At 71.7% G+C, this 45,526-nt stretch carries 44 protein-coding genes, 1 tRNA gene and 2 pseudogenes; 29 read left to right on the top strand and 18 right to left on the bottom strand.

From position 1 onward, the window contains the following. Positions 1-183: 183 nt before the first annotated feature. The gene (locus ACFWP3_RS29435; RefSeq protein ID WP_384226926.1) at positions 184-1,128 is read right to left on the bottom strand and encodes a GntR family transcriptional regulator; all 945 of its coding nucleotides are present in this window, start codon (positions 1,126-1,128) and stop codon (positions 184-186) included. Positions 1,129-1,588: 460 nt separating this feature from the next. Here ACFWP3_RS29435 and ACFWP3_RS29440 point away from each other — a divergent pair, with 460 nt between their 5' ends. The 6 genes from ACFWP3_RS29440 (at position 1,589) to ACFWP3_RS29465 (ending at position 10,993) form a co-directional block, all read left to right on the top strand. Then, positions 1,589-3,013: a cellulose binding domain-containing protein gene (locus tag ACFWP3_RS29440; protein WP_384227030.1), complete on the top strand. Its 1,425-nt coding sequence runs from the start codon at positions 1,589-1,591 to the stop codon at positions 3,011-3,013. A 282-nt stretch (positions 3,014-3,295) separates the two neighbouring features. Next, entirely contained in the window at positions 3,296-4,768 is a 1,473-nt protein-coding gene (gene zwf, locus ACFWP3_RS29445) for a glucose-6-phosphate dehydrogenase (protein ID WP_384226929.1), read from the top strand. Between the two features lie 123 nt (positions 4,769-4,891). Continuing rightward, positions 4,892-6,373, top strand: coding sequence for a hypothetical protein (locus ACFWP3_RS29450; protein WP_384226932.1), 1,482 nt, complete (start codon positions 4,892-4,894; stop codon positions 6,371-6,373). 150 nt (positions 6,374-6,523) lie between these two features. Beyond that, positions 6,524-7,966 carry a hypothetical protein gene (locus ACFWP3_RS29455; protein ID WP_384226935.1) on the top strand — a complete coding sequence of 481 codons (1,443 nt, stop codon included), beginning with the start codon at positions 6,524-6,526 and terminating at the stop codon, positions 7,964-7,966. Positions 7,967-8,384: 418 nt separating this feature from the next. Further along, complete coding sequence (locus ACFWP3_RS29460) at positions 8,385-9,665, top strand: AAA family ATPase (RefSeq protein WP_384226937.1); 1,281 nt, start codon at positions 8,385-8,387, stop codon at positions 9,663-9,665. A gap of 122 nt (positions 9,666-9,787) precedes the next feature. Then, positions 9,788-10,993 carry a VWA-like domain-containing protein gene (locus ACFWP3_RS29465; RefSeq protein WP_384226940.1) on the top strand — a complete coding sequence of 402 codons (1,206 nt, stop codon included), beginning with the start codon at positions 9,788-9,790 and terminating at the stop codon, positions 10,991-10,993. Positions 10,994-11,104: 111 nt separating this feature from the next. On the opposite strand, the gene ACFWP3_RS29470 is transcribed toward ACFWP3_RS29465, so the two are convergent. Further along, the gene (locus ACFWP3_RS29470; protein ID WP_384226943.1) at positions 11,105-11,545 is read right to left on the bottom strand and encodes a VOC family protein; all 441 of its coding nucleotides are present in this window, start codon (positions 11,543-11,545) and stop codon (positions 11,105-11,107) included. A 491-nt stretch (positions 11,546-12,036) separates the two neighbouring features. Here ACFWP3_RS29470 and ACFWP3_RS29475 point away from each other — a divergent pair, with 491 nt between their 5' ends. The 4 genes from ACFWP3_RS29475 (at position 12,037) to ACFWP3_RS29490 (ending at position 15,368) form a co-directional block, all read left to right on the top strand. Then, on the top strand, positions 12,037-12,210 hold the full coding sequence (locus ACFWP3_RS29475; protein ID WP_384226946.1) for a hypothetical protein: 174 nt from the start codon (positions 12,037-12,039) through the stop codon (positions 12,208-12,210). 101 nt (positions 12,211-12,311) lie between these two features. After that, positions 12,312-13,823 carry a hypothetical protein gene (locus tag ACFWP3_RS29480; protein WP_384226949.1) on the top strand — a complete coding sequence of 504 codons (1,512 nt, stop codon included), beginning with the start codon at positions 12,312-12,314 and terminating at the stop codon, positions 13,821-13,823. A gap of 95 nt (positions 13,824-13,918) precedes the next feature. Beyond that, positions 13,919-14,428: a GNAT family N-acetyltransferase gene (locus tag ACFWP3_RS29485; RefSeq protein WP_384226951.1), complete on the top strand. Its 510-nt coding sequence runs from the start codon at positions 13,919-13,921 to the stop codon at positions 14,426-14,428. Positions 14,429-14,792: 364 nt separating this feature from the next. Then, complete coding sequence (locus ACFWP3_RS29490) at positions 14,793-15,368, top strand: DinB family protein (RefSeq protein ID WP_384226954.1); 576 nt, start codon at positions 14,793-14,795, stop codon at positions 15,366-15,368. 100 nt (positions 15,369-15,468) lie between these two features. On the opposite strand, the gene ACFWP3_RS29495 is transcribed toward ACFWP3_RS29490, so the two are convergent. Next, positions 15,469-16,401: an NADP-dependent oxidoreductase gene (locus ACFWP3_RS29495; protein ID WP_384226956.1), complete on the bottom strand. Its 933-nt coding sequence runs from the start codon at positions 16,399-16,401 to the stop codon at positions 15,469-15,471. Between the two features lie 90 nt (positions 16,402-16,491). Here ACFWP3_RS29495 and ACFWP3_RS29500 point away from each other — a divergent pair, with 90 nt between their 5' ends. The 3 genes from ACFWP3_RS29500 (at position 16,492) to ACFWP3_RS29510 (ending at position 20,262) form a co-directional block, all read left to right on the top strand. Further along, positions 16,492-17,448 carry an AraC family transcriptional regulator gene (locus tag ACFWP3_RS29500; RefSeq protein WP_384226959.1) on the top strand — a complete coding sequence of 319 codons (957 nt, stop codon included), beginning with the start codon at positions 16,492-16,494 and terminating at the stop codon, positions 17,446-17,448. A gap of 160 nt (positions 17,449-17,608) precedes the next feature. After that, entirely contained in the window at positions 17,609-18,244 is a 636-nt protein-coding gene (locus ACFWP3_RS29505; protein ID WP_384226961.1) for a hypothetical protein, read from the top strand. A gap of 203 nt (positions 18,245-18,447) precedes the next feature. Beyond that, positions 18,448-20,262, top strand: a complete 1,815-nt coding sequence (locus ACFWP3_RS29510; protein WP_384226964.1) for a glycoside hydrolase family 15 protein — start codon at positions 18,448-18,450, stop codon at positions 20,260-20,262. 7 nt (positions 20,263-20,269) lie between these two features. Here ACFWP3_RS29510 and ACFWP3_RS29515 read toward each other — a convergent pair. After that, positions 20,270-20,428: pseudogene (locus ACFWP3_RS29515) on the bottom strand (5,10-methylene tetrahydromethanopterin reductase); the annotation flags it as partial. A 40-nt stretch (positions 20,429-20,468) separates the two neighbouring features. Next, on the bottom strand, positions 20,469-21,467 hold the full coding sequence (locus ACFWP3_RS29520; RefSeq protein WP_384226967.1) for an alpha/beta fold hydrolase: 999 nt from the start codon (positions 21,465-21,467) through the stop codon (positions 20,469-20,471). A 140-nt stretch (positions 21,468-21,607) separates the two neighbouring features. On the opposite strand from ACFWP3_RS29520, the gene ACFWP3_RS29525 reads away from it, so the two are divergent. Then, complete coding sequence (locus tag ACFWP3_RS29525) at positions 21,608-22,216, top strand: helix-turn-helix domain-containing protein (protein ID WP_384226969.1); 609 nt, start codon at positions 21,608-21,610, stop codon at positions 22,214-22,216. A 195-nt stretch (positions 22,217-22,411) separates the two neighbouring features. Here ACFWP3_RS29525 and ACFWP3_RS29530 read toward each other — a convergent pair whose 3' ends face one another. Further along, positions 22,412-22,831, bottom strand: a complete 420-nt coding sequence (locus ACFWP3_RS29530; RefSeq protein ID WP_384226972.1) for a hypothetical protein — start codon at positions 22,829-22,831, stop codon at positions 22,412-22,414. Positions 22,832-22,857: 26 nt separating this feature from the next. Next, on the bottom strand, positions 22,858-23,226 hold the full coding sequence (locus ACFWP3_RS29535) for a nuclear transport factor 2 family protein (protein ID WP_384226974.1): 369 nt from the start codon (positions 23,224-23,226) through the stop codon (positions 22,858-22,860). A 70-nt stretch (positions 23,227-23,296) separates the two neighbouring features. Between ACFWP3_RS29535 and ACFWP3_RS29540 the strand changes: the two genes are divergently transcribed. Continuing rightward, on the top strand, positions 23,297-24,172 hold the full coding sequence (locus ACFWP3_RS29540) for a LysR family transcriptional regulator (protein ID WP_384226976.1): 876 nt from the start codon (positions 23,297-23,299) through the stop codon (positions 24,170-24,172). Between the two features lie 142 nt (positions 24,173-24,314). Here the strand turns inward: ACFWP3_RS29540 and ACFWP3_RS29545 are convergent, their stop codons facing one another. Next, the gene (locus ACFWP3_RS29545; RefSeq protein WP_384226979.1) at positions 24,315-24,656 is read right to left on the bottom strand and encodes a HopJ type III effector protein; all 342 of its coding nucleotides are present in this window, start codon (positions 24,654-24,656) and stop codon (positions 24,315-24,317) included. 193 nt (positions 24,657-24,849) lie between these two features. Here ACFWP3_RS29545 and ligA point away from each other — a divergent pair, with 193 nt between their 5' ends. Then, on the top strand, positions 24,850-26,943 hold the full coding sequence (gene ligA, locus ACFWP3_RS29550; protein ID WP_384226981.1) for an NAD-dependent DNA ligase LigA: 2,094 nt from the start codon (positions 24,850-24,852) through the stop codon (positions 26,941-26,943). Positions 26,944-26,978: 35 nt separating this feature from the next. On the opposite strand, the gene ACFWP3_RS29555 is transcribed toward ligA, so the two are convergent. Next, on the bottom strand, positions 26,979-27,392 hold the full coding sequence (locus ACFWP3_RS29555) for a VOC family protein (protein WP_384226983.1): 414 nt from the start codon (positions 27,390-27,392) through the stop codon (positions 26,979-26,981). Between the two features lie 253 nt (positions 27,393-27,645). Here ACFWP3_RS29555 and ACFWP3_RS29560 point away from each other — a divergent pair, with 253 nt between their 5' ends. Beyond that, positions 27,646-28,179 carry a DUF3291 domain-containing protein gene (locus tag ACFWP3_RS29560; protein WP_384226985.1) on the top strand — a complete coding sequence of 178 codons (534 nt, stop codon included), beginning with the start codon at positions 27,646-27,648 and terminating at the stop codon, positions 28,177-28,179. Between the two features lie 44 nt (positions 28,180-28,223). On the opposite strand, the gene ACFWP3_RS29565 is transcribed toward ACFWP3_RS29560, so the two are convergent. The 5 genes from ACFWP3_RS29565 to ACFWP3_RS29585 form a co-directional block, all read right to left on the bottom strand. Further along, positions 28,224-28,296, bottom strand: a tRNA-Ala gene (locus ACFWP3_RS29565). Between the two features lie 258 nt (positions 28,297-28,554). Then, positions 28,555-29,094 (bottom strand): hypothetical protein, encoded by a 540-nt coding sequence (locus ACFWP3_RS29570; protein ID WP_384226986.1) that lies wholly within the window; start codon positions 29,092-29,094, stop codon positions 28,555-28,557. Continuing rightward, the gene (locus ACFWP3_RS29575) at positions 29,087-29,998 is read right to left on the bottom strand and encodes a DUF6286 domain-containing protein (RefSeq protein ID WP_384226989.1); all 912 of its coding nucleotides are present in this window, start codon (positions 29,996-29,998) and stop codon (positions 29,087-29,089) included. Before ACFWP3_RS29575 ends, ACFWP3_RS29570 begins: the two co-directional genes overlap by 8 nt. Beyond that, the gene (locus tag ACFWP3_RS29580) at positions 29,995-30,180 is read right to left on the bottom strand and encodes a hypothetical protein (RefSeq protein ID WP_384227033.1); all 186 of its coding nucleotides are present in this window, start codon (positions 30,178-30,180) and stop codon (positions 29,995-29,997) included. Before ACFWP3_RS29580 ends, ACFWP3_RS29575 begins: the two co-directional genes overlap by 4 nt. 59 nt (positions 30,181-30,239) lie before the next feature. After that, positions 30,240-30,722: an Asp23/Gls24 family envelope stress response protein gene (locus tag ACFWP3_RS29585; RefSeq protein ID WP_384226991.1), complete on the bottom strand. Its 483-nt coding sequence runs from the start codon at positions 30,720-30,722 to the stop codon at positions 30,240-30,242. Positions 30,723-30,890: 168 nt separating this feature from the next. On the opposite strand from ACFWP3_RS29585, the gene ACFWP3_RS29590 reads away from it, so the two are divergent. The 4 genes from ACFWP3_RS29590 to ACFWP3_RS29605 all read left to right on the top strand — a co-directional run bounded on the left by ACFWP3_RS29590 (position 30,891) and on the right by ACFWP3_RS29605 (position 34,139). Next, a complete protein-coding gene (locus tag ACFWP3_RS29590; protein WP_384226994.1) occupies positions 30,891-31,472 on the top strand; it encodes an RNA polymerase sigma factor in 582 nt (193 codons plus the stop codon). After that, a complete protein-coding gene (locus ACFWP3_RS29595) occupies positions 31,463-32,080 on the top strand; it encodes an Asp23/Gls24 family envelope stress response protein (protein ID WP_384226996.1) in 618 nt (205 codons plus the stop codon). Before ACFWP3_RS29590 ends, ACFWP3_RS29595 begins: the two co-directional genes overlap by 10 nt. Beyond that, complete coding sequence (locus ACFWP3_RS29600) at positions 32,077-32,409, top strand: Asp23/Gls24 family envelope stress response protein (protein WP_384226999.1); 333 nt, start codon at positions 32,077-32,079, stop codon at positions 32,407-32,409. The genes ACFWP3_RS29595 and ACFWP3_RS29600 overlap by 4 nt, the downstream gene beginning before the upstream one ends. Before the next feature lie 854 nt (positions 32,410-33,263). Beyond that, positions 33,264-34,139, top strand: coding sequence for a DUF4394 domain-containing protein (locus tag ACFWP3_RS29605; protein ID WP_384227002.1), 876 nt, complete (start codon positions 33,264-33,266; stop codon positions 34,137-34,139). Positions 34,140-34,236: 97 nt separating this feature from the next. Here the strand turns inward: ACFWP3_RS29605 and ACFWP3_RS29610 are convergent, their stop codons facing one another. Together ACFWP3_RS29610 and ACFWP3_RS29615 are read right to left on the bottom strand one after the other, a co-directional pair. Beyond that, on the bottom strand, positions 34,237-34,887 hold the full coding sequence (locus ACFWP3_RS29610; protein ID WP_384227004.1) for a fasciclin domain-containing protein: 651 nt from the start codon (positions 34,885-34,887) through the stop codon (positions 34,237-34,239). Positions 34,888-35,360: 473 nt separating this feature from the next. Then, a complete protein-coding gene (locus ACFWP3_RS29615; protein ID WP_384227007.1) occupies positions 35,361-35,600 on the bottom strand; it encodes a chaplin in 240 nt (79 codons plus the stop codon). Positions 35,601-35,938: 338 nt separating this feature from the next. Here ACFWP3_RS29615 and ACFWP3_RS29620 point away from each other — a divergent pair, with 338 nt between their 5' ends. The 7 genes and pseudogenes from ACFWP3_RS29620 to ACFWP3_RS29650 form a co-directional block, all read left to right on the top strand. Then, positions 35,939-36,595, top strand: a complete 657-nt coding sequence (locus ACFWP3_RS29620; RefSeq protein ID WP_384227009.1) for a sigma-70 family RNA polymerase sigma factor — start codon at positions 35,939-35,941, stop codon at positions 36,593-36,595. Between the two features lie 58 nt (positions 36,596-36,653). Beyond that, a complete protein-coding gene (locus ACFWP3_RS29625; protein ID WP_384227012.1) occupies positions 36,654-37,919 on the top strand; it encodes an NAD(P)/FAD-dependent oxidoreductase in 1,266 nt (421 codons plus the stop codon). Further along, positions 37,916-38,716 carry a DUF1365 domain-containing protein gene (locus ACFWP3_RS29630; RefSeq protein ID WP_384227015.1) on the top strand — a complete coding sequence of 267 codons (801 nt, stop codon included), beginning with the start codon at positions 37,916-37,918 and terminating at the stop codon, positions 38,714-38,716. The genes ACFWP3_RS29625 and ACFWP3_RS29630 overlap by 4 nt, the downstream gene beginning before the upstream one ends. Then, complete coding sequence (locus ACFWP3_RS29635) at positions 38,713-40,023, top strand: class I SAM-dependent methyltransferase (protein WP_384227017.1); 1,311 nt, start codon at positions 38,713-38,715, stop codon at positions 40,021-40,023. Before ACFWP3_RS29630 ends, ACFWP3_RS29635 begins: the two co-directional genes overlap by 4 nt. Continuing rightward, positions 40,023-40,739, top strand: coding sequence for a class I SAM-dependent methyltransferase (locus tag ACFWP3_RS29640; protein WP_384227020.1), 717 nt, complete (start codon positions 40,023-40,025; stop codon positions 40,737-40,739). Before ACFWP3_RS29635 ends, ACFWP3_RS29640 begins: the two co-directional genes overlap by 1 nt. Then, on the top strand, positions 40,736-41,578 hold the full coding sequence (locus tag ACFWP3_RS29645; RefSeq protein WP_384227023.1) for a DUF1295 domain-containing protein: 843 nt from the start codon (positions 40,736-40,738) through the stop codon (positions 41,576-41,578). Before ACFWP3_RS29640 ends, ACFWP3_RS29645 begins: the two co-directional genes overlap by 4 nt. A gap of 250 nt (positions 41,579-41,828) precedes the next feature. Next, positions 41,829-42,230, top strand: a pseudogene (locus ACFWP3_RS29650) (alpha/beta fold hydrolase); the annotation flags it as partial. Here the strand turns inward: ACFWP3_RS29650 and ACFWP3_RS29655 are convergent. Next, a complete protein-coding gene (locus tag ACFWP3_RS29655) occupies positions 42,219-43,307 on the bottom strand; it encodes a MerR family transcriptional regulator (protein WP_384227026.1) in 1,089 nt (362 codons plus the stop codon). The pseudogene ACFWP3_RS29650 and the gene ACFWP3_RS29655 overlap by 12 nt on opposite strands. A gap of 141 nt (positions 43,308-43,448) precedes the next feature. On the opposite strand from ACFWP3_RS29655, the gene ACFWP3_RS29660 reads away from it, so the two are divergent. After that, on the top strand, positions 43,449-43,880 hold the full coding sequence (locus tag ACFWP3_RS29660; protein ID WP_384227028.1) for an SRPBCC family protein: 432 nt from the start codon (positions 43,449-43,451) through the stop codon (positions 43,878-43,880). A 2-nt stretch (positions 43,881-43,882) separates the two neighbouring features. Here ACFWP3_RS29660 and ACFWP3_RS29665 read toward each other — a convergent pair whose 3' ends face one another. Beyond that, positions 43,883-44,779, bottom strand: coding sequence for an oxygenase MpaB family protein (locus tag ACFWP3_RS29665; RefSeq protein WP_384227036.1), 897 nt, complete (start codon positions 44,777-44,779; stop codon positions 43,883-43,885). Positions 44,780-45,526: the final 747 nt, after the last annotated feature.

Raw genomic sequence — 45,526 nt, forward strand, 5'->3', positions numbered from 1 at the left:
CAAGTCCCCTTCGACGACGGAGCCCGCGTCACCTACTGGACAACCGCATCCGGCCTCGCCCTGCGCTACATCATGAGCTCCTGACCGACCACCGACCACCGACCACTGATCAGCGACCACCGATCAGCGGGAGCCGGGTCGCGGCGACGTGATCCGGCTGCCGCACCACGTGTACGCCGCCCCTCAGCGTCGGCCCTGCACGTCTCCCAGCGTCGACGCGGCCACCGGGTCGCCATGGACGAAGTCGCCCGGCGGGATGCCCGGATGGTGCCCGTCGGACGGTGTGGCGGGTGCTGCGGGTGCGGTGTCGGCCTGGAGGGTCAGGCGGGACACGATGCGGTAGCGGTCGCCGCGATAGAGCGAGTGGACGTACTCGACGGGCTGCCCCGCGGTGTCGGTGGTCAGCCGTTCGAAGAGGAGGGCGGGCGAGAGCTCCGGTACCTCCAGCAGTTCGGCCTCCGCGCGGGTCACCACGGTGGGCTCGATCGTCTGCGTAGCCTCGTTCACGCGCACGTCGTGGTGCGTGCGCAGATGCTCGTAGAGGTCGCCCTGCTCGAGTTCTCGGGAGGTGAGGCCGGGGACGAGGGCTGCCGGGATGTGCAGGTGCTCGATCGCCATCGGGTAGCCGTCGACCAGCCGCAGCCGGGCCACGTAGACGATCTGCGCGGCGGGGGAGAGGCACAGCCTGCGGCCCACCCGGGCGCCGGCCGGCACGGTCGTGAACTCCAGCAGCCGACTGGCCCAAGCCCCCGAAGCGCGCGGCACGCTGAGCGAGTGGTGCCCGTGGACCAGCTCCTGGGTGATCTTCTCCGGAGCGACGAACACCCCCCGACCGTGCTCGCGGATGAGCACGCCGGCGGCGACCAGCTCGTCGACGGCCGCCCGTAGCGTCGGCCGGGACACCCCGAGTTGCACGCACAGGGCCCGCTCGGAGGGGATCGCGTCCCCCGCCCGACGTTCCTCGACCATCCCCAGCACCGCATCGCGGACCCGCTCGCGCTTGAGTACGCCTCCGGGGCGGATCCCGTCGGAGCCGCCGATCCCAGAACGCGGTACGACGGCAGGCTCTGCCGGCAGCGCCGCGCCCGCCCCGGCCGACCGGGCCGTGCCCGGGCTTCTTTCGCGCATCTGCGTCGTCCCCTCTCCGGCGTCACCACCGCGTACCGCGTACCGCGTCCCGCATCCACCAGTCCTTGGCCGGGTTGGCCACCATCCGGTACTGGTCAGGTGCAGTCTACGAGCTGATTGCGACGTACCGCTGCGAGAGTCGGGCAAAAGGCCGTGGATACAAGGGGGTTGACGGTCGTATTGGTCTATGCCAGTTTCTCTACGCATCAACAGGTCAGTTGTCCAGTGACTCAGTGGTCAGCTCTCTGGTCTGTCGCGGCTCCACGACCTGTGCCGGCTCCACGACCTGTGCCGGCTTCACGTACCCCGCTCCATGCGACGCACAGCGCCCTCCGCATGACATCGCCCCGATCGCACCCCGGAGAGGACCCCCACCGTGACCAGCTCGAACAGCTCACCCGGCCGGACCGGCCCGACCGGCTCACCCGGCCCGACCGGCACCGAGAACCGGACGGCCGGACTGCGCCGCAGCCGCCTGCGGGCCGCCGCCGCGGCAGCCGTCGCCACGGCTCTGGGAGCCGCCGCCCTCGCCGCCCTGCCGGGCACCGCCAGCGCGGCGAGCAGCCTGTCCGTGCAGTATCGCACCAGTGCCACGGGCGCCACCGCCGACCAGAGCGAGCCCTGGTTCAAGGTGAAGAACACCGGCACCACGGCCCTGCCGTTGAGCGAGGTCAAACTCCGCTACTACTTCAAGGCCGACTCGCCCGGCGCCGCCTACCGCTTCGCCTGCTCCTGGGCGGTCAAGGGCTGCGCCAACATCACCGGCACCTTCGGCCGGCTCACCAACCCCACCGACACCGCCGACCGCTACCTGGAGATCGGCTTCACCTCCGGCGCCGGCTCCCTCGCCCCCGGCGCCGACACCGGCGACATGCAGCTGCGCTTCCACCAGTCCAACTGGCAGACGCTGCGGCAGAGCGACGACTACTCCTTCATCGCCGCCCAGACCGCCTACGGCGACTCCACCAAGGTCACCGCCACCCGCGCCGGCACCCTGGTCTGGGGCACCGCCCCCGCGGGCAACACCCCCACGGACCCGCCGACCACACCGCCGCCCACCACGCCCCCGCCCGGCGGCTCCGGATCGCTCTGGGACGACTTCACGTACACGGCCCACACCGATCCGAAGATCTCCGCCAACGGCTGGTCGGTGCGCTCCAACGCGGGCGGCCCGGGCGTTCCCGGCGCCACCTGGGACCCCTCCAACGTGACCTTCTCCACCAGCGGCGGCAACACCGTCATGACCCTGGAGACCTCCACCAACGGCACGGCCTCGGGCACCGAACACACCGAAGTCCTCACCAAGGCAACCAAGTTCAAGAACGGAACGTACGCGGCCCGCGTCAAGTTCAGCGACGCCCCCAGGTCCGGCCCCGACGGCGACCGCATCGTCCAGACCTTCTTCACCATCAACGACCTCAAGGCCCCGATGGCCGACGACTACGCCGAGTACGACTTCGAGTACCTCCCCAACGGTGGCTGGGGCGAGCCGTCCAACATCCTCTACACGACCTCCTGGGAGACCTACAACCCGGACCCGTGGCAGGCGGTCAACGCCCACACCGAGAGCCGCCAGAGCTACGCGGGCTGGCACGACCTCGTCGTCACCATCGACAACAACGCCATCACGTACTACGTCGACGGGCAGCCCTTCGGCACCCACGACGCCTCCTACCTCCCGGAACGCCCCATGTCGATCAACTTCAACCAGTGGCTGATCGACCTCAACGGCCAGACGTCCACCACCCCCCGCGCGTACGAGCAGCAGGTCGACTACGTCCTCCACGTCAAGGACCAGGTGCTGACCCCCGCCCAGGTCAACGCCAAGATCGCGGCGTACCGGTCGGCGGGCACCGCCTTCGAGGACACCGTGCCCACGAGCTGAACCGCACCTGCGGGCGGCACCCCGAAGCCGGGCTGCCGCCCGCAGCCGCGCCGTAGGCCGGACGGGGGAAACGGTTCCCGGTTTCGGCGTCTGCGGCAGCGCCTGGCGCGACCGGGCTCGGCGGACCGGTCCGGGCCCGTCCGGGTGGGCCCGGATGCCGGATCGGGCGGGGGCGGGCACAGTGGGCTGGAGGACGCACGGTCGCCGCCATGACGGCGGACGCGGCGCAGAGCCCGGGCCGTGCCGGTGCAGCGCTCAGGCGCCGACGAGTGAGGATGCCCGATGGTCGAGCCTGCCCAGTCTCCCGAGCAGTCTCCCGAGCCCCCGGCGGACCACGTCATCGTGCTGTTCGGCGCCACGGGCGACCTGGCCCGGCGCAAGCTGCTGCCCGGACTGTTCCACCTGGCACGCGCGGGACTGATGCCGCGGCGCTACCGCATCGTCGGTACCGCTCCCGCGGCGGAGGCGCTCACCGATCAGGAGTTCCGGACGCACGCGCGACAGGCCGTGGAGCAGTTCGGGCGTTCGAAGCCCGAGGGCCCGGCCTGGGAGGCGTTCGAAGCCGCCCTGTCGTTCGGCGCGGCCGACACGGGAGCGGCGGACCCGCTGATCGCAGCGGTGCGGGCGGCCGAGACGGCCCTCGGGGGAGAGCCGCGCCGCCTCTTCCACCTCGCCGTGCCCCCCGTCGCCTTCACCTCGATGATCGACCTGCTCGGCGCCACGGGGCTCGCCGGCAACGGCCGGGTCATCGTCGAGAAGCCCTTCGGCACCGACCTCGCGTCCGCCCGCGCGCTCAACGCCGCCATCCACCGCGTGTTCGACGAGTCACGGGTGTTCCGGATCGACCACTTCCTCGGGAAGGAAGCCGTCGACAACGTCCTGGCCCTCCGTTTCGCCAACGGTCTCTTCGAGCCGCTGTGGAACCGGGAGCACATCAGCCACGTACAGATCGACGTCCCCGAGCACATCGACATCCAGGGCCGCGCCCGCTTCTTCGAGGGCACCGGAACCTTCCGCGACATGGTCGTCACCCACCTGTTCCAGCTGCTCGGCTTCGTCGCCATGGAACCGCCGGTCGTGCTGGAGGCGGACGCGCTCCGCGACGAGCAGGTCAAGGTCTTCCGCAGCATGCGCGCCCTGGACCCCGCGCACGTCGTCCGCGGCCAGTACACCGGATACCGCGACGAGCAGGGCGTGGATCCGGCATCGGACACGGAGACGTTCGTGGCGCTGCGGGTCGGGATCGACAACTGGCGCTGGGCGGGGGTGCCCTTCCACCTGCGCACGGGAAAGGCCCTGGCCGAGGGCCGGCACGTCGTGACGCTCGGCCTGCGAGAGCCGGTCCTGCGGATGTTCCCGCTGGACGCGCGGGCCGCCGCCGACGGCCGGAGCAACGAACTCGTCATCGACTTCGACGATCCGGGCTCCATCACCGCCCGCTTCCTGGTGAAGGAGCCGGGGCCGTCGATGCAGCTGGCCGACGGCGACATGGTCTTCAACTACGGCACCTCGTTCGCCGCGCAGAACTCGCTGGAGGGCTACGAGCACCTCCTCTTGGAGGCCATGCGCGGCAACCAGTCCTTCTTCACCCGCTCCGACGGCGTCGAACGACTCTGGGAGGTGGCCGCCCCGCTGCTCGACGCCCCGCCGGCGGTCGAACCGTACGCACCCGGGAGCTGGGGGCCGGACCGTATCGATGCGCTCGTCGCGCCGTACCGCTGGCATCTGCCCGACCGGCGGGCGCGAGGCCGGTGACACGGACCGGCCCGGGGTGCAGAATCGAACGGGTGACACCGGGCGGGGGCCCGGACCGGGGGCGGGGGAGTACCTATGGGCCGGGCATGGCGTTGGGGACTGGCGATACTCGCGGCGTCATGCGTGCTGTGGTACGCCTCCTACTACACGACGATCGCGGTGTGGGAGCTGCGCAAGCTCTTCGCCTGGTTCGCGCTTCCCCTGCTGCTCGTGGCGTGCTGCGTCGCGGCCGGGGTGGCGGTGCGGTGGATCCGCAGGCGCGCGGGTCGTACCGGGGGCGGCGGGAACACGGCCATCGTCCTGGGGTGGTTCGGTGGTGTGTTCGGTATCGCGCTCGCCGTCGGCTGGCTGGTGTACGGGGCCTACCTGCAAGACCGCGCGTACATGGCCACTGCGCAGATCGTGACCGAGCCGGTGCCCGGGCTGTCGGCCCGCTCCCCGTATGTGGTCGGCAAGGCGCAGGCCGCCCCGCATCTGGGCGATGTCACCGGTGAGATCTCCGACATCACCTACCTGCCCGACTCGGACCGCTTCGGCGCCTTGGTCGAGCGGCGCGGCTGGCTCGCCGGCTACGAGGTGGGCCTCGTACAGGAGGTCCCCCTGGGCGGCAGCGGCCGCAGCCAGGAGCGCTGTCCGTTCGACGTGGAGAAGGCGGGTGCCCGGATCAGCGGGTGGTTCAACCACAATCTCGGCCGGAAGATCTCAGCCGTGCAGCGCTGGGTCCGCTTCGAGGCCGACGACGCCTACGTGACCTGCTCGAACGGCACGCCGGTCGTGGTCGTCCCCCTCAAGCGGCAGACCGGGTTCCTCGTCGTCACCGAACGCCCCGCCGGCGTGGCCCTCTACGACGGCACGACCGGCAAGCTGACGATCACCACCGACACCTCCGCCGTCCCCGGCCCGTCCTACCCGCTGAGTCTCGCCGCCCGCCAGCGCGAGGGCACGGCCGCGGTGGGCGGCTTCAGCGACTGGTGGTTCGAGCGCAGCGGTTGGGACGCCTCCGAGGACGGCGCCAACGAGGGCAACGAGTCCGAGTTCACGCTCCGGTACAACGGCGCCGCCGGAAGCAGCGCCTACGTCACCCCCCTCACCCCCCAGGGCGAGGCCAGCTCGGTGGTCGCCGTCTCGACGGTGCCCACCCGCCACCAGGGCGGCGGCCTCGCGCCCATGACCATCCGCCGCCTCGATCCGGCCTGGTCCTCGCCGAAGGCCCTCGTCGCGCTCATCAAGGCCGAGTACCGGGACGTCTGCTGCTACAACGACGACCAGGTCTTCGAGGTCGTCCCGACCGGAGGCAGTACGTGGACGGCCACCGTCGGCAGCGAGCAGAACATCCGCTACCGCGTCGAGGGCAGGGGCCCGGTCGACGGCCGCGAGGCCACCTGCCTCAAGGCCGCCGACGGCGTCCTCATCCGCTGCGCGTACGCGGCGCCAGGCTCTCCCGAGGAGCAGGAACTCAAACGCCGGGAGCAGCAGAAGCAACAGACCGGCGCCGCGAAGGGCGGAGGCGCTACGAGCGACCTCACGGGCCTGACCGACGAGCAACTGGCCGACCTCCAGCGCCGCCTGGGCGATGAGTTCGTCCGCCGGCTGAAGAGCGGCTGACGTTTGTTGATCCATCGTACCGACACCGGCCACAGCGCCCGGCCTCACGGTTTGTGGCTGACAGATGATCCGGAAGCTGCTTATGATGCCGGTGATGAACAACTTCCCCTCTTTCGGATTGGGGGAATCGTCCACGCAAGGTGAGTGCTGATGGCACTTCACTTCGTGGAACCGATTCCCGCCCACCTGCTGATGTGGCAGCGCGTACGCGATTACGCCGTGCCACCGTCCATGATCGAGAACGCGACCGCGCGCCGTGCGGCCGGAGACTGGGCCGGCGCCTGCGCCGCCGCCCGGATCGACGTCGATCTCGATCTGCGCGCCGTGCGCGACAGCCACGGCACCCACCTCGCCACCCGCCTCCGGGCCGATCTGCGCCGCCTGGCGCCGGATCTGCTGCGCTGGCACATGCCCCGGATCGCCCCCGACGGGCGGCTCCGGCCCGGACTCACCCTTGCGCTGGCCCGCTACGGCGACCCGGGCGACGCGGGACCGCAGCTCGTCGTGCGGACGCCGCCCGCCTGGGCGGACGCCGGCCAGCGGATGTCCCTGACCCTTTGGGACGATTCGCGCGACGGTGCACCGGAGCACCACCCGCATCCCCATCCCGACCGGCGGTTCCGCCTCGACCTGCACCGCCACCTGTGGGACGCCACGCGCAGCGCCGAGCTGGCACACAGGTGCGGCGCGGACGCACCGTACCGGCCCGCCGAGCACGATCCCTCGTGGCCGCCGGACCACTGGGCCCACGAGGCGGAACTGCTCCTGCGGGCCGAAGGCCGACCTCGCGGGGCTCTCACCGTACGGCTCGGTGCACGCAGACACTCCGTACTCGAACTCGTCGCCCCCGACGACAGCCATGCCCCGGTCCTCCGGCCGGTACGGGAGGCGCCGGCGCCGCAGCAGATCACGGCGCTCCCGGTGCTCCCGGAGGCCGCCGTCCGGAGCCATCCTGACCTGGAGCTGCTGCGGGCCGGCCTGCTCCGTGCCGAACGGCTCCATCCGCTGGTCGCGGCAGCGCTGTGCGCTCCCGGAATCGCGGGCACCGCATCGGGTCCGGTGGCGTTGCCAGGCCCCGCAAGGCCGGCGTACGACTCGGCCCCGGGGCCCACGGATCCGCATCGGGTCGAGTGCCTGGGGGAGGTCCACCGGATCGCGCTGCGCAACGGCAGGCTGGCGGCGGTCGATCATGATCCGGCCCAACTGGCCCGTGAGGAACTGCTCATGGCGCTCGGTGGGCCCGGACTGCCCTGCCTCAGGGCGATCGACACGGTGCACCGCAGCCCCGAGGCGCTGCCCGCCGTCCGTGAGCGGCTCGGCCACGGCGACGTGACCGGGGCCCTGGCCGTGGTCGAAGGACTGCTCGGCCCTGGAGCCGTCCTGCGCGAAGGGCCGTTGCGCGAAGCGCTGGAAGCGGCTGTGGCCGGTCGCGTCGACCACGGGCTCTTCCGCTCGGGCCTGGTACCGGTGCATCCCGCCGCGGCCGCGACGGGCGGCAGGGGCCACCGGCCACGGCTCGATCACCGTCTGCCGGGGGAGATGCGCCGCAAGCAGGGCAGCCGTTCCCGGCCCCGGACCGGCCTGAACCGCTGACGGCCCGCAGGTCCGCAGGCCGGCAGGCCCGCAGGCCCGCAGACCGGCAGGCCGGCAGGGCCGCAGGCGGGCAGGCCCGCAGACCGGCAGGCCGGCAGGGCCGCAGACCGGCAGGCCGGCAGGGCCGCAGGCCGGCAGGGCCGCAGGCGGGCAGGTCCGCAGGTCGGCAGGCCCGCGCCGGCAGGCCCGCGTTCCGCGGGCCCGGTCTGGCCTGGCGCACGGCCTCGTCCGACCGCCCCCGTACCCGAACCACACCCACCACCGACCGGACCTGAACCGGACCAGCCCCGGCCACCGGACGCCGACCTCCGCAGGTCCTGTGCGTACCGCACCTACGGCGCCCACGCCCCCGTGCGCCGCCGAACGACGACGACATCCGGGACGGCCTCCCGTCCCCCAACACACCCAGGTGATGCCCATGACCTCGAACACCGTCCTTTCCCTGCCCGTGCCCGTGCCGCCCCCGGCCGACCGTGCACAGCTCTCCCTCGCCGACAACCTCCTGACCCTCCTGCGCACGACCACGACCGAACCGCGACGCGACGAGCAGCTGGAGGCGCTCACCCTGGCCGTCGCGGCCGACCTGCCCGTACTGCTCTGGGGCGAGCCCGGCATCGGCAAGACGGCCGCGCTGACCCAGCTCGCCGCCTCCCTCGCCCTGCCGCTGACGACCGTGATCGCCAGCGTCCACGAGCCGACCGACTTCTCCGGGCTGCCCATCGTGGGCGAGGACCCGGCAGCCAACGGCGTGCCCATGGCCCCGCCGCAGTGGGCCGTGGAGCTGGTGCGCGCCGGGCGGGGGCTGCTCTTCCTCGACGAACTGTCCACCGCCACCCCCGCCGTGCAGGCGGCACTGCTGCGGGTCGTCCTGGAGCGGAAGGTCGGCGCGCTGCAACTGCCGCCCGGCGTACGGATCGTGGCCGCGGCCAATCCGCGTGCGTCGGCCGCGGACGGCTGGGAGCTGAGCCCGCCGCTCGCGAACCGGTTCGTGCACCTGTACTGGGTGCACGACCGGGAGGTGGTGGTGCGCGGTCTCGGCGGGGTCTGGCCGCGCGCGGAACTGCCCCGGCTCGACCCGGCGGGACTGCCGGAGGCGGTGGCGTTCGCCCGCCAAGCGGTCTGCGGCTTCCTGAACGCCCGGCCGAACCTGATCCACCGGCTGCCGACCACCGAGACGCGGCGCGGTGGCGCCTGGCCCTCGCCGCGCAGCTGGGAGGCCGCGATGACCCTGCTCGCCTTCGGCACGGCGGCTTCCGTCTCCCGGGACGTGCTGGCGCTGCTGGTCCGGGGCGCCGTCGGGGACGGGCCCGGCCTCGAACTGCTCGCCCACATCGACCGTATGGAGCTGCCCGACCCGGAATCGCTGCTCGCCGACCCGGCCGCTGCCGAACTGCCCGAGCGCGGCGACCTGCGCCAGGCCGCGCTGGAAGCCGTGGTCGCCGCCGTCGGGGCGCGCCCGGAGCGGGAGCGCTGGGAGGCGGGCTGGGCGGTGCTGGTCAGGGCCCTGGAGACCGGCGCGCCGGATCTGCTGGTCGCCCCTGCCAAGGCGCTGGCCGCGCTGCGCCGCGACGGCTGGGAGGTCCCGGAGACCGTCGAGCGCCTCGCCGCCGTGGTCGGGCTCGCCCGGCGGGCGGAGGACTCGGTGGCCCGTACCGCGGCGGCCGCCGGCGCCAAGAGCACGGCGGGTGGGCGCCGATGAGCAGGACCGTGAAGCAGCCGAGGCCGCGTCCGCTGCCGCGCCCCATGTCCCCGCCCCCGGCGCCGCGGCCGGTGCAAGCCGCAGCTCCCGGAGACGTGACAGGCCCCGTGATCCCGTTGGACATGGACAAGCTGCTGGCGGCGCGGCTGTACGCGGTCGCCGTCCGCCCGTACCTCGCCGGTGCGCTCTTCGCGCTCCACGTGGTGGAGGACCGGTCGGTGCCGACCATGGCGGTCGACGCCCACTGGCGCTGCTACGTCAGCCCGTCCTTCGTGGCCCGCACTCCCCTGGAGGAACTGGCGGGCGTCTGGGTGCACGAGGTGTCCCACCTGCTGCGGGACCACCACGAACGCAGCGCGCGGTACGCCCGGGAGCACGGCGAACAAGGACCGGGACAGCGGCTGCGGCAGAACGTCGCGGCCGACTTCGAGATCAACGACGACGTCTACGGCGATGGCCTGCCGAAGCCGGCGGGGGTCGTGCTCCCGGCGATGCTGGGCCTGCCCGACGGGCTGCTGATGGAGGAGTACCTGCGGCGGTTCTCGATGGCGGGCCGCACACCACGGCTGGCCTGGCTGGACTGCGGCAGCGGCGCCGACGGGCACGCGCGGCCCTGGGAGCTGGGGCCCGAAGGGGCGCACGGCCTGAGCCGGCAGCAGCGCGACGCCGTGCGCTTCCGGGTTGCCGAGGCGATCACCGGCCGGCCCGGGGATGCTCCGGAGGGGTGGCGGCGTTGGGCGGACGAGGCGTTCCACCCTCCGCAACCGTGGCGGCAGTTGCTCGGCGCGGCGCTCCGCGCGGCCGCGGGCGCGCCGGGGGCGGGCGAGGACCACAGCTACCGGCGCCCGTCCCGCCGCTCCGCCGGCGTCCCCGGCGTCGTGCTGCCGAGCCTGCGCCGGATGCCGCCCCGGGTCTGCGTGGTGATCGACACCTCCGGGTCGGTGAGCGACGCAGAGCTGGGCGGCGCGCTGCTGGAGGTCGCGGCGATCTCACGGGCGGTGGGCGGGAGGCGCGACCTCGTCTCGGTGATCTCCTGCGACGCGGCCGCGGGCGTCGCCGTACCGCTGTGCCGGGCCGAGAACCTCGAACTGATCGGCGGCGGGGGCACGGACCTGCGGTCCGGCTTCGCTCGGGCGCTGCGCTCCCGTCCCCGTCCGGACGTCATCGTCGCCCTGACGGACGGGCAGACGCCCTGGCCCTCCGCGCAGCCGTCCTGTCGCACGGTCGTCGGCCTCTTCCCCCGTCCTCCCCGCACCGTGAACGAGGAGGATCCGGACTACGTCCCCGACGCCCCGCCCGCGTGGGCGCGCGTCGTCCACATCGGCTGAGCGGGGCCGCCGGGGCGGGTTCGCTCCGGTCGCGGATCGCAGCTGCGCTCAGCCGTCCGCGTACGGCCGCCCGGCCCGTCGGCCGTACGAACTCAGCGCAGTTGCTCGGCCTCAGCGCAGTTGCTCGGCCAGCCCGACGATGATGCCCTCCGGGCCGCGCACGTAGCACAGCAAATAGCTGTCGTCGTACCGGGCGATCTCGCCGAGGAGTTCGGCACCGTGCGGGCGCAGGCGGGCGACGGTGTCCTCGAGGTCGTCGACGGCGAACATGACGCGGTGCGTGCCCAGCACGTTGTGCGGCCGGTCGCGCGGACCGGCGCTGATTACCGCGGGGCTGCGGTACCTCGCCAGCTCGAGCCGGCTGCGTCCGTCCGGGGTCCGCACCATCGCGATGTCACAGTGCACGCCTTCGAGGCCGGTGCACTGGTCGGCGACGAGGCCCTCGACCTCCGCCCTGCCCTCCAGCTCCATACCGAGTTCCACGAAGAACGCGATGGCGGCCTCCATGTCCTCGACGACGATGCCGACGTTGTCCATCCGCTGAATCGCCATGCTGGTGTTTCCTTCCTTCTCGTACCGCCGGCGGGGGCCGCTGACGTCCGGGGGACGGGGCCGGTGGCCCGTTCTCGATATCCTCGACCACCGGACTCCGAAGAATTCGGATCACGCCTCACTACCACCCCAGCAGACTTGCTTGATCCGGACGAGGCGATCGCCGTGTTGGAGCGGGCCGTTCCCGGACTGGTGGCTCACCGCCGGTCGGAGTCGGCCGAGGTTGACTGGACTGTGTTCGAGGACGGCCTCGGCACCACCCTGCCCGCCGACGCCAAGCGCCTGGCCGAGCGGTATCCCGCGTTCACGCTCGACGACTTCCTCCTCGTCGGCCTCCCCGACCCGGGCTTGGAGATCTACCGCTTGCGGGTCATGCGCGAAGAGAAGAGCGGGACTGGTGGGACTCCGATGACGCCGCCGACCTGCGCCTCCCGTATCCGGCACCTGGTGGCTTGCTGCCCTGGGCCGAGTCAGCCGAGGGAGACCGGTTCTTGTGGAGCTCCATCGAGCACGGCCCGGAGCAGTGGCGGGTCACCGTCGCGTCCCGGAACGGGGGCTGGTGGCACTACGAAGGCGGAGCCGTACAGTTCCTGGCCGAGCTCTGTGACGGAACGCTGGAACCGTGGGCACTGCCCCCGGTCCGCCCCGAGGTCACCGATTCCTGAGGTTCTGCTCTGCGATGCGCAGGGCCATGGGGCAGAGGGAAGCGGGTAGCCCAGCCAGGTGAGGGGACGTGGGCATGCCGGCTCGGTGGCAGGATGGCGCGGTGTCCGACTCTCTCCCTGACTCTCTCCCCGAACAGTGGCTGCGCGGCCTCGCCTTCAACACGGCGGCGCCCGCCGACGTACTGATACGTCTCCTGGACGAAGCCGCCGGTGAGGCCGGCCTGCTGATGTGCGAGGGCCGCGACCTGCCCGACGCAGTCATCGACGCGGCCCTCCGCCACCCGGTCGAGCCCATCCGCCGCGCCCTCGCCCGCAACCCGTACGTCGACCCCGTACGACTCGCTCCCCTGGCATCGGACCCCTCGGGACTCGTCCGTGCCCACCTCGCCCGCGGCCCCCGGCCCGGGCCCCGGCGGCTCCGGACCCTGCCGGCCGACATCCTCGTCACCTTCCTGACCGCCCGGGACGGAGGCGAGGACGGCAGGGTCAGCGAACACGACATCGTCGGGGAGCTCTGGTCCTCCCGGCAGATCCCGCTGTCCTTTCCGCAGGACATGGCCGGTCACGACCACCCCGCACTCCGTCTGTACGCCGCCTTCCAGTGGCAGTCGCTCACCGCCGCGCAGCAGCGAGCCCTGCTCGACGACCCGGACCCCGCCGTACGGGAAGCAGCCGGGAAGGGGAATCGGCAGCTGGACCCGGAGGCGGTGGAGGCCGAGCTCCCGCCCATCGGATCACGCCACGCGATGTCCGTACTCTGCAGCTGTGCCCTGTCATCCGCGGTCGTCGAGCAGTGCTTCGCCGCCGACACGGTGTACCCGCTGGCCGTGAACCGCCATACCCCGGCCGACGCCCTCGCCCGGCTCGCCCGCCACCCCGACGCAGAGATCCGCAGGCTGGTCGCCACCCGGCCCGACCTGGGACCGGCGGCGGCGGAGCTGAGGCAGGATCCGGACGAGGACGTGCGGATGCGTGCCCGGCTCCAGCCCTCCATCCGTACCTGGGCCGCATTCGAGGAGGTCCGCAAGGCCGTCGATCACGGGCTCGACTGCACCTGCCCGATCACGCAGCCGGCCACCGAGCCGCCGCCCGACTGGTACGCCGCATGCGCGGTGTCGGCGGAGCCGGTGCTGCGCCGGGTTGCGGCGGGTTGGCCCGGCCTGCCCGCGGAACTCGTCGGGACACTGGCGCTGGACGATGACGAGGCGGTACGGGTCCGGCTGGCCTGCCACCACCCGCTGGCTCCGCCGCACCTCCTCCTCGACGTCTTCGTCACCCGCCCGGCCCACCGCCCGCACCTGCTGACCCTGCCCGCGTTCCCCCGCACCGGCCGCACCCACCTCATCGGCCACCCGGACCCCGAGGTACGCGCCCTGGCCGCAGCCGACCCCGCCTTCCCCGAACCTCCGCTGCAGGACCCCGACGACGCGGTACGCCGCGCAGCCGCCGCCAACCCGACCCTGACACCGAAGACCCTGGAAACCCTCCTCACCGACCTCCGCACCGCAGAGGGCGCCGCGGCCAACCCGTCCCTCCCCGTCCCCCGCATGCACGCCCTCCTCGACCACTGCCTGAACGCCCCCACCACCCGGCCGCCGGCGGCCCGACGCTGAGCGACGACCTCTCGGACGCCGGCTTCCACGACCGCGAGGTCTCAGGTACTCAAAAGGATTCGCTGATCAACAGCTCGGTGCATAGCTTGGTCTCCATGATCAGCTTTGGACTTTCTGACGGCGCGGGGCGACGTGTCGTCCTGCACGAGGTGAACGACGAGAACTGGCGCGCTGTCGCGGACGTCGCTCCGCTGGACGAACAGCGGCTGTACGTGCCCGCGTTGGCGGCCCGCTACCTGCTCCTGTCTACGAGGGAGGGCGTCTGGCACTCGCTGGCGGTCTGCGCCGATGACACGGTGGTGGGCCACATCATGTGGGGCCGTGACGACGACGGCTCGTACTGGCTCGGTGGCATGCTGATCGATGGCAGCCAGCAGGGCAGGGGAGTCGGGCGGGCGGCCGTGCAAACCCTGATGAAGTGGCTGGCCCGGCGTGAGGACTGCCGGGAACTCCGCCTGTCGTACCACCCGGACAACACTCCGGCCGCCCGGCTGTACGCCTCGCTCGGCTTCCAGCCGACGGAGGACTCTTCCGGAGACGAAGTCGTGGCCCGCCTGCCCGTGCTCGACGACCATCCGACGGCTCTGAACTCCCCGGCGTCCTGACGGGGTGAGAACGCCAAGGGAGCGAGCGGGCAGAACCGCGCCGGCCCTCGGCAGTTGACCGCGGGAGTCGCAGGTCCACCCGTCGGCATGTCGAAGCCGCCGGCGTCCTCGCGGTCGGTGCCGCCTGGGGTTACACCGGTCCCGCGCACGCCCGCCACGCCCCCGACCTCCTACTCGACCACCTCACCCACGCTCCACACGTCCTCCGCCACCTCACCTGCGTGCGCGGCCCCCTGAGCTGCATCGACCACCCGCAGGACTGAGCGGACGAGGGGGCCGGGACGTCGGTCGGCCGGCCGGCCGTCGGCCGGCCCGGATCCGATATCCAGTGGCGGACGGAGCCGCTGGGCACCACGATGCGATCATGGACTCAGGAGAGCGCGACAACGACGCAGCGGTAACCCGGTGGACCCCTTCCACCATCTACCCCGACATGTGGGTCGACCCGGACGAGGACCCGCGCGAGACCGAAGCGGAGACGGTCGACGAACGCGGCACGCTGCTGGAGAGCCTGCGCCACTTCCGACTCACCATCGAGATGAAGTGTGCGGGCCTGGATGCCGAACAGATGGCCCGGCGCTCCGTACCGCCGTCCACGATGTCCATGCTGGGACTGGTGAGGCACATGGCCGAGGACGAACGGCACTTCCGCCGGATGGCCGGGGAGGACTTGCCCAGGATCTACCGCACCGCCGAAGACCGTGACGGCGACTGGAACGGCGCGGTCGCCGATCCGGCGGTCGTGGCGGATGCGTGGCGGCAGTGGCGGGCCGAGAGCGAGGTGACCGACCGCTTCATCGCCGGCTTCGCCGACCTCGGCACGCGGACCGGGGAGGCGCCCCTGCGCGAGATCCTGGTGGCACAGATCACCGAGTACGCGCGGCACTGCGGCCACGCGGACCTGCTGCGCGAGCGGATCGACGGCCGTGTAGGCCAGTGATCCGATGTCGGCGCAGGGATGCACCTGCCTCTGCCTCCTGGCGGACCCTCACCAAGCTCCGTACCGGAGGCTCCTCTGCGTGCTCACTGGCCGCCCGGGCTCAAGGGATGAGGATGACCTTGCCTCGGATCCGTCCGGCTTCGCTGAGGCGGTGGACGTCCGCAAGGTCGGCCAGTGGCCGTGAGTCGCTGATGTCGATGCCGAGCGCTCCCGCGTCGACGAGTTCCACGAGCGCCGCGAGATGTGCGACATCGTTGCGGGCGACCATGTGCACCGCACGCACCTCGGCGTCGGCGGCCGGCTCGATCGGGCTGGCGATCGAGACGATCCTCCCGCCCGGCCGCACCAGAGGCGCCAGAGCCGCGGCCTCCGGCGGGCTCAGCGGGACCAGGTTCAGCAGAGTGTCCACCGGACCGTCGAGTGCGGTGCCCAGCGGCCCGGCGGTGTAGTCGATCACCTGGTCCGCCCCCTGGCGCAGCACCGCTTCGGTGCTCCGGGGACCGGCCGTGGCTATCACCTCCGCCCCCGCGTGCTTGGCCAACTGCGTCACGAAGCCTCCGACGCCGCCGCCCGCACCGTTCACCAGCACGCGCTGGCCGGCGGCTGCCTTCCCGTGTTCGAGCACGGCCTGCCAGGCCGTCAGACCGGCCACGGGAAGGGCCGCAGCGTGCGCGAGGGGCACGGAGACCGGCGCCGCGACCAACAACGCGGCAGGCACACGTACGTACTCGGCAGCCGCACCCCCGCCATCGAACCGCCCGATGACCCGGTCACCGACAGCGAATCCCTCCACCCCCGCTCCGATCTCGGCCACGGTGCCGGCGACGTCCCAGCCGAGCGTGTAGGGCAGGTCCAGGGTGAAGAACGACTGCAACAGGCCGGCTCGGAGAGCGGCCTCGGTGGGATTGAACGAGGTCGCGGCGATACGGACAAGCACTTCGTCCGAGCCGGGCCGTGGGCGGGGGACGGCGTCGTAGCGGATCACAGAGGCGTCGCCGTACTCGTGGATGCGCGCGGTCTTCATCATCGTCATGCCGCAAACGTAGGACCGCACATGAAGACGATCCATGCGTCAAACTGCCCAGTTCATGCGCGTGCGTCTCGCCCCCCGTACGCTCGGTGCATGGATGTACTCAGCGACGTGGTCGCGGTGACACGGACCGGCCGGCCCCGGTCGGCGCACGTGCGGTGGCATGCCCCGTGGGGACAGGAGTTCGCCTCCGTTCCCGGGTCGGCGGGCTTCCAGGTGATCCTGCAGGGGTCCTGCTGGCTCCTGCCCCCGCATGCGGAACCGATCCAACTGGGCACGGGAGACGTGGTGTTCCTCCCTCACGGCAGCGGGCACACCCTGGCCGACAGCCCCGAATCCCTCGCGACAGCGCCCGCGTGCGGCCCCGACGACCACCAGCCGTACGACGCCTACGCCTCGGACAGCGTCGACCGGAGCGGAGGCGGCGGTCCGGTCACCGTAGTGCTCTGCGGGGCCTACCAGCTCGACCCGTCCCGCACCCACCCGCTGCTGCTGACCCTCCCGGATCTGATCCACCTGCCGGCGCACCCGGGCCGCCACCCCGAACTGCGCTCGGCCGTACGGCTGTTGGCCGCCGAGCTGGAGAGTCCGCATCTGGGCACGGACGCCATCGTCCCCGCCCTCCTGGACACGCTGCTGCTGTACATCCTGCGCATCTGGTTCAAGGAACGGCCCGACCGGGGCGGCATCACCGGATGGGCCGCCGCACTGAACGACCCACCGGTCACCGCCGCCCTCCACGCCATCCACCGAGACCCGGCAACACCCTGGACCGTGGCGAAACTCGCTGCCGAAGGCGGGCTCTCCCGGGCGCCGTTCGCCAGACGCTTCGCCCTGCTCGTCGGCCAACCGCCGCTCGGCTACCTGACCTGGTGGCGGATGACCACGGCAGCGCGCCTGCTCCGCGCATCGGACGCACCGCTGAGAACCATCGCCGCCCAGGTGGGCTATACATCCGAGTTCGCCTTCGCCAACGCGTTCAAACGCACGCACGGGACCGCACCCGGAGGGTACCGGCGGAGCAACTCCCCTGCGGCCTACGGCCGGTGACGCAAACGGACAACCCATGGCACTTCCGCAACCGCAGCCCAGGCGCGCGCGGTAGCGAGGCTCCCTCCGCGGAGGAGCCTCGGCTCCGCACGGGGTTTTGGTGCGTCACAGACGGGTCAAAGCCGCCACACGCAGTCCCACACCGGGACAAGATGGCGCGATGCGCACACACCACACAGCGGCTTTCGCCGCCGCGGCTGCCGCCTTGCTTGCCCTGACCGCGTGCAACCCCCAGTCCGCCGATGCGGGGAAGCCGTCGGCTCCCAGTGCCCCGGCCGCCGGCACCACCGCGCGGTCCGGCCCGACGCCCGCCGCGAAGACCGCCGCTCTCCCCAACCTCGTGGGCAAGGGCCTCCAAGCCGCCCAGGACGAGGCTCAGGCCGCCGGGTTCGCGGTCCTCAAGTCCCACGACGCGCTCGGCCGCGACCGCCTTCAGGCCGTGGACCGGAACTGGAAGGTGTGCTCGCAGCAGCCCGCCGCCGCAGCGAAGGTCGACACCACCACCATCATCGACTTCGGGGCGGTCAAGCTCGAGGAGACGTGCCCCGCAGGCGACGCCCCCGGCCCGAAGCCCGTGGGAAGCACCATGGAGGACTTCGTAGGGCAGGGCATGAAAGCCGTCCGCGGAGCGCTGCCGGCCAACACCAGCGTCACGGTGAAGGACGCCGTTCACAGCCGCATGGTGGTGCAGGAGTCGAACTGGAAGGTGTGCAGCCAGGACCCGAAGCCCGGGGCGGCGCTCACCGGTCAGCCGGTGGCGTTCACCGTGGCCAAAACCGAGGAAGCCTGCCCCTAGGCCCGGCACAGCCCGTGGGGCTTCTCCGGTGGTAAGTGCCGGTCACCGCAGCCGCAGCCGCAGCCGTGGTGGCCGGGGGAGCGGCGGGACATGCGCGCGCATCCCGGCTGTAGGAAGATGTGACGCAGGCGTACTGCCGCACCCGCAGGGGCCGGGTCCCGCCCCACGGCGCTGCGACTCCGGCGACCGCGGAGGTGCCCGAGGTGAACGACCGGCCCATCGCGGACTACGCCCTGCTCTCCGACTGTCACACTGCGGCACTCGTCAGCCGTCATGGTTCGGTCGACTGGCTGTGCATGCCGCACTTCGACTCCAGCTCCCTCTTCGGCCGGATCCTCGGCCCGCAGGCCGGCCACTGGCTCATCCGGCCGGCCGGCCCCTCCACGCACAGCAGGCGCTACCTCGAACGCACGATGGTCCTGGAGACGACGTTCCGCACTCCCACCGGCACGGTCACCCTGACCGACGCCCTCGCCTCCGGACGCAGCGAGACCGGACACGACCTGGGCCTGCACGCACCCCACCTCCTCCTGAGAGTGGCGCACTGCACCGAGGGCCGGGTCGCACTCGAGATGGAGTTCGCCCCGCGACCGGAATACGGGCTGGTCAGACCCCGCCTGACAGTCGTCGAAGGAGGGCTGCTCTGCCACGGCGGACCCGACACCCTCGGACTGTGCTCCCCGTATCCGCTCGAGATCACGGACCTGGCCCGATGCGCCCCGGAACTGCACGCGGGCCAGTCCGCGGGCTTCGCCCTCCAGTACGTTCCCGCCGGCGGCAACCCCACCATCTGGTCCCAGCCGCAGATCCTCACCCACCTGGAGGACACCTTGGCCGCCTGGCGCGCCTGGTCGGGGGAGCACCAGATGTACGAGGGGCCGTGGGCGGACCTCGTGGGCCACAGCGGCCGCGTCCTGCAGTCGCTCACCTTCCAGCCGACCGGCGCCATCGTGGCCGCGCCGACGACCTCCCTGCCCGAGGAGATCGGAGGGGTCCGCAATTGGGACTACCGCTACGCCTGGGTGCGCGACGCCTCGTTCACCCTGGACGCCTTGTGGGTCGCTGCCTGCCCCTTTGAGGCGGAGCAGTTCTTCCGCTGGATGGCACAGGCCGCGGCCGGCGACCTGGACCACCACCAGGACCTCCAGATCATGTTCGGCATCCGCGGTGAGCGCGACCTGAGCGAACGCGAACTGCCCCACCTCCCCGGCTGGCGCGACAGCCGCCCCGTCCGGACCGGCAACGGCGCCTGGGCGCAGCGCCAACTCGACGTCTACGGCGAACTGCTGGCCGCCTTCCACACGCTGCGCCACCACCTGAAGGACGCCGACGAGCACACCAAGGCCTTCCTGACCGGACTCGCCGACACGGCCGCCGTCCGCTGGCGCGAGAAGGACCAGGGCATCTGGGAGGTCCGCAGCGAACCGCAGCACTTCCTCTACTCCAAGCTCATGTGCTGGGTCGCCCTGGACCGCGCCCTGGACCTGGCCGAGGCGCTGGGCGCTCAGGAGCGGATCCCGCTCTGGCGGCAGACCAGGGACGAGATCCGCGCGGCCATCGAACAGGACGGGTGGAGCGAGTCGGCGGGCGCGTACACGCAGGCGTTCGGCTCGGACATGCTCGACGCTTCGGCCCTCATGATGGCGATCGTCGGGTTCGAAGCCGCCGACACCCCTCGGATGCGAGCCACCATCGACGCGGTCAGGACCCGCCTCACCGGGCCGGACGGGATGGTGTACCGCTATCTCGCGGCGGACGACGGCCTGGCCGGCGGGGAGGGAACCTTCCTGCTCTGCACGTGCTGGCTGGCCCAGGCCCTCGCACTGGCAGGGGACACCGACGCGGCCCGCATCGTCTTCGAACGCGTGGCGGGCTGCATGAACGACGTGGGGCTCCTCGCCGAAGAAGTCGAACCGACGACCGGTGAACTCCTCGGCAACTTCCCCCAGGCCTTCAGCCACATCGGACTCGTCAACGCGGCCTGGGCCATCCACGAGGCGGAGTCCCGCACCGGGTGACCAACGGGCGGGCGAGGAGGTCTTCGCGGGTGGCGACCAGGGCCAGGGTGTTCATCAGCGAGGGCAGCACCAGGTCCCGGTCCTGCGGTGCGATGCGTCCGAGGTAGTTGGGGTAGAGCTTGGTGTGCCGGTCCGGCGCGCTGGCGGTGGTGCCGCGCCGGTCGAGGCCCGGGGCAGGGCCGTTGCGGAGTCGCGCGAGGGCCGGTTCAGTCCTGGAGGCCGGTGAGCCAGTCGGTGAGCAACTGGTTGACCTCTTCGGGGCGTTCCTGCTGGATCCAGTGGCCGCAGCCTTCCAGCAAGTGGGAGGCGGACAGGGCGGGGAGGGTGGCGGGTAAGGCGTTGATGGCGTCGGCCATCCAGGTGGTGGAGGCGTCCAGGGCGCCGCCGATGAACAGGGACGGCTGCGTGATCGGGGCTCCGTGGTGGGGGGCGAGGTCCTCCCAGTCGCGGTCCATGTTGCGGTAGCGGTTGAGGGCACCGCCCAGGCCGGTGCGCTCGAACTCCGCAGCGTAGAAGTCGAGTTCGTCCTCGCCCAGCCAGGCGGGGAGGCTGTCTGACGGGAAGCGGTCGCGCAGTCGGCCGCCGTGGGCGACGAAGTGCGGGTCGGGCTCGCCCGGGGCGGGCATGGTGTCGGCGGACAGCGCCGCGTAGAGGCCGGCGAGCCAGCCCCGGACGTCGGGCTCGATCTCAGCCTCGGCGCGGCCGGGTTCCTGGAAGTAGGAGACGTAGAACTCCTGCTCAGGGCCACCGATCTGGCCGAAGACGTCGGTGGGGCGCGGGCCGCCCGGCGGCGCGTAGGGGACGCTCAGCAGGCCGACGGCGCGGAAGACCTCCGGGTGGAGCAGCGCGGAGGAGGCGGCGATGTTGGATCCCCAGTCGTGCCCGATGACCACCGCGCTCTCCTCGCCGAGGGCGCGTACCGCGGCCAGGTTGTCCTCCACCAGGTCGAGCATCCGGTAGGCGTCGATCGCGGCGGGCTTGGAGGAGCGGCCGTAGCCGCGTACGTCGATGGCCACGGCCCGGTAGCCGACGGCGGCGAGGGCCGGCAGCTGGTGGCGCCACGAGTACCAGGATTCGGGGAAGCCGTGCACGAGCAGGACCAGCGGGCCGGTGCCCTGCTCGACCAGGTGCAGGCGCCCGGCGGGGGTGTGGACGGTGCGGTGGCGGGGTTCGGCGGTGGTCGGCTCGGGCTGCCCAGGTTGCATGGGCTTCTCCTCGGTTCGCGGGCGGAAGCGGCTACCCGTCGATCATGCGGGGCAGCGGCCCCCCGACGCGATCGGCGTTGCCAATCTGGCAAGCTCGCAGGACAGGGCGGGAGTGGTGCGGTGGGGAAGGAGCGGGAGCGATGACAGGCGACGACCTGGGCGCCGCGGTGGCGGCGATGGGGCCGAGGCTGCGAGCCGCGCGCGAGCAGCGCGGCGCCACGCTCGCCGGTGTCAGCCGTGCGACCGGCATCTCGCCGAGCACGCTGTCGCGGATCGAGACCGGCCGGCGCAAGCCCACCCTGGAGGTGGTGCTGCGGCTGGCGAAGGAGTACGGCGTCTCCCTGGACGAGCTGGCCGGTACCGCACCCGCCCCGGTGGCCGAGCCGCGCCCCTCGGCGGCGTTGAGCTTCGGCGACGACAAGGTGGTGCTGCCGCTCACCCGGTACGTCGGCGGCTTGCACGCCCACAAGCACGTACTGCCCGCCGTCGAGGATCCGCCCGCGCGGCCCGCACGGCCCCGGCAGGTCTCCCACGAGGGCTACGAGTGGGTGTGCGTCCTGTACGGGCGGCTGTGGCTCGCGCTGGGCAGCCAGGATCTCGTCCTGGCCGCCGGGGACGTCGCCGAATTCGACACCCGCACCCCGCACGGGCTGGCGAACGCCGCCCCCGGCGGGCCCGTCGAGTACCTGGTCCTGTTCGGGCCACAGGGCGAACGCCCGCGGCCGCGGACCAAGGCGGCCGGCGAGTAGCCGCCGGTGGACGAGCCGGGCGCGCGGCGCCGGGCTACGGTGACGCGGGGCAGAAGGGCCGTTCCGGCCTCAGCGCCCGACCTTGATGCCGAAGTTCCGCCGAACCGCTGCCCAGGCCCCCGCGGAGCAGGTCCACGCCGGGACCCGCGGCCTGGGCACCCCGCGTACGCCCGTGACCCCACCCGAACCGCGGCGTCAGTCCGCGGGACGGTCGGCTACGCGACTCTCACAGACGGCCCGGTGCTCCGGGAAGCGCAGGGCGATCTCGGCAAGCTTCACGGACATCTCGTCGCGTGTGGGCAAGGGGTAGTACTCGTGGTGCAGTGCGATGCCCAGACAAACCGGATCGTCTGCCTTCCGTACCCACCGGTCCAGCGTGCGCGTCATGGAAGCGCCGTTGTCCGTCCCCGACCACGCCGCCACGTTCAGGAAGACGATCGCCTGCTCTGCCGAGGCCCGGCCGGCCTCCACTGCCTCGGCAACGATTTCGGCGATGTCGTCGGCACCGTAGGCGTCGATCAGATCGTCCACACGGTCGAACAGCTCGTCAGGGAAGTCGGCGTCGTCCTGTGCCGACACCCGTACGGCACACAGCCAGTCAAGCGCCTTGCCCACTGCTGACGTTGTCATCAGGCCCCCGTTCAGTTGTGCGTCTCGAGTCCCGCCAGCAGTGCGCGGGGGTCGAAGGTCACCCGGATGCGGGCGATCTTCCCGTCCTCCACGTGCATCCAGTTCGCCGTCGGGGCGGGCGGCGCGGCGCTCGTGTGCAGGTCGAACCAGGTGATCACGTCATCACCGTCCGCCACCCGCACCTTCACGTCGATCTTCTCCAGCACCTGACCGAGCCCCTTCAGCCCGGCGAGCGCCTCCTCTACCCCCGACGCCGTTCCCAGCGCTCCGACGAAGTCGACATCCTCGGCCAGCAACCCCCGCAGGGTGTCGAAGTCGCCCGCCTCCCAGGCGGTGAAGTAGGTCTCGGCAAGCTCTCGCGCAGTCCTCGTCTTCGTCATGCCTCCATCGTCCCGCCCTGCCATTCATCCGTCCAACAGATAGCCGAGATCAGATCTATCATTCCTGGATATGGAGATGCACCAGCTGCGCTACTTCGCCGCGATCATGGACGAGGGCACCTTCACCGCCGCCGCCCATCGCCTGCACGTCAGCCAATCCGGGATCAGCACCCAAGTGGCCAAGCTGGAGTCGGAACTGGGCCAGCAACTGCTCGACCGCTCCGGCCGGCAGATCCGCCTCACCCCGGTCGGGGAGGCCGTTCTCCCCCTCGCCAGGAACGCCCTCGCCACCCTCGAGGCCATCAAACACACCGCCGCCGAGTTCGCCGATGCCGTCCGCGGCCGGGTCCGGCTCGGCATGATCATGGGCTGCTCGATCCCGGCCTTCCTCGACAGCATCGCCGACCTAGGCCACACCCACCCCGGCATCGAGCTCAGCCTTCACGAGGCCTACTCCGACGACCTCCAGACCCAGGTCCTCGCCGGCTCTCTCGACCTCGCCCTGATCGGCTACGCGGGCGACGTGGCCGCAGGCCTGGACGTGAGCATCGTCGTCGACGAGCCGATCACCGCAGCCGTCCCGGCAGGGCACCCACTCGACCGGCCGGAACTGCGCCTCGGCGACCTACGGGAGGAGAAGATCCTCTGCCTCTCCCCGGGCACCGGCATCCGCGCCGCGTACGAGGACTCCTGCCACCGGATCGGTCTCGACCCACGCGTGGACATCGACGCCAGTTCTCCGGTCACCCTGCTCCGCCTCGCCGAGCGCGGCGCGGGCGTCGCCGTCCTCAGCGCGTCCTCCACACAGGGGACCGGCCTGCGGACCGTCCCGCTCACCGACGCCGCCACGCACGCCCGGCTCGGCCTCATCGCCCGCCGCGGTCAGCCCTCCCCAGCCGTACGGCTCCTGGGAACCAGGCTCGTCACCGCGCTGCAAGCCGACTGATCGCGGCAGCCCTCACCATCTGGCTCCGATCTTGACGGCGAGGTTCGGAGCCGACGGTGCTGCTACCAGTCCGCGGGACGCTGAAATCCGCATGGCGCCGGCGCCCCGGCGTCATCGAACACCTCAACGATGTAGTGCTCGTTCAGCCCCTGCGGGTCAACGGCTGTCCGGCGAAGCGCACCCCTGCCAGGCCGTGGGCCATCAGGTTGCGGATGTTGCCGTGATCGGTGTCGTTCGGCGTGGCCAGGACGCTGCGGTAGTGCTCACCGAACGCCAGCAGCGCCTCCTGGTCGCTCAGCCCTTCCAGCAGGGCCAGTCCCAGCGTCTTGCAGGAGCCCTCGTTCTCACCTGCGGCGTTTTCCGCTTCCCCGTTGCGGAACGCCTGCGGCTGGTACGCGTAGTGCGCGGTGATGAAGGCCAAGGTGTCGGCGAACTCGTGCTCACCTGACGCAAGGCTTGCACGCAGCGAGTTCAGATCGGTCATGTCGGCTCCCCTGGGCTGAACGGACGGCCGATTGCCGTCCGTGACCGGGGGACAATAGCTCCTGGAGGCCGGCCGGCAGGAATCGGGCCACATAGCGGAACGAGCGGCATCTCCGCAGGTCACCATGTGCGTCCGCGTGACGACCCGTCGAGAGCCGGCTCGGTCGGCGGCGTTGTCAGTGCGGGGCGGGATGATGACCTTCATGACCGAAAACAGTGCCCTGCTCTCTCCCGCCGCCTACATGGAGGCCGTGACCACCGCCGTGGCGGCGTCGGCCGCGTACTACGGCGACGGGACCACCCCGCTCGGTGACGACGAGTACGACGGGCTGCTGCGCGCCATCGCGGCCTACGAGGAGGCCCACCCGGACGAGGTGCTCGCCGAGTCGCCCACCGGGAAGGTGGCGGGCGGGGCCGTGCAGGGTGACGTGCCGCATTCGGTGCCGATGCTCTCCCTCGACAACGTCTTCGACGCCGACGAGCTCGCCGAGTGGGCCGCAGGGCTGGAGCGGCGTCTCGGGCACCCCGTGGCCGGATGGTGCGTGGAGCCGAAGCTCGACGGCCTCGCGGTGGCCGCCCGGTACCGGGGCGGTCGTCTCGTGCAGCTCCTCACCCGCGGCGACGGCCTGGCCGGCGAGGACATCACCCACGCCGCCGACGCCATCCTCGGCCTGCCGCCCGTCCTCACCCAGCCGATCGACGTCGAGCTGCGCGGCGAGGTGCTGCTGACGACCGCGCAGTTCGCGGAGGCCAACCGGATCCGGCTCGCCCACGAGGCCACGCCCTTCGCGCACCCGCGCAGCGGAGCGGCCGGCACCCTGCGGGCCAAGGACCGCCCCTACCGGATCGAGCTGACCTTCTTCGCCTACAGCGCGATCGGCCTGGACGACCTCGGCCACGTCGCTCTGCTGGAGAAGCTGGCCGCGCTCGGCGCGAACACCGCCGCCAGCACGGCCGCCGCCCCCATGCGCTGCGAGACCGTGGAGCAGGTGCAGGAACGCATCGACGTGATCGCCGGGCTGCGCGGAGACCTGCCGTTCGGGATCGACGGTGTCGTCGTCAAGGCCGACACGGCCGAGGACCAGCGGCAGGCCGGCAACGGCTCGCGCGCCCCGAGATGGGCGGTGGCCCGCAAGCTGGCGGCCGAACACAAGGTGACGCGCCTGCTGGCGGTCGAGTGGAACGTCGGCCGGACCGGGATCATCGCCCCGCGCGCCGTCCTGGAGCCCGTGGTCATCGACGGGGTGACGGTCACCTACGCCACGCTCCACAACCCGTCCGACATCACCCGTCGAGGCCTCATGATCGGCGACCAGGTGTTCGTGTACCGGGCCGGCGACGTGATCCCCCGGGTCGAGGCACCACTGGCCGACCAGCGCACCGGCGCCGAGAGCCCCATCGTCTTCCCCGAGGTGTGCCCCCGCTGTGGCGACGCGATCGACACCTCCGAGCAGCGGTGGCGGTGCGTGCGCGGCCGGTCCTGTCAGGCCGTGGCCTCGGTGATCTACGCGGCCGGCCGGGACCAGCTCGACATCGAAGGCCTCGGCGGCACGCGCGCGATCCAGCTGGTGGAGGCGGGTCTGGTCAAGGACGTGGCCGACCTGTTCACCCTGACCCGCGAGCAGCTGCTGGGTCTGGAGCGGATGGGCGAGACGAGCGCCGCCAACCTCCTGGCCGCGATCGAGACCGCCCGCGGGGCCGCGTTGAGCCGCGTGTTCTGCGCCCTCGGTGTCCGCGGCACCGGCCGCACGATGTCCCGCCGGATCGCCGCCCACTTCGGCTCGATGGCCGCGATCCGGGCCGCCGACGCGGACACGCTGGCCGGGGTCGACGGCATCGGCGCCGAGAAGGCCCGCGTCATCGGGGCCGAACTCGTAGAACTCGCCCCGCTCCTCGACAAGCTCCAGGCCCAGCAGGTCGGCACGCAGGTCACCGAGCCGCAGAAGCCCGCGACCGCTGCGACCACCGCGACCGCTGCGACCACCGCGACAGCCGCGACCGACGCGAACGGCGCCGAGGAGTCGGCGGGCGGCCCGCTGGCCGGGCAGGCCGTCGTGGTGACCGGCTCCATGACCGGCCCCCTGGCGTCGTTGTCCCGGAACGAGATGAACGAGCTGATCGAGCGGGCCGGCGGAAAGGCATCGTCCTCGGTGTCCAAGCGCACCACCCTCGTGGTGGCGGGCGAGAAGGCCGGCTCCAAGCGCACCAAGGCCGAAGAACTGGGCATCCGCATCCTCGACCCCGAGGAATTCGCCGCCCTCCTCGCCGACCTCCTCCCCACCACCTAGCCAACGCCGCCGCTCAAGTCACCTCGGCACACGGCCTACTGGTCGTGCTTGGGCCAGGTGGGACCCTGATCGGTCCAGATGACGCCCTTGTTGCGGCAGAGGCAGAAGGGGTGGCCGATGGGGTCGGTGTAGACGCGGAAGCCGTAGCCGTTGGGGCCGACGCAGTCCCGCTGAAGGGTCGCGCCGAGGGCCAGGACGCGGTGCTGTTCGGCCTCGATGTCGTCGACTTCGAAGTCGAGGTGGAACTGCTTGGGGTGCTCGCTGTCGGGCCACTGCGGGGCGCGGTAGTCCTCCACCTGGAAGAAGGCCAGTTCGATCTCGCCGAGCGAGATACCGGCCCATTGCTCGGTACTGCTCTCCTTGATCGGGAGCCCTGTCACCTCGGAGTAGAAGGCAGCCAGCTTCATCGTATCCGGGCAGTCGATAATGAAATCGGTTAGTCGCAGCATCCCGTGATCTTGCCACAAGATCAAATGGGTCGGACTGTGAGACAGGCCTCAGCTGACCGGGCATCGCCGGTACCCCCAGCCCGCCCCGCCCAGCCCTCGCGACGATCGGCGCGAGAGGCCACTTGGGCGGGCAAAACGCAACTTCGACAGGGCCCGTAGAGGCAGCTACCTTCACGTCGTCTTCGGCGATCGTCCACGGTCGTACGGGAGTTCCCGCAGTCTCAGCCACCCCCCCCCAAGCAGGGAGAAGCCCATGCCTCGTCTCGCGCTGTACACATTCGGCGTCCTGAAGTCACCGCTCGCCGATGCCTCACCCCTCACGCGCGAGTTCTACGACAGCGGCGAGGCCGTCTACCGGAGGATCAGCGAGCACCCCGGATACCTCGCTCATGCCGAACCGGCAGAGAGCGACCGGGGTGTGCTCTTCGGGGCGGACTGGGGTGCATGGGGGGAGTTCGCCGTACCGACCTGGTACGACAAGGGCCGTACGGCGGAAACCACAGCCTTGGCCGCGACCCTCTCACTCTGGACCGACCTGCGCCCCGCCTTCGAGGCCGTCTACACCGGTCTGCACCGTGCGGCGCTGAACAGGCGTTACGACTGGTTCGAGAGGACAGAGCACCCGAACTACGTGTGCTGGTGGGTCTCCGACGGCGTGATACCCACCTGGCGGGACGGGGTCTCCAGACTGGAGCACCTCCACGACCACGGCCCCGCGTCGGACGCCTTCACCTTCCACCGCCCGTTCGCGCCGGAGGGCGCCAGGCTCGCTGACAAGGACGCCTGAACGACTCATGGGCGACTCATGTGCGACCCGCGGCCGGGGTGGGATGGGGCCGACCGGATTCGAACCGGCGTCCTCCTACATGCGGTGAAGGCGCGACGACCACTGCGCTACAACCCCATCCCAAAGTCCAGCGTACTGGTGCGAAGGCTTCCCAGTTCCTGCGGATCGGGATACGTCCTCACGAACCATGAGCCCGAGCCGGGCCTGGAGCCGGACGAGCACTGACGTGCCTCGACGATCCACGTGCCCGGGTTGGGCCGCAACCGTCCGGTGCTGTCCAGGCACAGGTGGTTGGTGCCGTCGTGGGTCAGGCGCAGCGTCTGGATCCAGGTGTTCCCGGCGGCGTTCGCGGCTCGACGGCGCGTCCGGGCCTTCTCAGGCGGCCTTGACCCGGCGGGGCCTCTGGACCCTTAGGAGGATCCGCGTGTTGAGCGGCTGCGGGGCGAGGAGAGCGGCAAGGGAGGGCAGGACGCTCGTCCCGATGGCGGTGAGGACGTCGTCCGGGCGTGCCCTGCAATCCAGGTGCAGGATGAGGGTGAGTTCCGGGCGTTTGACGGAACCGTTCAGCCGACAACGCGCCCGTACGACTCCGGGGACCGCGGTGCAGCCCGTTCGTGCCGCACGGCGCAGGGCTCGGCTGTCGAGCGAGCAGCGCGGTGATGTCAGGGGCAGCCGGCGCGGTACGCGACCGCGGAACTGGGCCTTGAGCAAGGCCATCCCGAGGAGCAGTCCCAGACATCCCAGAACCGTCAAGGCCGCCGTGGGATGTCCCGAGAGGCGGTCGCGCACGGGGGTCAGGTCCAGGTGCGGCGGGCTGCCGACGGTGCCCCAGCGGGCCCAACTTGCCGCAGTGATGCAGAGGATGAAACCCGTCAGGCCGAGCGCGGCCCGGTTGGCCGCCCCACGGCTACGCATGGTGGTCTTCTGCCTGGATGCGGTGGTCTGGGGCGGGCGGCGGCCCGGATGAGCCGGTATCCGTGAGGTCGAGTCTGATTCGGGGGTTCCGCCTCAGTGCCATTGCTTCGATTGCGTGGGAGATCGCGAGGGTTGCTGTCTCTCTGGCCGGCTCGGCTTCACCGAAGGTGAGTTCCGAGCGGACGTGAACGGTGCGTGCGGTGCAGCGGACGGAACGGACGCGCAGCCCCGGTACGTCGGCCAGGGCCGCGCCGACCAGATGCGCGGCGCCGCTTCGGCTGAGCCCCGCCCGCACCGGCGCGGGGGTGCGCAGGGTCAGGAGACGGCGGTGCCCGGGGGTGAGGGCCAGGATCACCAGCCACATGCCCAAGGCGGCGGTCGCGCCGGCCCAGCCGCCGATGCGGCTGTGCCGGCGGGCGAACCTCACAAGGGCCTCGTAGGGCGACAACGACCCTGCCTCGACCAGCAGGTGGGGTGCGAGCGCGTTCCAGAGCAGCAGACACGAGGATGCGGTGATCGTCACGGCCAGGCATCCGGCCGACAGACGCCGCTGCGACCACGTTCTCGGCGCCTGTTCGCCCGCCACGGCCGGCGGTTGCGGTCCGGGCCCGGGGGCGGCCGCCGTGAGCTGCCTCACCCGGATGAGCGGCGCCGCGACCTTTCGGCCTGTCAGATGCGCGGAGCGGATGCCGACATGCTCCTGGATCGACACGGCTTGGGATCCGACGTCGGGGGAGAGCGGCAACGCCACCTCCACGGCGATGTCGAAACCCGGCCCTGCCTGGGATGCCGTGCCACGCAGGACGCGGCCACCGTCGGTCAGCGCTTCGGTCGCGGCCTGCCTGGCGATCTTGACGGCGACCCGGTCGGCGACCGTGGTGACGCCGCGCTCGGCCGCCCTCACGGTCGCCTGCGGTCATCGGCGAACAGGAGATCCCTGACCTTCCCGCCGCCTTCCAGATAGCGACCAGCCGCAAAGCCCAGACCGCCGAGGGCCGCGACCAACAGGAAGGCCGCGAACCCTCCGAACCAGCCGGCGAATGCCAGGGCCATTCCGGTCACCAGCCCGAGCGTTTCCTTGCCCATGTCTCCCATGCCTCTTCCACCTCGTCCTCGATCAGCCGAACGATCCGCGTGCCGGCCGGTCACTCCACGCGCGTGTCGCCTGCTGCCGCTTCGTCCTCGCCGGGCAGGTGGACGTCGGTGACGGCGATGTTCACCTCGACGACCCCCAGGCCGGTGATGCGCTCGACGGCGCTGATCACGTTCTCGCGCACGTCCCGGGCGACGTCCGGTACCGGAACCCCGTACTCCACGACCAGTTCGACGTCGATCGCGGCCTGACGCTCACCGACCTCGACCTTCACGCCCCGCCCGACATTGGGCCGCCCGCCGGGCACCCGGTCGCGGACCGCGCCCAGCGTGCGAGAGAGCCCGCCGCCCATGTCGTGCACGCCGGGAATCTCCCGCGCCGCCATACCGGCGATCTTGACGACCACGATGTCCGCGATCGACGTCCGGCCCCGAGTGCGGGCCGGCTCGTCGACCTGTACCGGCCCGGCACCCTGCCCGGCAGCGGAACTCGCCGCGCCCCGCTGGGCCGGCGCCGTTTCCTGCGTTGCGGTCATGACTGCTCCCTTGTGAGTCGAAGTTCGCTTGCTCCCCTTTGACACCACTGGCCACCGATCCGTTACGGACCTCTTCCGTGAACGGTGCGAACGACAGTTTGGATCTTCTGTCCGTAACGGATCGGGCGCCGACGGTGTCAAAGAACATGGAGGCTGGAAGGAGCCCGTGTGTGCGCTCGATGGGATCCCGACGGAACGGACGGTGCGTCCGGGTCAGGGGACGAGCTGCTGGCCGTGAAGGCGGCGGAAGGGGACGAGGAGGCGTTCGAGGTGCTCGTACACCGTCACGGAGCGGCCATGCTCCAGCTCGCCGAACGCCTCATGGGCACCCGTGCCGAGGCCGAGGACGCCGTCCAGGACGCTTTCGTCAGCGCCTGGCGCAAACTGCCCGAGTTCCGCGGCGAAGCGGGCTTTGGTACGTGGCTGCACCGCATCGTCACCAACCGGTGCCTGAACCTGCTGCGCGCCCGCCGACCGGCCGCAGACCTCGACGCGGTCCCGGAGCCGGCCGCACCGGAGCACCAGGCATCGCCCGTCCGTGCCGCCGAATCACACGCCGCCGCCCGCGATCTCGGCCGCGCGATGCGTTGCCTGTCCGCGGAGCAGAGGGTGTGCTGGGTGCTACGGGAGATCGAGGGCCTCTCCCACGAATCGATCGCTCAAACGGTCCGTATCAGCCCGGAAGCGGTTCGCGCGCGCGTCTTCCGGGCTCGGCGCGTGCTGACGGAGGCGATGGCCGCATGGCGATGAACCACCACGAACACGAGTCGTCCGACGAGGACACCGAGCTCCTGGCCTGCGGCCGCGACCTGGCCGCCGTATGGGAGCAGGCAACGCACACCCGAGCGGACCCGCACACCAGCTCTTGCGTCAACTGCCAGGAAGCCCTGGCAGACCTCGAGCGGCTCCGCGCCGCCGTACTGCCCCCGATGCCGGACGGCCCCACGGACCCTTCGGACACCTCCTCCCTGGCGCGCAGGGTCATGGACTTGGTCCGCCTGGAGCTGCGTCCCGGCCGGAACCTGCCCCTGGGCGAGCTGGAGGAGGACAGCTGGATCTACGAGTCCGTGGCCGCCCGGATCCTGCGCGCGGCCGCCGAGGAAGTTCCCGGCGTCCGCGCCGGCAGTTGCCGCATCGTCCCGCCGGACGGCCCCGGCGTGGCTCGGCGCGGCCCGGTCACCGTCCACCTCAAGATCACAGCCGAGTACGGGCGCGACCTACAGGCGTTGTCCGAGGCGGTACGGAGCACCACCGCCCGGGCCGCACACGAACGGATCGGCCTCACCGTCTCCGCGCTGGACGCCACCGTCAGCGACCTCCACGACCCACCGGACCGGCCACAGGAGCCCACGGTATGACGACACCACAGGTAGCCGCCGTCTCCGCGGCGGTCACCGAGGCCGTGCTGGCCGTACCCGGCGTAGCCTGCCTGCGCCCCGGCCTGCGCGGCCTGCTCCACTCCGTCGTCAGCCGACCCGAAGCACGAACGGCCGCCACCGGCGGGGAGCGTTCCGCGGTGCGCGTCACGCTCGGGGCCGCCGGGTCCGTCACAGCCGTTCACATCGACATCGTCGCCCGTGCACAACACCGGGCGGCCGATGTCGCCCGCGCCGTGCGGGCGGCCGCCGCCGAGACGGCCGCCGCCTCCCCGGCGGCGGTGAAGGTCACCGTCACCGGCATCGTGTGAACTGCGTCCGGGTGGGAGCGGATCGGGGCTCGCTACAGCGGCCTCGGGCACGTCAGGATCACCCACAGCGCGAGCGACCACGCACAGGCCGCGGCGCCCAGCAGCCGCAGTCGGCGGACCCGATCGGGCGAGATCGGATCCGCACTCCCGGAGGTGGCTCCGACGGTCTCCATCCCGACCGCACCTGCGGGCTGCCGGCGCGGCAGTGAGGGGGCTGCCTGCCGCGGTTCGGTCGGTGAGGGAGCCCGTCGTGTCTCGGGAAGTACGGTGTCGGGCTGTCGCGAGGCGGCCGGTCTTGGGTCCTTCAGAGTGATGACCGTGGTCGCGCCGTGCTGGGCGAGACCCGCGAGGAACCGCCGGTACGCGTCACGCCGGCCACCTCGTGGTGCCGTGCGCCCGCACTCCCAGGAACGCACCGTCGCCGGGGTCACACCGAACGCGACGGCGACTTGCCGGGTACTCAGGCCCCACTGCTGACGAAGCCGACGCCGCTCTTCCGGCTCGGGAAGCCCTGATGGACGGCGCAGCGAGGTTGAGCTGGGGCGAGAGACCTGACGCGGCAGAAACTGATGGACTGTCATGCCAATCTGACAATCTGCGATCCGGTTCCGTTATGCGGCCTTGAAGAGTTCATCCGAACGGCCGCCGTCTGCCGCCGGCCTGGACGTTGAGCGGGCGGCCCGGCCGCGAGAGGGAAAGCGCGGCCGGACCGCCGCACCCGTCCGGAGCAAGGGGCGCCGCCCTTGGGCCGTGCGGGTGGCATCCGCCCCGGGGACACATCCGCGGTGGCCGTGGTCGCGAATGCCGGTCGAGCCGTCGGCCACCCTGGCCGAGGCATCCGATCTGGGAGTGACATGCGAAACCGCACCCTCACCGCCGCATCCGCCGTCGTTCTCGCAGCCTTGTGCGCGGCTCCCGCGCTCGCCGCTGCCGACGACACCCCGCCGCAGACCCTGCCTGCGATGGACCACAACGGCGGACTGCGTGCGATCGGCCTGACCAGCGACCAGCGCCTGGTCGAGTTCGATGTGCACAAGCCGTCCAAGACCTGGTCGCTGGGCGCGGTTTCCGGACTTGCCGGCGACACCAAGCTCGTCGGCATCGACTTCCGCGTCCAGAACGAGCGGCTGTACGGCGTAGGCGACCGAGGCGGCATCTACACCCTGAACACCACGAACGCAGCGGCCACGAAGGTGTCCCAGCTGACCGAGGCGCTCGCCGGGACCGCGTTCGGCGTGGACTTCAACCCCGCCGCGAACCGCCTGCGGGTCATCTCCGACACAGGCCAGAACCTGCGCCACAACATCGACGACCGATCCGCGCTCCTGACCACGACGGTCGACGGCCCCCTCACCAACCCCACCACCCCGCCCTCGACCGCCACGGGCGTCACCGGCGCCGCCTACACCAACAACGACCTCAACGCCGCAACGGCGACCACCCTGTTCGACCTCGACACGATGATCAACCGCATCTCCCTGCAGTCGCCCGCCAACGCCGGCACCCTCGCCCCCACCGGCAACCTCGGGGTCGACGCCGACCTGGACGCCGGGTTCGACATCTACTACAACCCGGCCGCCGGCACGAACCACGGCTTCGCGGCCATCGGTACGGGCGGCGCATACCGCCTCTACTCCGTCGACGTACTGACGGGCAAGGCCACCGACAAGGGAGCCTTCCCGCAGAAGTACCAGGTCACCGACCTGGCCCTGCCCCTCAACCAGAGCTAGCCCGTCAAGAAGCGACGAACGGCCCGGTACCTCCGTTCTGCTCGGACGGAGGTACCGGGCCGCTGTCGTACGGCGGACGGCAGGACGCCGTCGGCGGCTACTTCGGCATCAGGACGGTGTCGATGATGTAGACGTTGGCGTTGGCGGTCTTGACGTTGCCGCAGACCACCGAGGCGGTGTCGTTGACCTTGTAGGACTCGCCGGAGCCCTTGGTGGTGACCGTGCCCTTCTGGAGGGTTTCGAAGGAGCCGTTGTCCAGCTGCTCAGGCGTCAGCTTCTGGCCGACCACGTGGTACGTGAGGATCTTGGTCAGCGTCGCCTTGTCGGCGAGCACCTTGTCGAGGTCGGCCTTCGGGATCTTCGCGAAGGCGTCGTTGGTCGGGGCGAAGACGGTGATGTCCTGCGCGTTGTTCAGGGTGTCCACGAGCCCGGCCTGCTTGACCGCGGCGACCAGGGTGGACAGGGCCGGGTTGTTGGAGGCGGCGGTGGCGACCGGGTCCTTGGCCATGCCCTCGAAGGAGCCCGCGCCGTCCTTCGGGACTCCTGCGCAGGCGGGGCCGAAGGGCTCGTCCATCGTCATCGCGTCTCCGGCAGGTGTGCTCGCTCCCGTCGAGGCGGAGCCGCCCGCGGCCGCGCTGGGGGCGGCCTTGGTGTCGCTGGAGGCATCGGAACAGGCGGCCAGCGAGAAGGGCAGCAGGACGGCTGCGGCCACGGCGATACCGGTGCGTCGGATCTGCATACTGTTCATGATCGGTTTCTCCTTGATAAGGCGGCTTTGTTCCTGCCGGACCGTGCGTCCACGGGCGGGCGGGGCGAGATGAGTTCGGGAGGTTCCGGCGGCTGCGCCGCGCCGCCCGGGCACAGAGCGGCCCAGGGGATCCGCACATGAGGTGAGGGCGGCGAGAAGTCCGGCCTGTGCACCACCGGCTGCGGGGGAGTGTGCGTCGCGGAAGCTGCTCACGCCCGTTCTTCGGCGCCAACGGCCCAGTGGATTGGTCCGCCACCGGAAGATCCGACGCGCCGACGCGCCGGATCTTCCGGGGTGCTGCGGGTGGCTGTGCCGACAGCCACCCGCAGCCGACCCGCCGGGCCGCGGGTACGCGTGAGGGGATGCGATGCGCCAAGAGCGCACCCCGCCCCCCTGGACCCGGACCCGGGCAGGTCACCGGTCCGCGCCACCCCGTTCTCGGCGGCGGACCGGCGCCTTGCGGGGGTGCCCGGTCAGAGGTTGACGCAGGTGTTGCCGAAGGACGGGTTCAGCAGACCGATGATGCTGAGCGTGTTGCCGCAGGCGTTGACCGGGATGTGGATGGGGACCTGGATCAGGTTGCCCGAGCCGACACCGGGCGAATACGCGGCCACACCCTGCGCCCCCGCGTCGGCGAAGGCCATCGACGCACCGCCGACCACCACTGCGCCGACTGCCAGGGCCACCGAAACGCTCTTGCACACACGAAGCATTGCTCTACCTCCAAGGGGCGGATGCCGCGCCGCGCGGAAGTCCCCGCGACGCCCGAGAGCCCGGTGACTGCCCGGGCATCTCGCTCCCGTACTTCGCCGCCCGTGTCTTGCCGGTTTGGTCTCAAAGGTGCGGTTCACTCGATCGGGGAGCCGCGCCGCATCGGTTGACCCCCGACCCCGGCCGAATTCAATGCGTAAACGATGCAAGTTGCTCCGGCGGGTCTGATCCGTGGAACCTGATCGCATCGCGTCCGACGGACCCGCAGGTGTCTTCCTCCGTGTGGTGACGGCCTTCGCTCCGGCAGACGCGAGGACCGCGAGTCGGAGGAGGAGGCGTCATGACCGCAACCCTGATGCGGGGCAACGATGCTGGTCAGGCCGCTGTCGCGGCCGGCACACGGCCGGACGAATCCGTCTCGGACGCCGCCATCACAGCGTTGATGCTCCAGGACGACGAGCAATGGCTGCCGCTGGCCTACCGGCGCTGGAGCCGTCTCGTCCACTCCTGCGCCTTGCGCGCCTTGGGCGACGCGCGCGAGGCGGAGGACGTCGCCCAGCAGGTGTTCGTCGCCGCGTGGCGCGGCCGGGCCGGGTTCCGTCCGGATCGCGGCACGCTCCCGGCGTGGCTCCTGGGCATCACCCGCCGCAAGACGGCGGACGCACTGAGTGCGCGGACCCGGCGGCTGGAACTCGTGGCCGCTGTCGGCCGGCAGCTCTCCGACCACCCGGTCGGGGGGACCGAGCAGGTGGTCGACCGGATCGTGGTCACCCGGGAACTCTCCCGGCTCCCGCGGCTCCAGCGCGATGTGCTGGCCCTCGCCTACTTCGCCGATCTCACCCAGGCCCAGATCGCCCGCCGCACCGGGATGCCGCTCGGCACCGTGAAGAGCCACGCACGCCGGGGGATGCAGCGGCTCAGGCTCAGCGTGGCCTCGGCCGCAGGGGAGACCGGGGCTGAAACCGCACCCATCCGACACGGGAGCGGCACCGAATAGTCCGATGAAACCGCAGGCCTCGGGAAGTCCGTTCCCCGGGCCCCAACCACCAGAGGGGGTGGACGGGTTGGACCGACCGAGCATCGCGGTGGTCGGGGCAGGAGTGTCCGGACTGACAGCCGCGTACATACTGTCCCGCACCCACGACGTGGTCCTCTACGAGGCGGACGACCGCCTCGGCGGCCACGCGCACACACAGGAGCTGCCAACTGCCGGTGGCAGGACGCTCAGCGTCGACACGGGCTTCATCGTCCACAACGAGCGCACCTACCCGACCCTCCTGCGCCTCTTCCGCGAACTGGGCGTGAGCACGCAGGACTCCGAGATGAGCATGTCCGTCCGCTGCGACGGCTGCGGCCTGGAGTACGCCGGCGCCCGCGGCCCGCGCGGACTCCTGGGCGGCGGGAACCTGCTCCGCGGCCGCCACCTGCTGATGCTCGCCGACGTCCCCAGGTTTCACCGCGCCGCCCGCCGGCTGCTGGCCGCCGACGACACCACGCGCACCCTGGGCGACTTCCTGCACCGCAACCGCTTCTCGCCGTACTTCGTCAGCCACTTCGCCATCCCCCTGGTCGCGGCCGTCTGGTCCTGCGCGGCGGAGACCGCCCTCCAGTACCCGGCCTCCTACCTCTTCCGCTTCCTCGACCATCACGGACTGCTGTCCGTCACCGGATCCCCGCAGTGGAAGACCGTCACCGGAGGGTCCGCCGCCTACGTCGAACGGGCCGCCAAGACCCTCGCCGCCGTCCGGACGTCGACACCCGTCCGCAAGGTCGTACGGGGAGCCGGCTCCGTGCGCCTGTTCACCGAGGACGGCGAGTCGCCCGAACACGCCGCCGTCGTCATCGCGGTCCATCCCGACCAGGCCCTGCGCCTTCTGGCCGATCCCACGGAGCAGGAGCGCCGCCTCCTCGGTGCCTTCACCTACTCCCGCAATCCGACGGTGCTGCACCGGGACACCACGTTCCTGCCCCGCGGCGGGCACGCCCGGGCGGCATGGAACTACTGGCTGCCCTCCTGTACGGCCCGCCCCGAATCCGTACAGGTCAGCTACGACATGAACCGGCTGCAGCGCCTGCCGGGCGGCGAGCCGCACATCGTCACCCTGAACCCCGGCGACCGGCTCGACGAGGCCACCGTCCTGGCCCGGATGACCTACGAACACCCGGTCTACACGCCCGAGTCGGTGGCGGCGCAGCGCCTGCTGCCCACCCTGAACGACCGCGTCACCGCCTACGCGGGCGCCTACCACGGGTGGGGATTCCACGAGGACGGCTGCCGCTCGGGCGCCGAGGCGGCCCGATCACTGGGGGTGGGCTGGTGACAACCGCACCCGCCCGCGCGGCCAAACCGACCCCGCCCGCAACGGCGCCCCGCCTGCCCGCTCTGTACGCGAGCGAGGTGAGGCACGTCCGGGTCACGCCGGTCCGGTACGTCCTGCGGCACCGAACGTACCTGTGGCTGATCGACGTGGACCACCCTCCGGTCCTGCCCCGCGTCCTGCGGCCGTTCGCCCGCTTCGACGCCCGGGACCACTTCGCGGGCGACGCGCCGACCGTGCGGGCCGGCCTCGACGCCTACCTCGCCGCCCAAGGCGTCGACAACGCCGACGGGTGCGTTCTCATGCTCGCCCACGCACGCGTGCTGGGACACGTCTTCAACCCGCTGACCCTGTACTGGTGCCACGACAGGTCCGGCCACCTGGTCTGCGTCGTCGCCGAAGTGCACAACACCTACGGCGAACGCCACAGCTACCTCGTGCGCCCCGACGGCCAAGGCCGGGACGAGGTCCCCAAGAACTTCCACGTCTCGCCGTTCTTCGGCGTCGAGGGCCACTACCGGATGAGGCTGCCGCTGCCCGGCGACCGCCTCGACCTCGCCATCCAGCTCTGCCACGGCGACGGTTCAAGGCCACTGACCGCCACCGTCCGCGGCACCCACCGCCCCGCCGGAACCCGAACCCTGCTCGCCGCCGTCCTGCGCAACCCGTGGTCCACCGCCGGGGTGTCGCTCGGCATCCGCCGGCACGGCATCCGCCTCTACCTCAAGGGCCTGCCCGTCACCCCCCGGCCCACCGGTGCCACCTGCCCCGCCCATCCCGTCCAGGGAGACGCGCTGTGACTCTTACCCTCCCTCCCGTGCCGCACGGCGAGACCTGCGCCGGCCGGCAGTCGGTGGACGCCACGCTCTGGCCGGACATCGCCCGCCTGCCCCGGACCTCCGCCCTGCGCACCGCCATGGCCCGCCGGATCCTGGAACGGGCCTTCGCCCGGATGCCGTTGCGCGTACGGACCGACGCCGGCGGGGGACTCGTACCCGAACAGGCCCGGGACGCGACCGGCAGCCTGCCGACGCTGATCCTGCACGACCCCGAGGGCTTCTACCGGCGGATCGGCGCCAACGGCCTGATCGGCTTCGGCGAGTCCTACATGGCGGGCGAATGGGACAGCCATGACCTGGTCGCCACCCTGACCGTCATCGCGCGCCACGTCGACGACCTCGTACCCCGGGCGCTGCGCCGCCTGCGCGGCGCATGGGTCCGCCGCAGGCCCAGCTCCGACCTGAACACCATCGACGGGGCCCGCGAGAACATCCAACGCCACTACGACCTGTCCAACGACCTCTTCGCCACCTTCCTCGACCCCACCCTCACCTACTCGTCGGCCGTGTTCGCCTCCTTCCCGGCCACGAGCGCGCACCTGCCCGCGGCTCAACACCGCAAGATCGACCGGCTCCTCGACCTGGCCGGGACACGACCGGGCAGCAGCCTCCTGGAGATCGGCACCGGCTGGGGAGAACTGGCCATCCGGGCCGCCACGCGCGGCGCCCGCGTCCGTACGATCACCCTCTCGCACGAGCAGCGCGAGCTCGCACTGAGGCGCATCGCGGACGCCGGGGTCGCCGACCGGGTCACCGTCGAGTTGTGCGACTACCGCCGCGTCCAAGGCAGGTACGACGCCGTCGTGAGCGTCGAGATGATCGAAGCCGTGGGCGCCGAGTACTGGCCCGCCTACTTCGACGCCCTGCGCCGCCTGCTGGCCCCCGGAGGCCGCGCCGCGCTCCAGGCCATCACCATGCCGCACCAGCAGATGCTGAACACCGCCCGCACCCACACCTGGATCAGCAAGTACGTCTTCCCCGGCGGCCTCATTCCGTCCCGGGAGGCCATCGCCCGGGAAAGCGGGGACGCCGGACTGCGCATCGTCCACGACACCGGCTACGGCGACCACTACGCGGAAACCCTGCGGCTGTGGCGGGAGCGGTTCCTCCAGCAGTCCGCCGCGGTGGCCGCCCTCGGCTTCGACCACGCCTTCCGCCGGATGTGGGAGTTCTACCTCGCCTACTCCGAGGCCGGCTTCCGGTCCCACTACCTCGACGTACGCCAGCTCGTCCTCACCGGCGCCGAGCACCCCGGCCGGGAGGTCTGATGAGCGTGTCGGCCACCGCGACCAGGCCCCGGACGAAGGCCTGGGACGGCAGCGAAGCCGGACCCCGCGACGCCCCGGTCATCGTCGTCCGGAGCCCCCGCGCCCTGCGCTGGCTCCTGTGGCAGCCCGGCGAGCTCGGCCTCGCCGAGGCGTACATCGCCGGGGAGATCGACACCGAGGACGACCTCGCCACAAGCCTGGGACACGTGTGGCGGAACCTGACCGGACGCACGCCCGCCCGGCCCCATGCCGCCGATCTCGCCCGCGCCGCCAGGACCGCCGTGCGGCTGCGCGCGCTCGGCCCCTGCCCCGCCCGGCCGGCAGCCCCCCGGGCCCGGCTGCGCGGCCGCATGCACACTACGGTCCGGGACCGCGCTGCCATCAGCCACCACTACGACCTGTCGAACACCTTCTACGAACTCCTGCTCGACACCTCGATGGCCTACTCCTGCGCCTACTGGAAACGCCCCGACGACCCCGCCTACACCCTCGCCGCCTGGAGCCTGACGCTGGAAGAGCGACGGAAGGAGTTCGTCACCCTGGTCGGCGAACCCACCACCCGCGTCTGGCGCCTCTACCTCGCCGGCAGCCGCCTCGCCCTCGCCCAGAACCGCATGGGCGTCGACCAGATCCTCGCCGTGCGGCCAGACGGCCACGGTGAGGCGGCGATGCCCGGCACCCCGGCGCACTGGTACACGAAAGGGCCCCTCGCGTGACCGCCGTCGACACCGGAGCCTTGGTCACCGTCCTCGCCGCCTCGGCGGGCACGGCGCTCGCTGTCATGCTGCTGACCTTCGCCGTCGCCACGGTCAAGGGCGTGCACAGGATCGTCGACGTCGCCTGGGGCCTGGCCTTCGCAGCCGTCGCCGTCGTCGCCTGGTTCCTCTCCGCGGGATACGGCGACCCGGCACGGCGGACCGCGGTGGCCCTCGCCACCCTCGTGTGGGGCCTCCGCCTCGCGGTACACATCGCACGGCGCGGACGCGGACACGGGGAGGACCCGCGCTACGCCCGCATGCTCGCCCGGGCACCGGGCAACCCGGCCTGGTACGCCCTGCGCACCGTCTACCTCCTCCAGGGCGCCCTCGTCTGGCTGGTCTCCCTCCCCGTCCAGGCCGCAGTCCTCCTGCCGCAGCCCCTGGAGGCCACAGCGGTGCTCGGGCTCACGCTGTGGGCCGCCGGCCTGTTCTTCGAAGGTCTGGGGGACCACCAGCTCGCCCGGTTCAAAGCCGATCCCGCGAACAAGGGACGCATCATGGACCGCGGACTGTGGGCATGGAACAGGCACCCCAACTACTTCGGCGACTTCCTCGTCTGGTGGGGCCTCTACCTCACGGCCTGCGCCACCTGGCAGACCGCGGCCGCAACCGTCATCTCCCCGCTCCTCATGAGCGCGCTGCTCATCAAGGGCAGCGGCAAACGCCTGCTCGAGGCCCACATGGCCGACCGCCCGGGATACGCCGACTACCAGGCGCGCACCAGCGGATTCTTCCCACGCCCACCACGCACGCCCCGCCCACCCCGCCCGCCGCGACCCGAGGGCGGACGACGTTGAAGACGAGAACGTTCACCCGGCACACCGGCACCCTGCCGGGCAGGCTCGCCGTCCGGTACTCGCCGCCGGACCCCCGCGCCGCGGTGGTGCTGCTGCACGGCGGCCGAGCCGACGGCCTGGGCCCGCCGCCGCTGCTCAATCTGCCCGCCCTGCGCATGCGCGCCTTCACCACCGCCGTCATGCGCGCCCTGGGGGGCAGTCGGTTCTCGTCGCCGAACTCCGCTACCGGCACCGCGGCTGGAACGGCGCCAGGGCCGATGCCGCCCAGGACGCCCTCGACGCCCTCGCGTGGATCCGCGAAAGCCACGGCGACATCCCGGTCGTCCTCGTCGGTCACTCCATGGGCGGCCGCGCCGCTCTGCGGGCCGCCGCGCATCCGTCCGTACGAGGCGTGATCGCCCTCGCCCCCTGGTGTCCGCCCGGTGAACCGGTCGACCACCTGGCCGGACGGCAGCTGTACCTGCTGCACGACGAGAGGGACCGGATCACCTCCGCCCGGCAGTCGTGGGACTTCGTCCACCGGGCGCTCGCCGCAGGCGCCCTCGCACGGGGGATCCCCATGCCGACGGGCCGCCACAGCATGCTGCGCGGCGGAGGCTTGTGGGAGCAGCGCACAGCCCGGACGGTCGCCGAGATGCTTTCACCACCGTGACGGCATGGCGTCGATCGTGTCCGGCAGCGGCTCGCCGGCTTCCGCTTCCGGCGCCGCGTCCCGCTCGGTGTAGAGCGCGGCGATGGCATCCAGCGCCTCCCGCAGACCGCGAGGACGCGTCATGCCCGCGACAGCGTCCCGCACGGACCAGCCGGGGCCCGCGAGGAAGACCAAGGGCGTGGTCCGGGCCCCCTTGAGGCCGAACTCCGTCGACGCCACGTGCCGGGCCAGCGCGCTGTCCGCCGTCGAGTGGGACTGCGACCACAACACGACAGCGGACGGACCTGACCGCAGCACGGCCGCCCGAAGGGCCTCGGCGGGCACGGCCGCGCCGAACATACGGGCCGGCAGACCCCGTTCGGCCAGTCCGGCCGCCAGCGCCTCCAACGGCAGCGTGTGCTGCTCCCCGGGAAGACAGGCCAGCAGAACCGGCGCCACGTGAGCCGGGACCAGGGGCCCGCCGACCGCCGCTCGCCGCAGCGCCGTCGACACGTGCCAGGCCAGCAGATGCTCCACCTCGACGTACCGGTCATCGGAGGATTCCCACTTGCGGCCCGCGGCATGGAGCGTCGGCGCCATCACCTCCTCCCACGCGGTCACGAGGCCATGAGCCTCCACCAGGTTCTCCAACAGCGCCTCCATGGCCGGGCTGTCGAGCCGCACCGCGGCACGCGCCAGCCCGCGGCACTCCTGCCGCACCTCACCGAGGGGCAGCCCGTTGCGCGAACCGGGCTGACGGGTCTGGCCGCGGGCATCCGGCGGCGCGACGGCTTCCCGCAGCAGGAGAGAAGGGGTCTCCACGCGGACAGCCGAATCCGAATCCGAATCGGAATCCGGCTGGCGGCGCATGGCCACCGCCGCCCGGGCGGCCTCGGCGGGCGGTATGCCGGACGAAGTGAGCCGGCACATTTCTTCCAACATCGCGACATCGCCCGGCATCCACCGCCGGTGCCTGCCGCCTTCGCGCACCGCCGGGCCGATTCCGTACCGCTGCTCCCAGGAACGCACGGTGGTCGGCGAAACGCCCAGGCGCCGCGCCACAGCGCCCGTCGATACACCGAGGGCTGCTTCGGACATACCGCCCATTCTACGATGCGAAAACGATGCGAGTCGGGGCGCCGGCGAGCTGGTGAAAGTGCCGACGGTGCATCCACGCAGGGGCAGCCGCCGGAATACGTGCTGACGAGGAGGTCCGTTCCATCCGCTGAGGAGGAAAAGGTGATTCAGGTAGTGCGCACCATGCTCATTTCCCGCTCGCTGGACGACACCGTGGCGTATCTCGCGGACTTCGCGCACACGCAGGAGTGGGACCCGGCGACGGTCTCCTGCGTCCGTCTCGACCAGGGGCCCGTACGGCCGGGTTCCCTCTGGCGCAACGTCTCACGCTTCCGCGGGCGCACCACGGAACTGTCGTACCGGCTCGACGTCCAAGAGAGTGACCGTCTCGTGTTCATCGGAGAGAACAGCAGCGCCGTCATCACCGACGACCTTCGCCTCACGCCGGTATCCGAGGGTTCGACCCGGCTGGTCTATGCCGCGGCCTTCCGCTTCAAGGGCCTGGCCCGGCTGGCCGCTCCGTTCCTCCGCAAGGACATCGACCGCCTCGCGGACGATGTAGCCGCTGCCCTGCCCCGTGTCACGGCCCGCTGAGGTCAGTCGGGCGGGTTCACGGCCTGTGCCGTAGGCGGCGGAAGCGGAGGCGTCGCCCACCGGATGGCGGCAATCACCGCACGGCCGCCGAGCCGGGCCAGCGGCAGCGAGAGGCGCGTGGTGAGGGGCAGGACGAGCTGGGCTCTGGCCCATCGGGGGAGCAGATCCACTGCGGCGGCCACCAGGAGGGCGTACGGAATACGGGCGGCCGCGGGCAGTGGGGGGTGGGACAGCAGATAGTCGGTGGTCTCGCGTGCTTCCGGTGTGGGTCGGAGCTCGGGACGGTATGCGGCAATCCGCGCCGTCAGCTCGCCGAGGGTCTCGGGCGGCTCCGCGGCTCCCAGCCGGCGTGCGACCTGAGCCATATCGGCCACGTACCCGTCTTGTCCGGGCCGGTCCAGCGGCTGACGCCCGTAGCGCTGGTAGGCCTTGAGGAAGCACTCCGTCTCCGCGATGTGCACCCAGGTGAGCAGATGGGGGTCGGACGCGCGGTAGGGCACGCCCGAAGCGGTGCGTCCCTTGACCCGTTCGTGCACGCGTCTCACCTGGAGCACGGCCTGCTCGGCGTCCTGGGCCGTCCCGAAGGTCGTGACGGCCAGGAAGGTGCTGGTGCGCTGGAGCCGGCCCCACGGGTCGCCCCTGAATCCGGAGTGGGCCCAGACCGCGGCCATGGCGACCGGGTGCAGCGACTGCAGCAGCAGCGCCGCGAGCCCGCCGACGTACATCGAGGCATCGGCGTGCACGATCCGTATCGGACGTCCGGGCCCGTACCAGCGCGGCCCCGGAGCACCGTGGATGCGAGCACGCCGCTGCCGTCCCGAGGGGCCCGCAATGCGGAGAAACAGTTCATCTCCCGCCCGGGCCCGGAGGGCGGAGAGGAACCGGGGCGGCCAGTGCATGGGCCAAGCATCGCTCGCGGCCACCTGCTCGTGCCTGCTCACCAACCGGCGATCCGGACGGCGAAGAAGGCGGCCACCAGCACGGCCCCGATGACGATCGTCGACGAGTGCCACGACCTTGGGGGCGGGTTCTGCGCCCCTTTGCAGGGGCGGCGGCGTGCCCACGACGGCGCGGGAAGCGAAGCCGGTGTGCAGGTGCGGGAGGCGGGCGTCGACCACGGCGACGCGCCTGCGGCGCAGCTCGCGCGCCAGGACGCCGAGCCAGCATGCCAAGGCGGACTTCGATGCCGCGTAGTCCGCGGTCCCGGTGAGCGGGGTGGTGACGATCGCCCCCGTCACGGCGGCGAGGAACCCGCCCGTGTGTGCTGCCAGGCCTGCAAGGCGTTCCGCGTCGCGGCCCGTCAGCGCGACGCGGGCGCCGCGGCGGAGAAGCTCCTGTACGGCGATCCGGCCCACTTCGCCCGTGGCGCCCACCACCAGTACGCCTGCTGTGGTCGCCGGCATGGCGTCTCAGCGCTCCGGTAGCGGGTTCGGCCCGGTGGTTCGGCGCCGGTACGGGTCTCGCAGGCGCATGGACCCTCCCAGAGGATTCGCATCGTCCTGTCCCGAGAAGCCCAGCATGACCAGTACGGGCGGGTGAGGAAACTCGCAGTGTTTCTGCATCGAATTCGGGGCGGGTCCAGTGGCCGTGGGGGGGGGGGGGGCGCGATTGGGGCCCCCCGCCCCCCCCCCGCCCGGGGCCCGGGG

Source organism: Streptomyces sp. NPDC058525, assembly GCF_042719495.1.
GTDB lineage: Bacteria > Actinomycetota > Actinomycetes > Streptomycetales > Streptomycetaceae > Streptomyces.

Excerpts from the sequence above, each read along its gene's own strand:
- ACFWP3_RS29620 (WP_384227009.1), top strand. The coding sequence starts at position 35,939 with ATGACCGCAACCCTGATGCGGGGCAACGATGCTGGTCAGGCCGCTGTC.
- ACFWP3_RS29640 (WP_384227020.1), top strand. The coding sequence starts at position 40,023 with ATGAGCGTGTCGGCCACCGCGACCAGGCCCCGGACGAAGGCCTGGGAC.
- ACFWP3_RS29545 (WP_384226979.1), bottom strand. The coding sequence starts at position 24,656 with ATGACCGATCTGAACTCGCTGCGTGCAAGCCTTGCGTCAGGTGAGCAC.
- ACFWP3_RS29465 (WP_384226940.1), top strand. The coding sequence starts at position 9,788 with ATGGACAAGCTGCTGGCGGCGCGGCTGTACGCGGTCGCCGTCCGCCCG.
- ACFWP3_RS29615 (WP_384227007.1), bottom strand. The coding sequence starts at position 35,600 with ATGCTTCGTGTGTGCAAGAGCGTTTCGGTGGCCCTGGCAGTCGGCGCA.
- ACFWP3_RS29540 (WP_384226976.1), top strand. The coding sequence starts at position 23,297 with ATGGAGATGCACCAGCTGCGCTACTTCGCCGCGATCATGGACGAGGGC.
- ACFWP3_RS29555 (WP_384226983.1), bottom strand. The coding sequence starts at position 27,392 with ATGCTGCGACTAACCGATTTCATTATCGACTGCCCGGATACGATGAAG.
- ACFWP3_RS29505 (WP_384226961.1), top strand. The coding sequence starts at position 17,609 with ATGCGCACACACCACACAGCGGCTTTCGCCGCCGCGGCTGCCGCCTTG.
- ACFWP3_RS29460 (WP_384226937.1), top strand. The coding sequence starts at position 8,385 with ATGACCTCGAACACCGTCCTTTCCCTGCCCGTGCCCGTGCCGCCCCCG.
- ACFWP3_RS29655 (WP_384227026.1), bottom strand. The coding sequence starts at position 43,307 with ATGTCCGAAGCAGCCCTCGGTGTATCGACGGGCGCTGTGGCGCGGCGC.
- zwf (WP_384226929.1), top strand. The coding sequence starts at position 3,296 with ATGGTCGAGCCTGCCCAGTCTCCCGAGCAGTCTCCCGAGCCCCCGGCG.
- ACFWP3_RS29580 (WP_384227033.1), bottom strand. The coding sequence starts at position 30,180 with ATGGGCAAGGAAACGCTCGGGCTGGTGACCGGAATGGCCCTGGCATTC.
- ACFWP3_RS29455 (WP_384226935.1), top strand. The coding sequence starts at position 6,524 with ATGGCACTTCACTTCGTGGAACCGATTCCCGCCCACCTGCTGATGTGG.
- ACFWP3_RS29600 (WP_384226999.1), top strand. The coding sequence starts at position 32,077 with ATGACGACACCACAGGTAGCCGCCGTCTCCGCGGCGGTCACCGAGGCC.
- ACFWP3_RS29560 (WP_384226985.1), top strand. The coding sequence starts at position 27,646 with ATGCCTCGTCTCGCGCTGTACACATTCGGCGTCCTGAAGTCACCGCTC.
- ACFWP3_RS29520 (WP_384226967.1), bottom strand. The coding sequence starts at position 21,467 with ATGCAACCTGGGCAGCCCGAGCCGACCACCGCCGAACCCCGCCACCGC.
- ACFWP3_RS29610 (WP_384227004.1), bottom strand. The coding sequence starts at position 34,887 with ATGAACAGTATGCAGATCCGACGCACCGGTATCGCCGTGGCCGCAGCC.
- ACFWP3_RS29470 (WP_384226943.1), bottom strand. The coding sequence starts at position 11,545 with ATGGCGATTCAGCGGATGGACAACGTCGGCATCGTCGTCGAGGACATG.
- ACFWP3_RS29535 (WP_384226974.1), bottom strand. The coding sequence starts at position 23,226 with ATGACGAAGACGAGGACTGCGCGAGAGCTTGCCGAGACCTACTTCACC.
- ACFWP3_RS29490 (WP_384226954.1), top strand. The coding sequence starts at position 14,793 with ATGGACTCAGGAGAGCGCGACAACGACGCAGCGGTAACCCGGTGGACC.
- ACFWP3_RS29485 (WP_384226951.1), top strand. The coding sequence starts at position 13,919 with ATGATCAGCTTTGGACTTTCTGACGGCGCGGGGCGACGTGTCGTCCTG.
- ACFWP3_RS29605 (WP_384227002.1), top strand. The coding sequence starts at position 33,264 with ATGCGAAACCGCACCCTCACCGCCGCATCCGCCGTCGTTCTCGCAGCC.
- ligA (WP_384226981.1), top strand. The coding sequence starts at position 24,850 with ATGACCTTCATGACCGAAAACAGTGCCCTGCTCTCTCCCGCCGCCTAC.
- ACFWP3_RS29570 (WP_384226986.1), bottom strand. The coding sequence starts at position 29,094 with ATGCGTAGCCGTGGGGCGGCCAACCGGGCCGCGCTCGGCCTGACGGGT.
- ACFWP3_RS29435 (WP_384226926.1), bottom strand. The coding sequence starts at position 1,128 with ATGCGCGAAAGAAGCCCGGGCACGGCCCGGTCGGCCGGGGCGGGCGCG.
- ACFWP3_RS29525 (WP_384226969.1), top strand. The coding sequence starts at position 21,608 with ATGACAGGCGACGACCTGGGCGCCGCGGTGGCGGCGATGGGGCCGAGG.
- ACFWP3_RS29595 (WP_384226996.1), top strand. The coding sequence starts at position 31,463 with ATGGCGATGAACCACCACGAACACGAGTCGTCCGACGAGGACACCGAG.
- ACFWP3_RS29585 (WP_384226991.1), bottom strand. The coding sequence starts at position 30,722 with ATGACCGCAACGCAGGAAACGGCGCCGGCCCAGCGGGGCGCGGCGAGT.
- ACFWP3_RS29495 (WP_384226956.1), bottom strand. The coding sequence starts at position 16,401 with ATGACGATGATGAAGACCGCGCGCATCCACGAGTACGGCGACGCCTCT.
- ACFWP3_RS29665 (WP_384227036.1), bottom strand. The coding sequence starts at position 44,779 with ATGCACTGGCCGCCCCGGTTCCTCTCCGCCCTCCGGGCCCGGGCGGGA.
- ACFWP3_RS29500 (WP_384226959.1), top strand. The coding sequence starts at position 16,492 with ATGGATGTACTCAGCGACGTGGTCGCGGTGACACGGACCGGCCGGCCC.